General features: G+C 70.2%; 46 protein-coding genes and 1 pseudogene (1 of these 47 only partly in view). 23 read left to right on the top strand and 24 right to left on the bottom strand.

What is annotated here, in order from left to right; genetic code table 11:
- Window positions 1-345 precede the first annotated feature (345 nt).
- Both YU1_RS34040 and YU1_RS0117355 read left to right on the top strand, forming a co-directional pair.
- Window positions 346-810: a DUF3574 domain-containing protein gene (locus YU1_RS34040; protein ID WP_051356980.1), complete on the top strand. Its 465-nt coding sequence runs from the start codon at window positions 346-348 to the stop codon at window positions 808-810.
- Window positions 811-916: 106 nt separating this feature from the next.
- Entirely contained in the window at window positions 917-1630 is a 714-nt protein-coding gene (locus tag YU1_RS0117355; RefSeq protein ID WP_029005151.1) for a sulfate transporter family protein, read from the top strand.
- Between the two features lie 22 nt (window positions 1631-1652).
- On the opposite strand, the gene nth is transcribed toward YU1_RS0117355, so the two are convergent.
- Complete coding sequence (gene nth, locus YU1_RS0117350) at window positions 1653-2369, bottom strand: endonuclease III (RefSeq protein WP_029005150.1); 717 nt, start codon at window positions 2367-2369, stop codon at window positions 1653-1655.
- Between the two features lie 294 nt (window positions 2370-2663).
- Here nth and YU1_RS0117345 point away from each other — a divergent pair, with 294 nt between their 5' ends.
- Together YU1_RS0117345 and YU1_RS0117340 are read left to right on the top strand one after the other, a co-directional pair.
- The gene (locus YU1_RS0117345) at window positions 2664-3188 is read left to right on the top strand and encodes a DUF2244 domain-containing protein (RefSeq protein WP_029005149.1); all 525 of its coding nucleotides are present in this window, start codon (window positions 2664-2666) and stop codon (window positions 3186-3188) included.
- A 142-nt stretch (window positions 3189-3330) separates the two neighbouring features.
- Window positions 3331-4191, top strand: coding sequence for a methylated-DNA--[protein]-cysteine S-methyltransferase (locus YU1_RS0117340; RefSeq protein ID WP_035715749.1), 861 nt, complete (start codon window positions 3331-3333; stop codon window positions 4189-4191).
- A 4-nt stretch (window positions 4192-4195) separates the two neighbouring features.
- Here YU1_RS0117340 and YU1_RS0117335 read toward each other — a convergent pair whose 3' ends face one another.
- The 4 genes from YU1_RS0117335 to YU1_RS0117320 form a co-directional block, all read right to left on the bottom strand.
- Window positions 4196-5218, bottom strand: coding sequence for an esterase-like activity of phytase family protein (locus YU1_RS0117335; RefSeq protein ID WP_051356979.1), 1023 nt, complete (start codon window positions 5216-5218; stop codon window positions 4196-4198).
- Complete coding sequence (cobT, locus tag YU1_RS0117330; protein WP_029005146.1) at window positions 5218-7110, bottom strand: cobaltochelatase subunit CobT; 1893 nt, start codon at window positions 7108-7110, stop codon at window positions 5218-5220. The genes YU1_RS0117335 and cobT overlap by 1 nt, the downstream gene beginning before the upstream one ends.
- Window positions 7111-7214: 104 nt before the next feature.
- Window positions 7215-8198 carry a cobaltochelatase subunit CobS gene (gene cobS, locus YU1_RS0117325; RefSeq protein WP_029005145.1) on the bottom strand — a complete coding sequence of 328 codons (984 nt, stop codon included), beginning with the start codon at window positions 8196-8198 and terminating at the stop codon, window positions 7215-7217.
- Window positions 8199-8318: 120 nt separating this feature from the next.
- A complete protein-coding gene (locus YU1_RS0117320; RefSeq protein ID WP_029005144.1) occupies window positions 8319-8918 on the bottom strand; it encodes a J domain-containing protein in 600 nt (199 codons plus the stop codon).
- A 297-nt stretch (window positions 8919-9215) separates the two neighbouring features.
- On the opposite strand from YU1_RS0117320, the gene YU1_RS0117315 reads away from it, so the two are divergent.
- The 6 genes from YU1_RS0117315 to YU1_RS0117290 all read left to right on the top strand — a co-directional run bounded on the left by YU1_RS0117315 (window position 9216) and on the right by YU1_RS0117290 (window position 13508).
- Window positions 9216-10034, top strand: coding sequence for a chromate resistance protein ChrB domain-containing protein (locus tag YU1_RS0117315; protein ID WP_029005143.1), 819 nt, complete (start codon window positions 9216-9218; stop codon window positions 10032-10034).
- Between the two features lie 10 nt (window positions 10035-10044).
- Complete coding sequence (chrA, locus tag YU1_RS0117310) at window positions 10045-11448, top strand: chromate efflux transporter (RefSeq protein ID WP_035715707.1); 1404 nt, start codon at window positions 10045-10047, stop codon at window positions 11446-11448.
- A gap of 62 nt (window positions 11449-11510) precedes the next feature.
- A complete protein-coding gene (locus tag YU1_RS0117305) occupies window positions 11511-11792 on the top strand; it encodes a BolA family protein (protein WP_029005141.1) in 282 nt (93 codons plus the stop codon).
- Between the two features lie 2 nt (window positions 11793-11794).
- The gene (gene queC / locus YU1_RS0117300; RefSeq protein ID WP_029005140.1) at window positions 11795-12523 is read left to right on the top strand and encodes a 7-cyano-7-deazaguanine synthase QueC; all 729 of its coding nucleotides are present in this window, start codon (window positions 11795-11797) and stop codon (window positions 12521-12523) included.
- On the top strand, window positions 12520-12906 hold the full coding sequence (locus YU1_RS0117295) for a lysozyme inhibitor LprI family protein (protein ID WP_029005139.1): 387 nt from the start codon (window positions 12520-12522) through the stop codon (window positions 12904-12906). Before queC ends, YU1_RS0117295 begins: the two co-directional genes overlap by 4 nt.
- A gap of 71 nt (window positions 12907-12977) precedes the next feature.
- Window positions 12978-13508 (top strand): gamma carbonic anhydrase family protein, encoded by a 531-nt coding sequence (locus YU1_RS0117290; protein ID WP_029005138.1) that lies wholly within the window; start codon window positions 12978-12980, stop codon window positions 13506-13508.
- Between the two features lie 24 nt (window positions 13509-13532).
- On the opposite strand, the gene YU1_RS0117285 is transcribed toward YU1_RS0117290, so the two are convergent.
- Entirely contained in the window at window positions 13533-14189 is a 657-nt protein-coding gene (locus tag YU1_RS0117285) for a transglutaminase-like cysteine peptidase (protein WP_051356978.1), read from the bottom strand.
- 291 nt (window positions 14190-14480) lie between these two features.
- Here YU1_RS0117285 and YU1_RS0117280 point away from each other — a divergent pair, with 291 nt between their 5' ends.
- On the top strand, window positions 14481-15248 hold the full coding sequence (locus tag YU1_RS0117280; protein ID WP_051356977.1) for a rhomboid family intramembrane serine protease: 768 nt from the start codon (window positions 14481-14483) through the stop codon (window positions 15246-15248).
- A 141-nt stretch (window positions 15249-15389) separates the two neighbouring features.
- Complete coding sequence (locus tag YU1_RS0117275) at window positions 15390-15821, top strand: CBS domain-containing protein (protein ID WP_029005135.1); 432 nt, start codon at window positions 15390-15392, stop codon at window positions 15819-15821.
- A gap of 115 nt (window positions 15822-15936) precedes the next feature.
- Here YU1_RS0117275 and YU1_RS30015 read toward each other — a convergent pair whose 3' ends face one another.
- The 3 genes from YU1_RS30015 to folE all read right to left on the bottom strand — a co-directional run bounded on the left by YU1_RS30015 (window position 15937) and on the right by folE (window position 18403).
- Complete coding sequence (locus YU1_RS30015) at window positions 15937-16995, bottom strand: patatin-like phospholipase family protein (RefSeq protein ID WP_084539944.1); 1059 nt, start codon at window positions 16993-16995, stop codon at window positions 15937-15939.
- A gap of 246 nt (window positions 16996-17241) precedes the next feature.
- Window positions 17242-17715, bottom strand: a complete 474-nt coding sequence (gene hisI, locus YU1_RS0117265) for a phosphoribosyl-AMP cyclohydrolase (RefSeq protein WP_029005134.1) — start codon at window positions 17713-17715, stop codon at window positions 17242-17244.
- Window positions 17716-17743: 28 nt separating this feature from the next.
- A complete protein-coding gene (gene folE / locus YU1_RS0117260) occupies window positions 17744-18403 on the bottom strand; it encodes a GTP cyclohydrolase I FolE (RefSeq protein WP_029005133.1) in 660 nt (219 codons plus the stop codon).
- 292 nt (window positions 18404-18695) lie between these two features.
- Here folE and YU1_RS0117255 point away from each other — a divergent pair, with 292 nt between their 5' ends.
- Window positions 18696-19145 (top strand): iron-sulfur cluster assembly scaffold protein, encoded by a 450-nt coding sequence (locus tag YU1_RS0117255; protein WP_029005132.1) that lies wholly within the window; start codon window positions 18696-18698, stop codon window positions 19143-19145.
- Window positions 19146-19203: 58 nt separating this feature from the next.
- On the opposite strand, the gene YU1_RS30010 is transcribed toward YU1_RS0117255, so the two are convergent.
- Entirely contained in the window at window positions 19204-20058 is an 855-nt protein-coding gene (locus tag YU1_RS30010; RefSeq protein WP_156922229.1) for an acid phosphatase, read from the bottom strand.
- Between the two features lie 36 nt (window positions 20059-20094).
- On the opposite strand from YU1_RS30010, the gene yidD reads away from it, so the two are divergent.
- The 3 genes from yidD to YU1_RS0117235 all read left to right on the top strand — a co-directional run bounded on the left by yidD (window position 20095) and on the right by YU1_RS0117235 (window position 25700).
- The gene (yidD, locus tag YU1_RS30005; protein WP_084539943.1) at window positions 20095-20481 is read left to right on the top strand and encodes a membrane protein insertion efficiency factor YidD; all 387 of its coding nucleotides are present in this window, start codon (window positions 20095-20097) and stop codon (window positions 20479-20481) included.
- A gap of 117 nt (window positions 20482-20598) precedes the next feature.
- On the top strand, window positions 20599-22575 hold the full coding sequence (thrS, locus tag YU1_RS0117240) for a threonine--tRNA ligase (protein WP_029005131.1): 1977 nt from the start codon (window positions 20599-20601) through the stop codon (window positions 22573-22575).
- A gap of 212 nt (window positions 22576-22787) precedes the next feature.
- Window positions 22788-25700: an autotransporter outer membrane beta-barrel domain-containing protein gene (locus YU1_RS0117235; protein ID WP_156922227.1), complete on the top strand. Its 2913-nt coding sequence runs from the start codon at window positions 22788-22790 to the stop codon at window positions 25698-25700.
- A gap of 42 nt (window positions 25701-25742) precedes the next feature.
- On the opposite strand, the gene YU1_RS30000 is transcribed toward YU1_RS0117235, so the two are convergent.
- Complete coding sequence (locus YU1_RS30000; RefSeq protein ID WP_084539942.1) at window positions 25743-26873, bottom strand: hypothetical protein; 1131 nt, start codon at window positions 26871-26873, stop codon at window positions 25743-25745.
- Between the two features lie 211 nt (window positions 26874-27084).
- Between YU1_RS30000 and YU1_RS0117225 the strand changes: the two genes are divergently transcribed.
- On the top strand, window positions 27085-27648 hold the full coding sequence (locus YU1_RS0117225) for a nitroreductase family protein (protein WP_029005129.1): 564 nt from the start codon (window positions 27085-27087) through the stop codon (window positions 27646-27648).
- Between the two features lie 22 nt (window positions 27649-27670).
- Here the strand turns inward: YU1_RS0117225 and YU1_RS0117220 are convergent, their stop codons facing one another.
- From YU1_RS0117220 to YU1_RS0117210, 3 genes are read right to left on the bottom strand one after another with little or no spacing between them, the layout of a single operon-like run.
- The gene (locus YU1_RS0117220; protein WP_029005128.1) at window positions 27671-28777 is read right to left on the bottom strand and encodes an alginate O-acetyltransferase AlgX-related protein; all 1107 of its coding nucleotides are present in this window, start codon (window positions 28775-28777) and stop codon (window positions 27671-27673) included.
- Between the two features lie 4 nt (window positions 28778-28781).
- The gene (locus YU1_RS0117215) at window positions 28782-30200 is read right to left on the bottom strand and encodes an MBOAT family O-acyltransferase (RefSeq protein WP_029005127.1); all 1419 of its coding nucleotides are present in this window, start codon (window positions 30198-30200) and stop codon (window positions 28782-28784) included.
- Window positions 30201-30245: 45 nt separating this feature from the next.
- A complete protein-coding gene (locus YU1_RS0117210) occupies window positions 30246-31028 on the bottom strand; it encodes an NAD kinase (protein ID WP_029005126.1) in 783 nt (260 codons plus the stop codon).
- A 312-nt stretch (window positions 31029-31340) separates the two neighbouring features.
- Between YU1_RS0117210 and cutA the strand changes: the two genes are divergently transcribed.
- A complete protein-coding gene (gene cutA / locus YU1_RS0117205; RefSeq protein WP_029005125.1) occupies window positions 31341-31676 on the top strand; it encodes a divalent-cation tolerance protein CutA in 336 nt (111 codons plus the stop codon).
- Between the two features lie 54 nt (window positions 31677-31730).
- Here the strand turns inward: cutA and YU1_RS29995 are convergent, their stop codons facing one another.
- From YU1_RS29995 to YU1_RS0117180, 5 genes are all read right to left on the bottom strand, one after another.
- On the bottom strand, window positions 31731-32621 hold the full coding sequence (locus YU1_RS29995; protein WP_051356975.1) for an MBL fold metallo-hydrolase: 891 nt from the start codon (window positions 32619-32621) through the stop codon (window positions 31731-31733).
- A gap of 302 nt (window positions 32622-32923) precedes the next feature.
- Window positions 32924-33967, bottom strand: coding sequence for an amino acid ABC transporter substrate-binding protein (locus tag YU1_RS0117195; RefSeq protein WP_035715705.1), 1044 nt, complete (start codon window positions 33965-33967; stop codon window positions 32924-32926).
- Between the two features lie 35 nt (window positions 33968-34002).
- Entirely contained in the window at window positions 34003-34677 is a 675-nt protein-coding gene (locus YU1_RS29990) for a L,D-transpeptidase (protein ID WP_084539940.1), read from the bottom strand.
- Between the two features lie 229 nt (window positions 34678-34906).
- Window positions 34907-35428: a GNAT family N-acetyltransferase gene (locus YU1_RS0117185; protein WP_029005122.1), complete on the bottom strand. Its 522-nt coding sequence runs from the start codon at window positions 35426-35428 to the stop codon at window positions 34907-34909.
- A gap of 173 nt (window positions 35429-35601) precedes the next feature.
- The gene (locus YU1_RS0117180; RefSeq protein WP_029005121.1) at window positions 35602-36387 is read right to left on the bottom strand and encodes a Bax inhibitor-1/YccA family protein; all 786 of its coding nucleotides are present in this window, start codon (window positions 36385-36387) and stop codon (window positions 35602-35604) included.
- A 293-nt stretch (window positions 36388-36680) separates the two neighbouring features.
- On the opposite strand from YU1_RS0117180, the gene YU1_RS32115 reads away from it, so the two are divergent.
- Window positions 36681-37475 carry a hypothetical protein gene (locus YU1_RS32115; RefSeq protein WP_156922225.1) on the top strand — a complete coding sequence of 265 codons (795 nt, stop codon included), beginning with the start codon at window positions 36681-36683 and terminating at the stop codon, window positions 37473-37475.
- A gap of 20 nt (window positions 37476-37495) precedes the next feature.
- On the opposite strand, the gene YU1_RS33545 is transcribed toward YU1_RS32115, so the two are convergent.
- From YU1_RS33545 to YU1_RS0117165, 3 genes and pseudogenes are all read right to left on the bottom strand, one after another.
- Entirely contained in the window at window positions 37496-37831 is a 336-nt protein-coding gene (locus tag YU1_RS33545; RefSeq protein WP_156922223.1) for a DUF2845 domain-containing protein, read from the bottom strand.
- A gap of 120 nt (window positions 37832-37951) precedes the next feature.
- Window positions 37952-38755 (bottom strand): annotated as a pseudogene (locus YU1_RS29980) (PAS domain-containing protein); the annotation flags it as partial.
- 94 nt (window positions 38756-38849) lie between these two features.
- Window positions 38850-39527, bottom strand: coding sequence for an arylesterase (locus YU1_RS0117165; protein WP_035715724.1), 678 nt, complete (start codon window positions 39525-39527; stop codon window positions 38850-38852).
- A gap of 154 nt (window positions 39528-39681) precedes the next feature.
- On the opposite strand from YU1_RS0117165, the gene YU1_RS0117160 reads away from it, so the two are divergent.
- Together YU1_RS0117160 and YU1_RS0117155 are read left to right on the top strand one after the other, a co-directional pair.
- Entirely contained in the window at window positions 39682-40416 is a 735-nt protein-coding gene (locus tag YU1_RS0117160; protein ID WP_029005119.1) for an ABC transporter ATP-binding protein, read from the top strand.
- Window positions 40413-42971: an ABC transporter permease gene (locus YU1_RS0117155; RefSeq protein WP_029005118.1), complete on the top strand. Its 2559-nt coding sequence runs from the start codon at window positions 40413-40415 to the stop codon at window positions 42969-42971. Before YU1_RS0117160 ends, YU1_RS0117155 begins: the two co-directional genes overlap by 4 nt.
- 10 nt (window positions 42972-42981) lie before the next feature.
- Here YU1_RS0117155 and YU1_RS0117150 read toward each other — a convergent pair whose 3' ends face one another.
- Both YU1_RS0117150 and YU1_RS0117145 read right to left on the bottom strand, forming a co-directional pair.
- Complete coding sequence (locus YU1_RS0117150; protein WP_029005117.1) at window positions 42982-43449, bottom strand: cupin domain-containing protein; 468 nt, start codon at window positions 43447-43449, stop codon at window positions 42982-42984.
- A 383-nt stretch (window positions 43450-43832) separates the two neighbouring features.
- Window positions 43833-44360 (bottom strand): MarR family winged helix-turn-helix transcriptional regulator, encoded by a 528-nt coding sequence (locus YU1_RS0117145; RefSeq protein ID WP_029005116.1) that lies wholly within the window; start codon window positions 44358-44360, stop codon window positions 43833-43835.
- Between the two features lie 186 nt (window positions 44361-44546).
- Between YU1_RS0117145 and YU1_RS0117140 the strand changes: the two genes are divergently transcribed.
- Together YU1_RS0117140 and YU1_RS29975 are read left to right on the top strand one after the other, a co-directional pair.
- Window positions 44547-45842: an amidohydrolase/deacetylase family metallohydrolase gene (locus tag YU1_RS0117140; protein WP_156922221.1), complete on the top strand. Its 1296-nt coding sequence runs from the start codon at window positions 44547-44549 to the stop codon at window positions 45840-45842.
- On the top strand, window positions 45839-46043 hold the beginning of the coding sequence (locus YU1_RS29975; RefSeq protein WP_035715702.1) for an alpha/beta hydrolase. The gene runs 653 nt beyond the window's last position; the window shows 205 of its 858 coding nt (coding positions 1-205); the start codon lies at window positions 45839-45841; its stop codon lies off the right edge, out of view. The genes YU1_RS0117140 and YU1_RS29975 overlap by 4 nt, the downstream gene beginning before the upstream one ends.

Below are 46043 nucleotides of genomic sequence, written 5' to 3'. Positions count from 1 at the left end.
GATCCTGCTGGGTATGGGGCTCGGCAAGCGACACGCGCGCGATGGCTCCGTCGAGTGAGAATGAACGTTCGCTCTCGTATGGCGGCGGGGCGAGCCGGTGTCAAGAACGAACGTTCATTCGCGCCTTGCGTCAGATCCGGGCCCACCCCGCGCGGGGCGGCGGCGGCACCGGGCCCGAGCGGGGACCCATGGTCCTGTTGTGCGGTGGCGGGGGCCTCGTTCAAGCGGGTGCCGCGCCGGCGCCCACAAGATGGACAACAGGAGGTTTCCATCCCGGCGGGCGGCGCTCTAGAAGGGAGAACCAGCCGCGAGATCTCCGGATCTCCGGATCACCAGGGGGAAGTCATGTCCGCGCGTCGCCTCATCCTGCCGCTGCTCGCCTTCTTCGCGGTGTCGCTGGCCCTCGCGCCGGCGCGCGCCCAGTCGCAGGCGCCCGCCGCCTCGCCCACGCCCGGCTGGCAGGCGACGCCCTGGGCGGACAGCGTGATGATCCAGACCCAGCTGTTCTTCAGCCTCGCCACCCCGGACGGCAAGGGCGTGAGCGAACAGCAGTTCGCCCAGTTCATGGAGGAGGTGGTCCGGCCGCGCTTTCCCGACGGGATGACGGTGCTGGACGCCTATGGCCAGGGCAAGGGCGGGACGGGCGGCCCGCTCGCCATGCTGCACGCCTCCACCAAGCTGGTCATCCTGGTGCATCCCAACACCCCCGATGCCCAGGCCAAGCTCACCGAGATCAAGGCGCAGTTCCGTGCCCGGTTCGGCGGCTCGGACATCTTCCACCTGGATTTCCCCGTCCGCATCGGCTCCTGAGCCGGCTGGGCGCGGGCGAGGGGCCTTGAGAGCGGGACCCGCGCACCCCACCTGACGCTACAGCCCCGGGGCCCGCGCCCGCCGTCCCGGCCTTGGATGGAGCCCCATGATCGCCGCCGCCTTCACCGCCTTCGGACAGGTCTTCTCGCCGCTGCTGCGCGGCGTGCTGCTCAAATCCATCGCGCTCGCCATCGCCCTGCTGGTGGTGATGGCCATCGGCCTCAATGCGGCGCTCCAGCATCTGGCGACGCTGCCCTATCCCTGGCTCGACACCACGGTGGCGATCCTGGTGGGCGTCGGCTCCCTCGTCGGGGCGCTGTACCTGATGCCGGCCACGGCCGCGCTGGTGGCGGGCTTCTTCCTCGACGACGTGGCCGAGACGGTGGAGCGGGCGAGCTATCCGGCCGATCCGGTGGGCGCGCCGCAGCCGCTCGGGCGCTCCATCCTGGCCTCGCTGCGCTTCTTCGGCATCGTGCTGGCGGTGAACATCGTCGCCCTGCTGCTGCTCCTGGTGCCGGGCGTCAACGTCATCATCTTCTTCGTCGCCAACGCCTATCTGCTGAGCCGGGAGTATTTCGAACTGGCCGCCATGCGCTATCGCTCGCCGGAGGAGGCGCGGGCGCTGCGGCAGGCCAATGCCGTCCCGGTCTTCCTTGCCGGGCTGCTGATCGTGCCGGTGCTGATGGTGCCGATCCTCAATCTCGCCACCCCGGTGTTCGGCACCGCGCTGATGGTGCACCTGCACCGTCGCCTCGCGCCGCTGCCGGGCGCGGGCATGGGCAGCGGCCCGCTGATCGAGGGGCGCAAGGTCTCGGCTTGACCCGGATCCCGCGCCGGCGGCGTCAGATCGGCTTGTCCGGCCAGCGGCACAAATCGGAGATGGGGCAGATCGGGCAGTCCGGCCGCTGCGCCTTGCAGATGTAGCGTCCGTGCAGGATCAGCCAGTGGTGGGCGTGCAGCTTGAAGCGGTCGGGAATGCGCGCCTCCAGCGCCAGCTCCACATCGAGCGGGGTGGCGCCGGGAGCGAGGCCGGTGCGGTTGGCGACCCGGAACAGATGGGTGTCCACCGCGATGGTCGGCACGCCGAAGGCGATGTTCAGCACCACATTGGCGGTCTTGCGCCCGACCCCCGGCAGCGCCTCCAGCGCCGCCCGGTCCTGCGGCACGGTCCCGCCGTGACGCTCCAGCAGCAGGCGGGACAGTTCCGCCACATTCTTCGCCTTGCCCCGGTAGAGGCCGAGGGTGCGGATATGTTGGGCGATGCCCTCTTCCCCCAGTGCCACCATGGCCTTGGGCGTGGGGGCGGCGGCGAACAGGCCGCGCGTCGCCTTGTTCACGCCCACGTCGGTGGCCTGGGCCGAGAGCACCACCGCCACCAGCAAAGTGAAGGGGTCGGTATAGTCCAGCTCGCCCTTGGGCTCGGGGTTCAGCGCCTCGAAGCGGCTGAAGGCCTCGGTGATCTCGGCATCCGACCAAAGCGTCACCGTGCGCCCGTGCACCGCAGCCGCCGCATTGGCCACCGCCCGTCGCCGGGCGGGCGCGGCGGGGGAGGCGGCCAGGCCGGCGGCGACGGCCTTGGCCCGCGCGCCTTTGGGCGCGGCAAGGCCGGAGCGCTCGGCGGCGGGGGCCTTGCGCGGCTGGGCCGGCGGCTTCGCTTTGGGCGATGTCTCAGTCTTGGGCGGGGCCTTAGTCTTAGGCGGGGCCTTGGCCTTGGGCGGGGCCTTGGCCTTGCCGAGCCCCTCACCGGGCGTGACAGCAGGAGACGCCCCCTTGGCCGCCCGTTTGGGGGTGGATGCGGGCGTGGTCACCGGAGCGGTCGTCTTTCGCGGCATTTTTACCGTATACTGCGCACCATGACCGACGCCAACGACCCGCCCGTCGTTCCGGACGAGGAGCCCACCGTTTTCGCCGCGACGCTGGCCCCCCACCGCTCGCTGTCGCAGCGGGGCTTCCTCATTGTCATGCTGCTGATCGGCGGCATCAGCTTCGGCTCGGGGGCGGTGTTCCTGGCCATGGGCGCCTGGCCGGTGTTCGGCTTCTTCGGCCTCGACGTGCTGCTGATCTACTGGGCCTTCAAGGCCAATTTCCGTGCCGCCGACGCGCGCGAATTCATCCGCATCACGCCGAGCCTGGTGGAGGTGCGCCACGTGCCGGCGCGCGGCCGGCCCTGGGTGGCGCGGATGAACCCGTTCTGGACCCGGGTGAAGCGCGAGGACGACGAGGACCACGGCACGCTCGCCCTTTCCCTCGTCTCGCAAGGCCGCGAGACGCCGGTGGGCGGCTTCCTCGGCCCGATCCAGAAGGGCGAGCTGGCGGACGACCTCAGCGCCGCCCTGAGCGAGGTGAAGCGCGGCGTCACCCGCACCACCTTCGGGTGAAATCGGGTGGCCGTGGCGCCCCGACGGTGATGTGATGGCTGCTTCTGATCCAAAAGGAATCCCGCCCGTGCTCCAGATTCCGTCCCAGACCACCCTGCCGCTTGAGCTGCCGCGCCTCGGCGGCCTGCCGGCGGGTCCGGCCATGCAGCTGGAGATCGGCGCCGCCGACTATGACGTGGTGCGCCGCGCCGTGGCCTATGTGACCAACCACATGCGCGACCAGCCCGAGGTGGAGGCCATCGCCCGCGCGGCGGGCGTCACCCCGCGCGCGCTGACCGACCTGTTCCGCCGCTGGTGCGGCCTCACGCCGAAAGCCTTCCTCCAGGCGGTGACGCTGGATCGCGCCCGGCAGGTGCTGGCGGAATGCCCCAACGTGCTCGACGCGGCGCTGGAGCTCGGCCTGTCCGGCCCCGGCCGCCTGCATGACCTGTTCGTGGTGCACGAGGCCATGTCGCCGGGCGAGTGGAAGACCGGCGGGGCGGGCCTCGTCATCCGCTTCGGCCTGCATCCCTCGCCGTTCGGCACCGCGCTTGCCATGTGCACCTCGCGCGGTCTCTGCGGCCTCGCCTTCGCCGATGCGGGCGAAGAGGAGGAGGCGCTCGCCGACATGCGCCGGCGCTGGCCGCACGCCAGCTATGTGGAGGACCCGCTGGCGACCGCGCCGCTGGTGGCGCGCATATTCGACCCCGAGGCGTGGCGCGAGGAGCAGCCGCTGCGCATCGTCTTCATCGGCACGGATTTCGAGATCAGGGTGTGGGAGACGCTGCTGCGCATCCCCATGGGCCGCGCTACCACCTATTCCAGCATCGCCGGGCACGTGGGCCGGCCCGCCGCCGCCCGCGCGGTGGGCGCGGCGGTGGGCAAGAACCCGATCTCGTTCGTGGTGCCCTGCCACCGGGTCATCGGCAAGAATGGCGATCTCACCGGCTATCACTGGGGCCTCACCCGCAAGCGGGCCATACTGGGCTGGGAAGCCGGCAAGGTGGCGCCGGAGGACCTCTGAGCGGTCAGCCGGTTACGGCGAAGCGCAGCAGGATGGTGCGCTGGAGCGGGCTGAAATTGTCGTCCGAGATCACGGTCAGCAGGGTCTCGCCGGCGGCGTTCCGGGTCACGGCGAGGCCTTCCATATTGTCCACCTCATAGGCCATGTCGCCGGTGAACAGCACCTCGCCGGCGAGCCGCGCGCCGGGCTTCACGTCGGCGAGGGCGAAGCGGCGGATCTGCATGGACACGCCGGTCGAGACCGCATAGTGCCGCTCCAGCAGGAACAGCGTGCCGCCGGGTCCGAGGGCGGCGTCGGTGGCGTCGAAAAGGCCGCTCTTGGCGATGGTGAAGATCCCCGGCGCCGGGCCGCCGACGAGGAAGCCGGGCAAATCGTCCCGGTCGGTGGCGCCCTCCTCGCCGATGCCGATGAGGGTGCCGGCCAGTGCGCCGTCGGGCACATAGACGAGGCTTTCCAGCCCGGTGTTGCGGCGCAGCCGCTGCACCTCGGGCGGGATCTCCACCCGCTTGCCCGGCCGGCCGAGCGGATTGGGCGCGGGATAGAGCCAGATCTCGTTGACCGTCTCCAGCCCCACATAGATGCCGCCGGGCGAGACGGCGATGGATTCGGAATCCTCCCGCCCCTGGGTGGCCAGCAGGCCGCCCTTGTCGTCCCGCAGCGCGGCGGCGGTGACGTCGGTCAGGCCGACCGGCCGGTCGCCGTCGCTCTTCAGGCGGCCGCGCAGGAAGACGCTGGCATCGGTGACGGCGAGAAATTCGGCGCCGGCGGCATCGAGCGTGAAGGCGGAGATGCCGCCGAAGCCGGAGAAGGTCGAGGTCAGGGTCAGCCCGCCGCGGAATTCCAGCCGGCCGAACCGGGTCTCGTCCGATCCGATGCGGAACCGCTCGATGGGGGTGGCCTTCACCTCCACCGGCACCGGCGAGAGCGGCAGGTCGCGCGGCTTCGAGAACGCCCGGTGCCCCAGCGCCACGCCGCCCACCCCGACCAGCAGGCTGGCGAGGAGGGTGCGGCGTGTGAGCAGGGCCATCAGTGCAGCCTGCGTCCGCGCGGTGCCGGGGCCGGCTTGTCGTCGAACAGCTCGGCCAGCTTCTCGGTCATGGCGCCGCCCAGTTCCTCGGCGTCCACGATGGTCACGGCGCGCTTGTAGTAGCGCGTCACGTCATGGCCGATGCCGATGGCGATCAGCTCCACCGGCGAGCGGTCCTCGATCTGCGAGATGATGTGGCGCAGGTGGCGCTCCAGATAATTGCCGGGGTTCACCGAGAGGGTGGAATCGTCCACCGGCGCGCCGTCGGAGATCATCATCAGGATCTTGCGCGCCTCGGGCCGGCCGAGCAGGCGCTGGTAGGCCCAGTCGAGGGCCTCGCCGTCGATATTCTCCTTCAGCAGCCCCTCGCGCATCATCAGGCCGAGGTTGCGCCGGGCGCGGCGCCAGGGGGCGTCGGCGGACTTATAGACGATGTGGCGCAGGTCGTTGAGGCGGCCCGGATTGGCCGGCTTGCCGGCGGCGAGCCAGGCCTCGCGCGACTGCCCGCCCTTCCAGGCGCGGGTGGTGAAGCCGAGCACCTCCACCTTCACCGCGCAGCGCTCAAGGGTGCGGGCGAGGATGTCGGCGCAGGTGGCGGCGACCGTGATCGGCCGGCCGCGCATGGAGCCGGAATTGTCGATCAGCAGCGTGACCACGGTGTCGCGGAACTCGGTGTCGCGCTCGCGCTTGAAGGACAGCGCCTGCATCGGATCGGTGACCACGCGGGAGAGGCGGGCGGGGTCGAGCACGCCTTCCTCCAGGTCGAATTCCCAGGCGCGGTTCTGCTGCGCCAGCAGGCGGCGCTGGAGGCGGTTGGCGAGACGCGCCACCACGCCCTGGAGGTGGCCGAGCTGCTTGTCGAGATAGGAGCGCAGCCGCGTCAGTTCCTCGGCGTCGCACAATTCCTCGGCCAGCGTCTCCTCGTCGAACTTGGTGGTGAAGGCGTGGTATTCCGGCCCCTTGTGGTCGAACGCTGGCGGGGTGCGCGGCTGCCAGGGCTCGGCGGCCTCGTCGCTGTCGCCGAGGTCGGCGTCGTCGGGCATGTCGGCGGGCGGGCCGGCCTCGCTCTCCACCGCGCTGTCGGGCAGTTCGTCCTGGGCCATCTCGGCTTCCACCTCGGTGGCGCCCTCCTGGCTGTCGTCCTCGCTGCGCTCGCCTTCCTCGCCGTTCTGCTCGTCGCGGCTGTTGGATTCGTCGTCGCTGTCGCTCTGCTCGTCGCTCTCGAGCCCGCTTTCCTCGCCCATCTCCAGCGAGGACAGCAGCTCGCGCGTGATCTCGCCGAACTTCTTCTGGTCCTCCAGCACCTCGGAGAGGCGGGCGAGGTCCTTGTCGGCGCGGGCCTCGATATAGTCGCGCCACAGGTCGACGATCTTGCGCGCGGCGGCCGGCGGGGCCTGGCCGGTGAGGCGCTCGCGCACCATCAGCGCCACCGCTTCCTCGATGGGGGCGTCGGCGCGCTCGGTGATGTCGGCATAGGGACCGCGATGGTAGCGGTCGTTCAGCATGGCGGTGAGGTTGCGCTGGGTGCCCAGCATGCGATTGCCGCCGAGCGCTTCCACGCGGGCCTGCTCCATCGCCTCGAACACCGCGCGCGCGGTGTCGCCCGTGGGCAGCATGCGGCGGTGGATGGCGGGGCTGTGGCAGGCGAGGCGCAGGGCGAGGGAATCCGCGTGGCCGCGCACGATGGCGGCATCCTGGGCGGTGAAGCGGCGCGGCGGCTCCGGCAGGCGCACCCGGTCCGGCGCCAGCGAGGGACGCTCGGAGGCATAGGTCACCTCGAACTCGCTCACGCCGGCGATCGCCTTGAAGCAGCTTGCGACGGCGCGCTTGAACGGCTCGGCCGGGGCTTCCTTGGGGGCGGTCTTGACGGTCTTGTTGGTCGGGGGAGCCATGGCTTCAGCCTGTCAGGGACGCGGGGTGCGCCCGCGGGAGGCGGGCGCGGGGGCGCCGGGCCGGCGCAGGGAGGACAGGCCCCTCCCGCAGGAGGGGCCCGCCGTCACGACAGCGCGACGTTGACCGCGCTTTCCGGCAGTTCCTGGCCGAAGCAGCGCTGGTAGAACTCGGCCACCAGCGGGCGCTCCAGCTCGTCGCACTTGTTGAGGAAGGTGACGCGCAGGGCGAAGCCGATGTCCTTGAAGATCTCGGAATTCTCCGCCCAGGTGAGCACGGTGCGCGGGCTCATCACCGTGGACAGGTCGCCGTTGATGAAGGCGCTGCGCGTCAGGTCGGCGAGGCGCACCATGCGCGCCACCGTGTCCCGCCCCTGCGGGTTCTGGTAGTGCTTCGACTTGGCCAGCACGATGTCCACTTCCTTGTCATGGGCAAGGTAGTTCAGCGTGGTGACGATGGACCAGCGGTCCATCTGGCCCTGGTTGATCTGCTGGGTGCCGTGATAGAGGCCCGTAGTGTCGCCGAGGCCGACCGTGTTGGCGGTGGCGAACAGGCGGAACGAGGGGTGGGGGCGGATCACCCGGTTCTGGTCCAGCAGGGTGAGGCGGCCGGAAACCTCCAGCACGCGCTGGATCACGAACATCACGTCCGGACGGCCGGCGTCATATTCGTCGAACACCAAAGCGACGTTGTTCTGCAGCGCCCAGGGCAGGATGCCGTCGCGGAACTCGGTCACCTGGAGCCCGTCGCGGACCACGATGGCATCCTTGCCGATCAGGTCGATGCGCGAGATGTGGCTGTCCAGGTTCACCCGCACGCACGGCCAGTTGAGTCGCGCCGCCACCTGCTCGATGTGCGTGGACTTGCCGGTGCCGTGGTATCCGGTCACCATGACTCGGCGGTTATGCGCGAAGCCGGCGAGGATGGCGAGGGTGGTGGGGCGGTCGAAGATGTAATCGGGATCGAGATCCGGAACATGGCTGTCCGCCTCGGAAAAGGCCGGGACTTCCATGTCGATGTCGATGCCAAACACCTGCCTCACCGAAACCTTCATGTCGGGAGTAGGTGCCACGGTCTCGGTGCTCATCATGCCTCCGTTCGCGCGGGACGCCGCGCTCAAGTCATTCGCTTATACCGCTCGCGGCACCTTAAAGGTTTTCCGCATCCGCAAGAACCATAGCGCAACGCACTGCTGCGCCGCACGCGGTGTTCAACAAAAACCTGCCTTCTTCAAGCAGTTGTAGGCCTGGATGACGTTGCGCAGCCGCTCCTCGGCCGAGCGGTCGCCGCCGTTGGCGTCGGGATGGTGGCGTTTCACCAGTTCCTTGAAGCGGGATTTGATCTCGGCGGCAGAGGCGGAAAGTTCGAGCCCCATCAGCTCCAGCGCCTGCCGCTCGGCGGTGCGGATGGCCCGGCCTTCCGGCTCGCGCGGCTCGAAGCCGGAGCCGTGGCTGCCCATCTCGGCGCCGAAGCCGAACGGGTCGCGCATGCCGTCGGTCTTCTTGCTGCCCTCGCCGTCGCGCACGCCCATGCGCCAGGTGGGCCGGTGCCCGGTCAGCGCATCCTTCTGATAGGCGTAGACCGCGGAATCGCTCATGCCCGCGAAATAGTTGTAGGACTGGTTGTATTCCTTCACGTGGTCGAGGCAGTACAGCCAATATTCCCCCTCCGCCATCCGGCCCTTGGGCGCGCGATGGGTCCCCGGCTGGTCGCAGCCGGGCCACTGGCAAGTGGGGCAGGTGGGCTTCCGCAACCGATCCTCAGCGGGCTTCACCCGGATGCGGTCGAAGAAGGGGGAGTCAATCTTCATAGCAGGCAGAGTATGCGGGCCGCGCCGCCGTGCGGCAAGGCAAGGGGGGCGGAAAGCTGCGGGGGCGAGCGTCCATCCTGAAGCCTGGGCGCCGTGGTCACATATACGTCGCGCAGCCCCCGGCGCAAGGCGCGCCGCTCCGCATGGCCCTCCTGCGGGAACGGGCTTGCGGGCCACCGGGCCTTGCCGCTAAGGTCATCGGCAAGGGGTTGTTCGCGATACCCCGTGAGGCGACAGGCTGAAGATCGCGTCCACCGTCCCGGATACGGGATGACCCTTGTCAGGGGATGGACGTCCATGCCGTCGCACACCGAAATCACCGTGTCACAGCTCTCCCGCCTTGTGGGCCTGCCCGGCGCGCCCGTCCTCATCGACGTGCGCACGGCCGAGGACTATGCCGCCGACCCGCGCCTGTGCCCCGCCGCCGAGCGGCGCGCGGCCGAGACCGTGGCGGATTGGGCCGCCGCTTATGCAGGCCGCGACGTCGTCGTGGTGTGCCAGCGGGGCCTGAAGCTGAGCCAGGGCGCCGCCGCCTGGCTGCGCACCGAGGGCGTTCGCGCCGAGACCCTGGAAGGCGGCTTCGAGGCGTGGCGATCCACTGCCGCGCCGCTGGTCAATGCCGGCGCGGTGCCGCCGCGCGATGCGGCCGGCCATACGCTCTGGGTGACGCGGGCCCGCCCCAAGGTGGACCGCATCGCCTGCCCCTGGCTGATCCGCCGGTTCGTTGATCCGGGCGCGCGGTTCCTGTTCGTCGCCGCCGCCGAGGTGCCGGCCGTGGCCGAGCGCTTCGGCGCCACGCCGTTCGACATCGACGGCGTGGCGTTCAGCCATGTGGGCGAGAGCTGCACCTTCGATACCATGCTGGCGGTGTTCGGGCTCGGCGGCGCGGTGCTGGACCGGCTCGCCGTCATCGTCCGCGCGGCGGACACCGGGCGGCTCGATCTCGCGCCGCAGGCGGCGGGCTTCCTCGCCGCCTCGCTGGGCCTGTCGCGCATGTTCCGCGACGACCTCGAACAGCTGGAGGCCGGGTTGCTGCTTTACGATGCCTTCTATCGCTGGTGCCGCGACGCGGTGGAGGAGACCCACACCTGGCCCGCCGCCGGCCGGCCGGCGTGAGGGCGCGCGCATGACCGATGCTCCTGTGCGTGCCGCCGCGCCGCCATCCCCCGTCCCCGCGCCGGCCCCGGCCGTGCCCAGCTTCGCCGAGGCCGCCCGGGTGTGGGCGCGCATCGGGCTGCTCAGCTTCGGCGGCCCGGCCGGGCAGATCGCCCTGATGCACAAGGAACTGGTGGAGGAGCGGCGCTGGATCGGCGAGGCGCGGTTCCTGCACGCGCTCAACTATTGCATGCTGCTGCCGGGCCCCGAAGCGCAGCAGCTCGCCACCTATGTGGGCTGGCTGCTCCACCGCACCCCGGGCGGCCTCGTGGCGGGCACGCTGTTCGTGCTGCCGGGCGCGGTGGTGATGACAGCGCTCAGCCTGCTCTATGCGGTGTTCCACGCGGTGCCGCTGGTCCATGCGGTGTTCTTCGGCATCAAGGCGGCGGTGCTGGCGGTGGTGGTGCAGGCGCTGCTGCGCATCAGCCGCCGGGCGCTGACGCGCCGCGCCCACGGGGTGCTGGCGGGCCTTGCCTTCCTGGCCATCTATGTGGCGCAGGTGCCGTTCCCGCTGGTGGTGCTGGCCGCGGGCCTTGCCGGCTGGTTGGCCAGCGGCCGCGACCTGTTCGGCGCCGGTGCGCATGCATCGGCCGGCGCGGCGGGCGCGGGAGTGGTGGACGACCTGTTCGCCCGCGGCGAGATGGCCCATGCGGCACCCTCGGCCGGGCGGGCGCTCAGGGTGCTCGCGGTCTGGCTGCCGGCCTGGCTCGGGCCGGTGGCGGTGCTGGTCCTCGTCACCGGGCCGGACAGCGTGTGGAGCCAGATCGGCGGCTTCTTCAGCGTCATGGCGGTGGTGACCTTCGGCGGCGCCTATGCGGCGCTGGCCTATGTGGCGCAAGCGGCGGTGGACACCTTCGGCTGGCTGGCGGCGCCCGAGATGGTGGACGGGCTCGGCCTTGCGGAGACGACGCCCGGCCCGCTCATCCTGGTGCTGCAATTCGTCGGCTTCCTCGCCGCCTTCCGCGCCCCCGGTGCGCTGCCGCCGTGGCTGGCCGGCGGGCTGGGCGGCCTGCTGACGCTATGGGTGACGTTCGCGCCGTGCTTCCTGTGGATCTTCCTCGGCGCGCCCTACATGGAGGCCCTGCGCGGCAACCGCCGCCTGTCCTCGGCCCTGTCCGCGATCACCGCCGCCGTGGTGGGGGTGATCCTCAACCTGGCGCTGTGGTTCTCCATCCATGTGGTGTTCCGGGAGGTGCGCGAACTGCATGTGCTCGGCCTGTCGCCGGACGTGCCGGTGCTGTCCTCGCTGGACTGGCGGGCGGCGGTGCTGGCGCTGGCGGCGCTGGTGGCCATGCTGCGCTTCAAGGCCGGCATGCTGCCGACGCTCGCCGCCTGCGCGGCAGCGGGCGCCGTCCTGTCCTACGCGCCGCTCTGACCGGGACGCGGAGCGGTCGCGCCGCATTGACGGGAGGTGGCCGGCGGCAGTACCGATGGACCATGTCGCAGGCCAACCTCACGCAGATCCGCAGCACGCTGGAAGCCGGCCTTTCGCCGCTCGCCCTTGAGGTGGAGGACGAGAGCCAGCTTCACGCCGGGCACGCCCACAACACCTCGCGCCCCGATGGCGGCATCACCCATCTGCGCGTGCGGGTGGTGGCGGAGGCGTTCCGCGGCAAGAGCCGCATCGACCGCCACCGGCTGGTGAACGCGCTGCTGGCGGCCGAGATCGCCGGCGGCCTCCACGCGCTGGCCATCGACGCCAAAGCGCCCGGCGAATAAGCGTGGCCGCGGCGGCGGGCCCGAGCGGCTCTGGGGCGCTCGTCCTGTTCTCGGGCGGGCAGGATTCCACCACCACGCTCGCCTGGGCGCTGGACCGCTTCGCGCGGGTGGAGACGCTCGGCTTCGACTACGGCCAGCGCCACCGGGTGGAGCTGGACTGCCGTGCGCATTTGCGCGCGGCGCTCGCCGCCATGAAACCGGCGTGGGCGGAGCGGCTCGGCGAGGACCATACCCTGTCGCTGGACGCGCTCGGCGCGGTGTCGGACACGGCGCTGACCCGCGACGTGGCCATCGCCATGGACGACACCGGCCTGCCCAACACCTTCGTGCCCGGCCGCAACATCATCTTCCTCACCTTCGCCGCCGCGCTCGCCTACCGGCGCGGGCTGCGTCACATCGTCGGCGGCATGTGCGAGACCGATTTCTCCGGCTATCCCGACTGCCGCGACGACACCATCAAGGCGCTCCAGGTGGCGCTGAACCTCGGTATGGACCAGCGCTTCGTGCTGGAGACGCCGCTGATGTGGATCGACAAGGCCGCCACCTGGCGGCTGGCGGAAAGCCTCGGCGGTCCGGCGCTGGTGGACCTGATCGTCGCGGAAACCCATACCTGCTATCTTGGCGAACGGGGCGCGCGCCACGCCTGGGGCCACGGCTGCGGCACCTGCCCCGCCTGCCGCCTCCGGGCGGACGGTTTTGCCCGCTATCAGGCCGAGAAGGTTGCGCCATGACGATTGCCCGGACGCCCGCCTCCCGCCTCTCCCGCCGTGCCCCGGCCCTGCTGCTGCTGCTGGCGGGCCTCATGGCCGGGACCGCGCTGCCGGCGCGGGCGGCGAGCTTCGACTGCGGCGCGCCCAAGCTGCCGGACGAGAAGGCGATCTGCGTCAACCGCGACCTGTCCGAGCTGGACGTGAAGATGGCGACCCTGCTCGACGTGCTGACCCACCTCGTGCCCATGGGCCAGCGCGGCGAGATCCAGGACGCCCAGCGCGCCTTCCTCGCCTATCGCGCCACCTGCAAGAACCGCGTCACCTGCATCCGCAAGGCCTATGAGGGCCGCATCGACCAGCTCAACAAGGGCCTCCAGGCGATCTACGCGCGCGGACCGTTCTGACCGCCGGCCTCTGGCGGCGGCGGGCGGGGCGGTGTAGTCACGGCCCGTTGGTCACGCCCGGAGCCTGAAGCATGCCGCTGTATTCCATCGATGGCCTCGCCCCCGAACTGCCCGCCTCCGGCCGCTACTGGATCGCGCCGAACGCCACCATCATCGGCCGCGTGAAGATCGAGGAGGATGCCAGCATCTGGTTCGGCTCGGTGATCCGCGGCGACAACGAGCCCATCGTCATCGGCCCCGGCACCAACATCCAGGAAAACTGCGTCCTGCATACCGATCCCGGATTCCCCATCGTGCTGGGGGCGGGCGTCACGGTGGGCCACATGGCCATGCTGCACGGCTGCGTGGTGGGCGAGAACAGCCTGGTGGGCATGGGCGCGACCCTGCTCAACGGCGCCAGGATCGGCGCCAATTCGCTGGTCGGCAGCAATGCGCTGGTCACCGAGGGCAAGGAATTCCCGGAAAATTCGCTCATCGTCGGCGCGCCGGCCAAGGTGATCCGCACGCTGGACGAGGCCATGGTCGAGCGGCTGAAGAAGACCGCCGAGCACTACCAGCACAATTGGAAGCGCTTCGCCGCCGGCCTCAAGCGCATCGACTGAGCGGCCCGGCGTCCGGGCGGCCGGTCAGCGGCCGCCGCCCACCACCGGGGGAGAGCGGGTTTCGCCCAGCGAGACCCACTGGCTCGGGTCGTTCTGCGACTGCCGCTTCACGTAGCGATAGCCGGTCTCCTTCCAGCGCACGATCTCGGGCGCCTGGTTGTCGAGGATGAGGTCGCCGCGATCGGTCACCACGGTGAGCACCGCGTGGCCGTCGCCGGCGCGGTCCCGGACCACGGTGATCAGCAAAGCGGACGCCGGCCAGCCGAGGTTCATCAGCACCCGGCGCTTTTCCAGCACATAGTCCTCGCAGTCGCCCTTGCCGTCGTCGGGATAGGCCCACAGCTCGGTCACGCCGTAATGTTCGAGGTCGGTCATCGGCTCGACGGCGTCGTTCACCGCGCGGTTGACCTTCTGCAATTCGGCGAACTTGGTCTCGCTCAGCGCGATCTCGTAGACCTGCGGCCCGGAGGGCTGGCACTCGTTGGCGTGCTCGCCGCAGAACTGAACGTAGCCGATGGGCGCGTTGGTGTTGCCGATGGCGTCGAGATGGTCGGCGGGGCCGGGCGGCAGGCTGGCGTAATGCACGCTGCCCGTGGCATGCGGACCACCCGCCGCAGCGCCTTCGATCCCGCTCAGCAGCAGGCCGAAGATCATCAGCAGTCGGGCGGGAGAGAGCGGCATGGGCGGTCGCAAGCCTTGTGGTCAACGAACCTTGTGGTCAACGAACCTTGCGGTTAACGAACCTTGCGGTTAACGAAATGATAATGCCTCAGGCGCGCCACCTTTGCGCCATCAACCATTTCTTAACCTTAATGCGGGTCGGCTTCCGGCCGGAAGCGCTTTTTGTGCGCTGCGGCACCCTCCGGTCTTCGGGGCGCCGGCGGGAGCGGGGCAGGGGCGGCGCAGCCCGCGCCGGTCACGAGCACTTGTGGGCCTGCGTTTTTAGTTGCCGCGCGCCCGCCGCGCGCCTATGTGCGGGCTGTGCTCGACGTCACTGATCCCCTCCGGGCTCCGCCCCGCCAGCCGGTCTTCAACATTCCCGGCATCGTCGCCACCCTCGCCGTGGCGATGTTGGCGATCCAGTTCGTGCGGGAGTACATCCTCGACGACAGCGCGAATATCGAGGTGCTCGGCCTCTTCGCCTTCGTGCCGGGGCGCTACGATCCCACGGCGCCGTTCCATCTGCCCGGCGGCATCGGCGCGGAGATCTGGACCTTCGTCACTTATGCCTTCCTGCACGCCAACTGGGTGCATGTGGGCGTGAACATGATCTGGATGCTGGCGTTCGCGACGCCGGTGGCGCGCCGCTTCGGCACCGCGCGCTTCCTGGCCTTCTTCTGCGTGACGGCGGCGGTGGGCGCGGCGGCCCATCTCGTCACCCATGCGGACGCCATGGTGCCGATGATCGGAGCCTCGGCCTCGGTCTCCGGCCTGATGGCCGCGGCGGTGCGCTTCGCCTTCGCGCCCGGCGCCTCGCTCAGCGCCCGGCGCGGCATCCATGCGGACCAGATGCCGGCCCAGAGCCTGGGCGAGGCGTTCCGCGACGTGCGGGTTCTCGCCTTCGTCGGTGTCTGGGTGGGCGTGAACCTGCTGTTCGGCCTCGGCGTCTCCATGCCGGGGGCGGAGGATGCGGACGTGGCGTGGCAGGCGCACATGGGCGGCTTCTTCGCCGGCCTGCTGCTGTTCTCGCTGTTCGATCCCGTACCCAGGCGCCTCCGGCACGAGAAAGCCGCCGGCTGAAGCTGCCTCAGGGGCAACGTCGGGGTTGCAGAGCGGCCCCGCGCGGTGGATCATCTCCGCCGGACCGTCCATGCGCCGGCGATCAAGACCAAGAATTCATCCGCCGGCACGAGGCAGCCACGGTCTAGCGGAGGATGAAATATGACAGTCAGCGCCATCCTGCAGAACAAGGGCACGTCCATCGTCACCATCTCGCCCGACGTGAGCCTCAGCGAGGCGGTGCGCAGCCTTGCGGAGCACCGCATCGGCGCCATCGTGGCGGTGGATGCGCAGGCCCGCGTGGCAGGCATCATTTCCGAGCGCGACGTGGTGCGCATCCTCGGCGAGAAGGGGCCGGACGTGCTGTCCGAGCCGGTATCCTCGGTGATGACCCGCACGGTGGTGACCTGCACCACCAGCGAAACCGTTCCCGGCGTGATGGAACGCATGACCCGCGGCCGTTTCCGCCATGTGCCGGTGGTCGAGGACGGCCGCCTGCTGGGCATCATCTCCATCGGCGACGTGGTGAAGTTCCGCGTCGAGGAGATGGAGCGCGAGAGCGCGGCTTTGCGCGACTATATCATGACGGCGTGAGCCGGACCGGCGGCGGGGCGTCCCGCCGCCGCGCATCGGGCGCGCCGGGACAAGCCGGGCCTTCAGGCCGCACCGCCCTCAGGCGAGCGCCTTCACCTTCAGGCCAGCGCCTTCCTCAGGCCAGCGCCACCATGGCCGCCTTCAGATCCTCCACCACCCGCTCGGCGGCTTCCGCCCCGGCCGCGATCGCCTCGTCGGCGCGCTGGAAGTCGAACAGGCCGATCTTGCCCAGCTTCGGGGAGATGGACACGTCCGGCGGGTCGCCCGCGAGGCGCGAGCGGGCGATGCGGTCCTGGGTGATGTTGAAGGCGTCGATCATCACCGAGGAGATGCCGCGCGGGCCATCCGGCGGGCCGGAGAAGAACTGGCGGCGCAGCAGCCGGTCGGGCCGCAGCATGGCGGCGATCCCCGCCCGCTTCTCCGCCAGGGCCACCTCTGCGGTTTCCAGCATGCCGCCATGGTCGTGGATCACGGTGCCCTTGCCGAACACGTCGGCATTGAGGTTCACCGCGATGACGATGCGCGCGCCCATGGCGCGGGCGGCTGAGACCGGGATGGGATTGACCAGGGCGCCGTCCATCAGCCAGCGCCCGCCCACCTTCACCGGGGTGAAGATGCCGGGCAGGGAGTAGCTGGCGTGGATGGCTTCGACGAGGTCGCCGCGGGTCAGCCAGATCTCGTGGCCGCTGCCCAGCTCCGTGGCGATGGCGGCGAACACCGTGCCCATGTCCTCGATGCGCACCGGCTCCATCTGGCGGCGCATGAGGTCCACCAGCCGCCGGCCGCCGATGAGGCCGGACGAGCCGAAGGTGAAATCGAGCAGGCCGAGCACGTCGCGCTTCTTCAGGCCGCGCGCCCAATGCTCCAGTTCGTCGAGCTTGCCGGCCGCCCACAGGCCGCCGACCACGGCGCCGATGGAGGTGCCGGCCACCACCTGCGGGCGGATGCCGTGCTTTTCCAGCACCCGCATCACGCCGATATGGGCAAGGCCGCGCGCGGCTCCGCCGCCGAGCGCGATGCCGATGCGCGGGCCGCCGCCGGGAGCGGGCCGGGTGGCCCGGCTGTCCACTTCGACATCGGTGATCGCGATGGCTTCCGCCGGCGCGCTTTCCGCCGGTGTGCTTTCCGTCGCCGCCTCGCTTCCCCGGAAGCGGCGATTGAGGCCCTGGAACATGCACGCCTCCCAACGGCCGGTGGTCCGGCGCGGCGCACGGCCCGCCGGAGAAGACAGCCCATCGTCTCTGGCCGGTCTTGCCCGGCCGAACGTCGAGACGGTCCCGGTCCAGTCATCAAAGGCGGTACCGGTTCAGATTCGATGAATCCGCACCGGACCGCCTGTCGCGGGCACTTTACAACCTTTGATGTCGGAAGCGTGACCTTGATGGTTCCGTAGCGGAGCGTTTCCCGCCGCGGCGCGCGATCAGTGGTCGTGCGCGCCGTAGACCGCCTTGGGGTCGAAGCGCGGCGCATCGCCCGTGAAGGCGAGCGGCGTGGCGGCGGAGGGCGCCGCGCCGATCGGGATGGTGCGGTAGAAGCAGGAGCGCCGGCCGGTGTGGCAGGCGGCGCCTGTGCCGCCCATGGTCACCTTCAGCAGCACCGCGTCCTGGTCGCAGTCGATGCGGATCTCCGACACCTTCTGGGTGTGGCCGGAGGTCTCGCCTTTCTTCCACAGAGCCTGCCGCGAGCGGCTGTAATAGTGCGCCTCGCCGGTCTCCATAGTCAGCGCCAGGGCCTGGGCGTTCATGTGGGCGAGCATCAGCACCTCGCCGGTGGCGGCGTCCACGGCGATGCAGGTGACAAGGCCGCTGGCGTCGAAACGCGGGGCGAGCACGGTGCCTTCCTCAAGCTCGTGGGGGCTGGCCGCCACGGGGAAGGCCGGCGTCTCGATGGTCATGGCGCGCTCGCGGGGTGGGAGAAAGGGATCAGCGCAGGCCGCGCAGCATGGTGATGAAGCGCACCTGCTCGGCCGGGTCGTCGCGGAACACGCCGATGAACTGGCTGGTCAGCGTCATCACGCCGGGCTTCAGGATGCCGCGCATGGACATGCACATGTGCTCGGCCTCGATCATCACCGCCACGCCGCGCGGCTTCAGCGCCTCGTCGATGGCGGTGGTGATCTGCGAGGTCAGGTGCTCCTGGGTCTGCAAGCGGCGGGCATAGAGATCCACCACCCGGGCGATCTTGGACAGGCCGACCACCCGCTCCACCGGGAAATAGGCCACGTGCACCTTGCCCACGAACGGCACCATGTGGTGCTCGCAATGGGAATGGAAGGGAATGTCCTTCAGCAGCACGAAGTCGTCGAAATTGCCGATCTCGCCGAAGGTGCGGTCGAGCACCTCCTCGGCGGTGAGGTGGTAGCCGCCGTAGATCTCGTCATAGGCGCGGACGACGCGGGCCGGGGTCTCGGTCAGGCCCTCGCGCGCGGGATCCTCGCCGATATAGGCCAGCAGGGTGCGGACGGCGGCTTCCGCCTCGGCGCGGGAGGGGCGCGCGGCATCGTCGACGGCCGGGGCCTGCGTGCCGTGCCGGCGCGCCTCGGTCTCGGCCTGATCCTTGAACAGCTTGACCACCGCGTCCATCAACCCAACTCCGTCCGACCGCCCTGTCGATGGGCGGGAGTGTCACCGGGGTCAGCCTTGCGGATGCCACCCCTCGCGGGGGCCATCCTTCACAGGGGGAGCCGGCCGCGACCAAGCTCTGACTCTCTTGAGCCCCTGGCGTTTCCGCCGCTAAATTCCGACCTATATAGGAAGCTGGCGGCGGCGCGGCAATTGCGTGTTGCGCGTGCCCGCCCTGCTTTTTGGCGCGGTCGCCGGGCGATCAGGCCCGGTTCCGCCTCCGGCGGAGGGACCGCCCCATGGGATGTCAGGCATGATCAACGACGTCTACAACACCCGCATCCTGGCCTACGCGGCCGAGATCCCCCGCCTGGGGCGGCTCGATGGGCCGGACGCCACGGCGACCGCGCATTCGCGGCTCTGCGGCTCCACCGTGACGGTGGACCTGAAGATGGACGGGGATGTGGTGAGCGATTTCGCCCATGAGGTGCGGGCCTGCGCGCTCGGCCAGGCCTCCTCCTCCATCATGGCGAGCCACGTGGTGGGGGCGAGGGCGCAGGAGCTGCGCGACCTGCGCGAGCGCATGCGCGCCATGCTGAAGGAGAACGGCCCGCCGCCGGAGGGCCGCTGGGCGGATCTGGCGGTGCTGGAGCCGGTGCGCGACTACAAGGCCCGCCACCCCTCCACCCTATTGACCTTCGACGCGGTGGTGGACGCCATCGGCCAGATCGAGGCGGCGCGGGAGAAGGCCCCGGCGGAATAGGCCCGGTCGGTTCCGGCGGGGGACGGCGCGCCGTTCCCCGGGCGCATCCGGCGCGCGGCTATTTCACCGGCGTGGCGAGCGTCGGCAGCGGCATCACCGGCACGGCGGGAATCGACGGGCTGGCCACCGGCGCCGGGACCGGCTTCATGGCCGGCGTGAGCGGCGGCAGGCTGAGGGCGGCGCGCACCTCCGCCGCCGCCTTGGCGAGGTCGGCCTGGAATTCCGCGCTGCGCAGCAGTTCCACCGCCAGGATGCTGCCGGCGATGTGGCCGGCCTCCACGTCGCTGGGATAATGCACGCCGCCGAGCAGACGCTCGACGCCGAACTGCGCCCCGCGGTCGAAGATCAGCCCGGCCTTCTCGGGCACCATGGCCGCGAGGAGGATGGCCATCAGCGTGCCGTAGGTGGCGTGCCCGCTGGGATAGGAGGGGGTGTTCTCCGGCGCCACCGCGAGGCGGACGGCCGGATTGACGAGATAGGGCCGCTCGCGGTTCCAATAGTCCTTCACCACCGCAACCTGGGTGTAGGCCTGATTCCACGCCCGATCGAGCACCGCATTGGCCACCGGCGCCGCCGTGCCGGACAGGTTGGTGCCCACCGCCGCCGAGAAGCGGTCGAGGCTGCGGATGACATCGGCCTCGGCGGCCTTGATCTCCTCGGGGGTGCGGGAGGCCTGCAACTCGCGCAGGATGCGGAAATCCTCCACCGTGGTGGGCGAGCCCGGGGCCGGGGCGGGCGGGAGCACCTTGATGAGGTCCACCTGGCCGGGCTGTATATAGACCGGGTCGGCCGCCAGGCCCGGTGCCGTCCCCGCCACGGCCAGCAGGAGGGCGAGGGCCGCGCCCCACATACCGGCGCGGGCGGCGGCGGCGCGGATCCGGGGACAGGCAAGGACGGACGACAGGATTTGCATGGAACACCGCACGAGGGCCAAGGACTTAGAGGTAGCATGACGCGGGACCGTCTTCCACGAGAGACGCTTCCATTCCCGCGCGAGCGGCCGGTGCGGCGCGCGCTGGCCCGCCTGCCGCGCCTGCTGCTGCGCGGGCCGATCCTCGCCTATCGCTACACGCTGTCCGCCTTCCTCGGGCGGCAGTGCCGCTACCTGCCCACGTGCTCGGCCTATGCGGACGAGGCCATCGCCCGCCACGGCGCCTGGGCCGGGGGCTGGATGGCCACCGCGCGCCTGTGCCGCTGCCACCCATGGGGCGGCGCCGGCTTCGACCCAGTGCCGCAATGCCTGCCGGCGGAGGCCCGCTGGGACCGGCCATGGCGCTACGGGGCGTGGCGGTCGCCGCCGGACGGGGGGCTGCCGGACCGAGAGCCGGAGGCGTGAGGCGCGGTCAGCCTCGCACCGGCTCCGCCCTTTACGTCCCGGCTGTCCCGGCCTAGATGAGGCCCCTTCAACAAGAGCCTACCTGCGGGGTGCGCAGGAGTGGGCAGGAGAAGAAGCATGCTGACCCTGACGTTCCCCGACGGCGCGCAACGCGAGTTTCCCGACGGGTCCCGCGGCGCGGATGTCGCCGCCGCCATCTCCAAATCGCTGGCCAAGAAGGCGGTGGCGGTGACCCTCGACGGGGCGCTGACCGACCTGTCCGAGCCGATCACCCAGGATGCCCGCATCGAGATCGTCACCCGCGACGACGCGCGCGCGCTCGAACTCATCCGCCACGACGCCGCCCATGTGCTGGCCGAGGCGGTGCAGGAGCTGTTCCCCGGCACCCAGGTGACCATCGGCCCGGTGATCGAGAACGGCTTCTATTACGATTTCGCCCGCAACGAGCCCTTCACCACCGACGATCTGCCGAAGATCGAGGCGAAGATGAAGGAGATCATCGGCCGCGACAAACCCTTCACCAAGGAAGTGTGGTCGCGCGACGAGGCCAAGCGCGTGTTCCGCGACAAGGGCGAGGCGTTCAAGGTCGAGCTGGTGGACGCCATCCCCGAGGACCAGACCGTCAAGATCTACAAGCAGGGCGACTGGTTCGACCTGTGCCGCGGCCCGCACATGCCCTCCACCGGCAAGATCGGCACCGCCATCAAGCTGATGAAGGTGGCCGGCGCCTATTGGCGCGGCGACAGCAACAATCCCATGCTCACCCGCATCTACGGCACGGCTTGGCACGACCAGGGCGAGCTGGACGCCTATCTCCACCGCCTGGAGGAGGCGGAGAAGCGCGACCATCGCCGCCTCGGCCGGGAGATGGACCTGTTCCACTTCCAGGAGGAAGGGCCGGGCGTGGTGTTCTGGCACCCGAAGGGCTGGAGCCTGTTCCAGGGCCTCGTGTCCTACATGCGCCGGCGCCTGAAGGCCGACTACAGCGAGGTCAACGCCCCGCAGGTGCTCGACAAGAGCCTGTGGGAGACCTCCGGCCACTGGGGCTGGTACAAGGAGAACATGTTCAAGGTTCAGTCGGCGGGCGAGGAGACCGGCGACGAGCGGGTGTTCGCGCTCAAGCCGATGAACTGCCCCGGCCATGTGCAGATCTTCAAGCACGGCCTGAAGTCCTATCGCGACCTGCCCATGCGCCTCGCCGAGTTCGGCGCGGTGCATCGCTACGAGCCGTCCGGCGCGCTGCACGGGCTGATGCGCGTGCGCGGCTTCACCCAGGACGACGCGCACGTCTTCTGCACCGAGGAGCAGATGGCGGCGGAGTGCCTGAAGATCAACGAGCTGATCCTCTCCACCTATGCCGACTTCGGCTTCGAGGAGATCACGGTCAAGCTCTCCACCCGGCCCGACAAGCGCGTCGGCTCCGACGAGGTGTGGGACCACGCCGAGGACGTCATGTCCCGCGTGCTCCAGCAGATCGAGGCGGAATCCGGCGGCAGGATCAAGACCGGCATCCTGCCGGGCGAGGGCGCCTTCTACGGGCCGAAGTTCGAATACACGCTGTCGGATGCCATCGGCCGCGAATGGCAGTGCGGCACCACGCAGGTGGACTTCAACCTGCCGGAGCGTTTCGGCGCCTTCTATGTGGATGCCGACGGCCAGAAGAAGACGCCGGTGATGATTCACCGCGCCATCTGCGGCTCCATGGAGCGCTTCACCGGCATCCTGATCGAACATTTCGCCGGGCATTTCCCGCTGTGGCTCGCCCCGGTGCAGCTCGTGGTGGCCACCATCACCCAGGAGGCGGACGGCTATGCCGCCGAGGTGGTGGCGGCGGCGCGGGCGCTCAATCTCACCGTGGACCTCGACACCCGCAACGAGAAGATCTCCTACAAGGTGCGCGAGCATTCGCTGGCCAAGGTGCCGGTGCAGTTCGCCCTGGGCAAGAAGGAGGCCGCCGAGCGCACCGTCTCCATCCGCCGCCTGGGCAGCCAGGAGCAGAAGGTGATGGGCCTGGACGAAGCCCTCGCCATGCTGGCGGACGAGGCCGTGCCGCCGGACCTGAAGCGGCGCGCGGCGCTGACCAAGGCCGCCTGAGCGCGGGACGCCGGAAAACCCGGACACCGGGAAATCCGGACGCCGGGAAATGCGGATGACAGGAAAAACGCGGGCCTTTGGGTCCGCGTTTTTTGTGGCCGGCGCAGGGCTATTCCCTGGCGATTTTGCGCCATTCTTTGAAACGCCCTGGCTTGTTGCAGGCCGCCCCAGTACCGTCGCGTTCAGGAATACGTCCGGTCTGGAGTGGGGCTATGACCAAAATCGTGACGATCACCGCCGGGATGGCGGTGACGATGCTGTCATTCGGCGCCAAGGCGCAGACGCTCAGCTACCAGTTACTGCAATATCAGGGCGCGAGCACTTTCTTCACCGGCATCCACGCCGGGCTGCTCACCGGAAACTACGTCATTCCGGGCACCACCTATACCGGCGGCCTGCTCTATAACCAGACCACCGGGACGTGGTCCGCCTTCCCGACCGCCACCGCCAACGGGTCGAACTATCCCGGCGCCATCGTCTCCTCGCCCTACGGGCCGGGCTTCGGCTCGCAATACGGCATCCTGCGCGCGGTCGGCAGCTACCAGACCACGGCCACCTCGCCCTATGACACCGGCTATCTCTATGACGCGGCGGCGGCGCCGGGCCAGACCCTGACCACGCTGCAATATCCCAGCGGCGCCTCGCCGACGCTGTTCACCATCGCCCACAGCACCTTCGGCAACCAGGTGGTCGGCAATTACGACACCCGCCTCGCCACCGGCAACGCCTTCATCTACGACATCAAGACCGGCACCTACACCACCAACAACAAGCCCGGTGCCGTCAGCACCACCGCCTACGGCATCTGGGGCGACAAGATCTCCGGCGGCTTCTTCGAGGCCAGCCTGCCCTCGGTGGAGCACGGCTACATCTACGACAAGACCACCGGCGTCTTCACCCAGTATGACCACCCCGGCTCGGTCGGCACGCATTTCGAGGGCATCGTCGGCGCCGGGCGGGCGGGGGAATACAATCTCGTCACCAACTGGATCACCGCCGACGGCAAGACCCATCCGGCGATCATGCATGTCGCCGCCGACGGCACCGTGACCTGGTACGAGATCACCATTCCCGGCACCGTGGTCTCGGCCAATTCGGCCTATGGCGACACCGTGGTCGGCATCGTCGTGAACGGCGCCGTCTACGGCTATATCGCCACCATGCCCGGCATCTACAATCCGATCCGCAACGACACGCCGCTGGTGGTGTCGGCGTCGGGCGTGGCCGGCATCACCGCCAATCCGGGCGGCGACGACGTGGTGAACACCTCGTCCATCCTGGTGTCCGGGGCCAACAGCATCGGCATCAAGACCGACACCTACGGCGTGGTGAACACCTCCGGCACGATCACCGCCAACGGCCTCGCCAGCACCGGCGTGCAGATGAACGGCCGCTTCAGCACCCTTCTGAACTCCGGCACCATCACCGCCGCGCCGGGCGCGTTCGCGGTCTCCAACGGTGTCGGAGCCACCGGCACCACGGTGGTCAACAACGGCATCATCAACGGCCAGGTGAGCCTCACCGGCGATGTGGACGCCCGGTTCGAGAACAACGGCTGGCTGGGCATCACCGCCGCCGGCGCCGGCATCACCCACCAGATCAACGGCGTGTTCGCCCAGACGCCCACCGGCGTGCTGGCGGTGCGGGTCAATGGCGCCACCGCCGACGCCTTGCAGGTGAGCGGCGTGGCGCGGCTCAACGGCACGCTGGCCGCCGGCTTCACCGGGCCGTCCGGCCTGCTGAAGCAATATACCGTGCTCACCGCCAGTGGCGGGGCCACCGGCACCTTCGCCAGCCTCTCGACCACCGGCCTGCCGGCGCTGTTCTCCACCTCGCTCAGCTATGCGCCCACCGCCGTCACGCTGAACGTGTCGTCCGGCCTGTCGCAGCTCCCCAGCCTGTCGCGCAACCAGATCGCGGTGGCCGCGGGCATCGACACCGCCCTCAACACCTCCAGCACCACCACCGTCGGCACGCTGCCCACCGGCCTGAGCGGGCTCTACAATCTCTCGGCCGCCGCGCTGCCCGCCACGCTCAGCCTGCTGTCGGGCGAGGCCTATGCCAGCGAGCAGTCGGTGCTGATGGGCGACGCACTCTATGGCCGCCAGTCGGTGCTCGGCCGGCTGCGGCAGGGCGCCTATGGCAGCCAGTCCGGCACGCTGGCCGCGCTGTCCTTCGGCGGCCCGGCCCTGGCCTTCGCCGGCGCCGACGCGCCGGCCCCCGTCGATGCGGCGGGCGCGCTGGCCTATGCGGTGAAGGCCCCCGGCCTGCCGGCGCCCGCCGTGGGGCCCACGGTGTGGGCGCAGGGCTTCGGCGTGTGGAACGACATCAGCGGCACCAGCACCTCCGCCGCCGTCAGCGAGACCCTGGGCGGCATGATGGCCGGCATGGACGGCATGCTGGGCGACTGGCGGCTCGGCTTCGCGCTCGGCTATGCGCAGTCCAATGCCAATGTCGGCTCGCTGGCCAGCTCGATCCAGTCGGACAACGTGACGGCGGCGCTCTATGCCGGCACCAGCTTCGGCGCGCTCAACCTGCGCCTCGGGGCGAGCTACACCTTCAACCAGGTGGACGGCACCCGCACCATCGCCGTGCCGGGCCTGCTCCAGACGGTGAACGGGCAGTATGACGGCGGCACCAGCCAGCTGTTCGCCGAAGTGGGCTACGGCCTGGCGCTCAACAGCATCGCGCTGGAGCCGTTCGCCGGCCTCGCCTATGTGCATCTCGACACCAACGCCTTCACCGAGACCAGCGCCGGCACCCTGGCGAGCGCGGGCCTGACCTCCGCCGCCACCAATTCGGACGTGGGCTACACCTCGCTGGGCCTCCGGGCGGCGACGGTGGTGCCGCTGGCCAACGGCATGGCGCTGGCGCCGCATGCCTCGGCGGCCTGGCTCTATGCCTTCGGCGACCTGTCGCCGGCGGCGCAGATGGCCTTCACCAGCCTGCCGTCGGCCTCCTTCTCGGTGGCCGGCGTGCCGCTGGCGCAGAACAGCGCGCTGCTGGAGGTGGGCACGGACCTGCGCCTCACCGCCCAGAGCCGCGTCGGCCTGTCCTATGTGGGGCAGTTCGGCGACGGCGTCTCCGCCAACGCCTTCGAGGCGACCTTCGCCTTCACCTTCTGACGGCCGGCTCCGGCGCGGCGGCGTGGGAATATCGTCCCGGCCTCAGCGGGTGACGGAGGACGCGGGGCGGCCGGCGCTGGCGAGGACTTCCACGTCCTTGTCCTTGCCGGCCTCCACCTTGAAGTCGCGGCTCACCACCTTGCCGTCGTTGCGGGCGATGGCGACATAGTCGCCCTCGGTGAGGATGAAGGACGGGAAGGCGCCGATGGATTCCTTGATGGTGTCGCCGCCCGGCGTGATGATCGACCACTGGGTATCGGCCTGGGCCTCGCCGCCCGGCTCCTTCACCAGCTTGAGGGTGATCTGCGCGGCGCGGTGATGCACCGTGGCGTCGGTGAGCTTGCCGGCCTGCACGGTGACGTCCGCCCGCACCACCGCATTGGCGTCGCCATAGCTGGAGACCACGTGGTAGGTGCCCTCGGGCAGCAGCACCACCTCATTGGCCAGTGCGCCGCGATAATAAGGCTGGGTGGAGGTGCGGCCCTGGAGGAAGGAGCCTTCGAAGATGTCGAAGGAGACCTTCTGGTTGGTGATCGCCTTGTTGTCCACGTCGGCCTGGAGCCGCAGCCCGCCGGCCGGCAGCACGAACACCTCGCGCCGCGAGGTGGCGCCCAGCACCACGCGCTGCGCCAGCGTGGCGTAGCCATAGCTCAGGTGGACGATGTAGCCGCCCGGATTGAGGAAGAACACCGGCGCCGCCTCGGCGCTCTCGGCCACCAGCGGGAAGGCGCCGGAGGCTTCCGGCGTGTCGGCGAACACCCGCCAGGTCAGCCCGCGCGGCACCGGCGCGCCCTCGGCGCCGAAGCGGGCGAACACGCCGAGCGTGATCTTGCCGGCGGGCGCCTGGGGCAGCACCGCGTGCGGCTCGCGCGGGCCGGATGGCGCGGCGGCGCGGCCGGGCGGCATCTGGGCCGGGGCCGGCCCCGAGAAGCTGCCGGGCGGCGGGGAGGTGGCGCCGGCGAACGGCAGGGCGCCGCCGGCCGGGGGGGCCAGCGGCACGGGCGAGACCAGCCCGCCCGGCGCGCCGACGGGCGCCGGCGGGCGCAGCGTCTCCTGCGCGAAGGCGCCGGCCGTCCCCGACACCAGCGGTGCCAAAGCGGCGGACATCACGGCCAACGTCACGGCGATGAGGCGCCCCAGCCGGCGGGCGGAGGCGGGATCGAAACTGCGCATCGGCCTGAGGTGCCCTGAAATCCTGTCGGTTTCAAGTCATGCCGCACCATGCCGCATCGGCTTTGGCGGCTTGCGGCGGTGTGCTAGAGCACCGGCGATACCGCCCGGTGCCGGGCGGCTGCGTCCTTGTCGCGGTCCCGCCCGGGGCCGTTCCTTCCGCAACAGGCGCGCGCCGCCCCGGCCGGGCGGTTGCGTTCAAGGGGTTTTGATGATGCCCGACGCACTCGATCTGCTGCGCACCCGCCGCTCGTCCCGGATCATGGATCTGGTGGCGCCCGGCCCCTCGCCGGCGGAGCTGGACACCCTGCTGACCATCGCCGCGCGGGTGCCCGACCACGGCAAGCTGGCGCCGTGGCGGTTCATCGTGTTCGAGGGCGAGGGCCGGGCGCGGGCCGGCGCGGCGCTGGCGCAGGTGTTCGCCGCGCTCCATCCCGACGCCACCGAGAAGCGCCTGGAGGAGGAGCAGGGCCGCTTCGCCCGCGTGCCGCTGGTCATCGCCGTGGTGTCGCGCGCGGCGCCGCACGTGAAGATCCCGGAATGGGAGCAGCTGCTGTCCTCGGCGGCGGCGGCGGAGAACCTGCTGATCGCCGCCGCGGCGCTCGGCTACGGCGCCACCTGGGTGACCGAATGGCCGACCTATGAGGAGCAGGCGCGCGCCGCGCTCGGCCTTGCGGCGCACGAGCGCATCACCGGCTTCGTCTATGTGGGCACCGCCACCCAGGCGCTGGAGGACCGCCCCCGCCCGGCGCTCGCCGACATCGTGACGCGGTTCTGAGTCCCCGGCGCGGCCATGGATCTCAGTCCATGGCCAGCCCGGCCGGGGTTCCCGTGCAGGGCAGCGAGCGTTCCACCGGCACATAGATGACGATGTCCGGCTTGAAGCGCTCCACCGCGCTCCAGCTGAAGCGGCAGTTGCGGTGGTGGGTCCAGGCGAAGGCGCTGGTGCGCGAGGCCAGCAGGCCCGGCCAGAAATGCTGGGTGAAGCTGTCGCCGATGACCAGGATGCGCGGCCCCGCGTGCCCGGTGTCGTAGGCATAGGATTCGAACGGGTCGTTGGGCGGGCTCGGCGGCATCACGCCCAGGATGGGTTTCAGCCCCGGCTGCGGCAGCATGGCGCCGCGGGGCGGGAAATCCACGTCGCCGCTGGCCTTGCTCTCACCGAGGAAGCGGGAAAGATCGCCGGTCGGCACCTTCTGGAGCGGGCCGAGCGCCTGCGCCGGGTCCACCCTCAGGTCCGGGAGCCCGGCCGCGTCCATGGCGGCGTTGAAGGCGAGCAGCGCGCCGCGTGAATTCCAGTGGGTGTCGGTCTTGCGATAGACCGGCCCGCCGGCCAGCGCCGCGGTCATGACCGGCCGCAGGTCGACGAAGGTGACGCCCTGCTCGGGCAGGGTCTCGGCGGCGAAATCGTATTCGGTGGGAGTGCGCCGCTCGCTCAGCGCCCAGTCCGGCAGATGGTCGGACAGCACGGTCTGGGCGTTGGGCGGCGAGAGCACCACCAGCTTGACGCCGTCCTTGCCGAGCACGTCGCGCATGCGGGCGGCGACGCGCGTCAGCGCCTCCATCTGTCCCCTGCGGAATACCCGGCCGAGGGTTTGGTCGAGCGCGCCTTCGCCCGTGTAGAACAATTGCCCGTCGCTGCCGATCAGCACCGGCCGCTTGCCGGTGGACTGCACCATCCGGTCGAAGCTGGCATTGGCGGCCATGATGAGGCCGCGCAGGCCGTAATTGTCGTTGATATAGGGGTCGAGCCGCTCGGTGGCGCGGGCCCACCACAGCGGGGGCACCGCGCGCACGGTGCGCAGCGGCGCCGGCAGGTCGGGCGTGAACAGGCCGATGGTGGGCAGCAGCAGCACCGCGAAGAAGACGGCGCACCACCAGCGGCGATAGGCGAACAGCAGCGGCATCGGCTCAGAACCTGAAATAGAGGAACGGGCTGTAGGCCGCCGCCCCCACGGTGATGACGCACAACAGGAACAGGCCCAGCACCGCCAGGCTGTCGCCGACCGCATAGGCCTTGCGCCGCCAGGCGTCCGGCACAAGGCCGCGCGGCGGCAGCGGCAGGCCGAACATGGCCAGCGGCCAGCCCAGCACCATCATGGCGATGGTCAGCGGCTGCAACGCCTGGAGCAGCGGCGCGGGCAGGCCGCCGAAGCCGTTGAGCCCGGCAAGGCCGGCGAACAGGTCATGCGCCCCGCCAAGGTCGTTGGCGCGGAACCACACCCAGCCGGTGAGCACCACCAGCAGGGCATAGGCATGGGACACCACGCGCGGCGCCCGCGCCAGCGCCCGGCCGAAGGCGGTGCGCTCCAGCACCAGGAAGGCGCCGTGATGGGCGCCCCAGATCACGAAGGTCCAGCTCGCCCCGTGCCACAGGCCGCACAGCAGGAAGACGGTCCAGAGGTTCAGCGCCGTGTGCAGGTGGCCATGCCGGTTGCCGCCCAGGGGGATGTAGACATAGTCGCGGAACCAGCTCGACAGGCTCATGTGCCAGCGCCGCCAGAAGTCGGTGATGGAGCGCGAGGCATAGGGCGTGCGGAAGTTGCGCGGGAACTTCAACCCCATGGCGAGGGCGAGGCCGATGGCCATGTTGGAATAGCCGCCGAAGTCGAAATAGATCTGCAGCGCATAGGCCAGCACGCCGATCCAGGCGGTGGCGAAGGAGGGCGCGCTGGTCTGGTCGAACACCACCGAGACGAGGGGCGCCACCTCGTCGGCGATCAGCACCTTCCACGACAGGCCGATGACGAAGATGCGCAGGCCCGCCGAGACGCGGCCGGGCGTGGTGCGCCGCTCGCGGATGCGGTGGGCGATGGTGGAATAGCGCACGATCGGCCCCGCCACCAGTTGCGGGAACATGGTGATGTAGACCGCGATCTCCTCCAGCCGCGTGTTGGCCCGCACCCGGCGCCGGTACACGTCCACGAGGTAGGAGATGGCGTGGAAGGTGAAGAAGGAGATGCCGAGCGGCAGCGGCAGGTGGATCACCGGCACCGCGAGGCCGGCGGGCGCCAGCAGGAGGTTGAGGTTCTCCGCCAGGAAGCCGGAATATTTGAACACCACCAGCCCGGCGATGTTCATCGCCACGGCGAGCCCCAGCATGCGCAGCCGCCAGCGCGGCGAGCGGGCGTCGATGACCTGCGCCATCCCATAGTTGCCGGCCATGGAGACGGCGAGGACGGCGAGGTTGCCGAGCCCGCCCCAGGCATAGAACACCAGCGAGAAGACGAGCAGCACGACATTCTTCGCGCGCAGGCTCGGCGTCGCGAAGTAGCAGATCAGGAAGGCCGGCAGGAAGTAGTAGAGGAACGTGACGGACGAGAAGATCATTCGTGTGTCATGGCCTGGGCCCGCCGGACGGCGGGCCGGGCGCGCCTAATAGATGAATTGTTCACGCAGGATACGCTCGTCGAGCCCGTGGTCGGGATCGAACAGCATGTCCATGGACGATGATTTGTCGAGATGCGCGGACACTTCCACGATGTCGCGCACCTCCTGATGGTCGGCCACCGCGCTCACCGGCCGCTTGTCGGCCTCCAGCACGGTGATCTGGATGGTGGCGCGGTCGGGCAGCAGCGCGCCGCGCCAGCGGCGGGGGCGGAAGGGCGAGATCGGGGTCAGCGCCAGCAGGGCGGTGCTCAGCGGCAGGATGGGGCCGTGGGCGGAGAGATTGTAGGCGGTGGAGCCGGCGGGGGTGGCCACCAGGATGCCGTCGCAGATCAATTCCTCCAGCCGCACCTTGCCGTCGATGGAGATGCGCAGCTTCGCCGCCTGGTAGGTCTGGCGCAGCAGGGAGACCTCGTTGATGGCCGGGGCGGTGTGGTGCACGCCGTGCACGTCCAGCGCGGTCATCACCAGCGGATGGATGATGACGTGGGTGGCGGCGGCGAGGCGCCCGTGCAGGTCGTCCTCGCGGAAGGTGTTCATGAGGAAGCCCACCGAGCCGCGGTGCATGCCGTAGATCGGCACGCCCCGGTCGCGGAAGCGGTGCAGCGTCTGGAGCATGAGGCCGTCGCCGCCGAGGGCGACGATGACGTCGGCGGCGTCCTCCTCCACCGCACCGTAGCGCTTGATGAGGCGGGCGCGGGCGGCTTCCGCCTCGCTGGTCTGGCTTGCCGCGAAGGCGATGCGCTCGAAGCGGCGTGGGCTGTCGGTCATCCGGACGATTGCTCTCCAGCAGCCCTCGCGCCTGAAGCGGAGGCAGCCGAGGGCGCGATCATGCGCGGGGGAGGCAAGGCGCCCCCATCCAGGCGGACTCGCACCTTCGGCTTTGCAACACAGACGGTTCGGCATGCGGGTAGGACAGCACCGCGCTTTCCCCCGACGCCTCCGGTTCCGTCTTTCGTCTATCGGGCGGGAGCGAGGTTGTCGAGGCGGCGGGGCTCGCGCCGGCGGGTTCCCGCCCGCCTGTGGCGCGACAGGCACGCCGCCCTGGTGCATTGTGCGGGCGTCCCTGTGCCGGAGCCCGCCATGTCCACGCGCCTCGTCTCCACGCGCCTCGTCTATGCCACCTATCCCAGCCTCGCCCTGGCGGAAGCGGCCGGCCGGCGCGCGGTGGAGGCGCGCCTTGCCGCCTGCGCCAACATCCTGCCGTCGATGGTTTCGATCTACCGCTGGGAGGGCGCGGTGGAACGGGCGGAGGAGGTGGTGCTGCTGCTCAAGACCACGCAGGCGCTGGCGCCGCGCGTGGTGGAGGCGGTGCGCGCCGGCCATCCCTACGAGATGCCGGCGGTGCTGGTCCTGCCGGTGGAGGGCGGCAACCCCGCCTTCCTGGAGTGGATCGCCGCCGAGACGGCGGAGGCCTGAGCCCGGCTGCGGCGGAATGTCCGCCGGCCGGATGGAGACGCGGCCGCGCCCCGCTCAGCCCCGCGCCTGCACCCAGGGCACCGGGACGAAGCGATAGCCGTCGCCGTCCTTTTCCAGATGCGCGGCGCCGGGGAAGGGGAAGTGGAAGCCGGCCACCAGCAGGCGCTCGGCCGCCACGATCTCCAGCATGCGCCGGCGGCTGGCCTCGGCCAGATCGGGGTCCATGTCGAACATGGCGTGCCAGCCGGGATTGCGCACGAACAGGTAGGGCGTGTTGGTCAGGTCCGACTGGATGAACAGCCGGTCCGCGCCCGAGGTGAGCATGAAGGAGGTATGGCCCGGCGTGTGGCCGGGGGTGCCGATGGCGGTGAGGCCGGGCAGCACCTCCTGGTCCCAGTCATAGCGGTTGACGTGGCTCTCCACCGCCGCGAACACCCGGCGGGCATTGGCGAAGGCGGGCTTCTGGGCGTCCGGCGCGCGGCTGGCGGCGCCTTCGTCCAGCCAGAAGTCCCATTCGCGCTCCGGCACCAGCACCTGGGCATTGGGGAAGGCGGGCGTGCCGTCGGCGGCCAGCAGGCCGTTGATATGGTCGAGATGGAAGTGGGAGATCACCACCGTGTTGATGGTGGCCGCCGCCACGCCGACGGATTCCAGCGTGTGGTGCAGGCGGCCCATGGTGGAGGGCTCCGCCTGCGGGCCGAAGCCGGTGTCGATGAGCACGCGGCGGCCGGCGATCTCCAGCAGCAGCGGGTTGAAATAGATCGTCAGCTGGTCGTCCGGCAGGAAGGCGGCGCGCAGCGCGGCCTTCACCGCCGCCTGCGGCTGGTTGCGCACGAAGCCGTCCGGCAGCGGGATGGTGCGGGTGCCGTCGGGCAGCGCCGTCACGGTGACGGAGCCGACGCTGTAGCGGTAGGCGACGGGCGGAAGCGGGGGCAGGGCGGCCATGCAGATGGTCCCGAAGGGAGGAGAGCGTCGGCGATCCGCGCGGGCCTCGGGCGAGGCCCGCGCCGCGCGCCGGGTGCTGCCCTATAGCCCGCCCATCCCCCGGACGGGAATACTGTTCCTGCGGAAGGCCGGACCCGCGCCGCCGGCCGGGCGGGCGGGTGGCGGTCACAGTCGCGTGAGCCCGGCCCGCTGGGTGCGGGTGATTGTCCGCGCGGCCGGCCGCCGGGCAAAGAAAAAGGCTGCCCGCGGGGCGGGCAGCCTTGCTGCGTCGGGTTCTGTTGCGTCGGGCCTTGAGCGGGCGCTCAGCGCACCGGAGGGGCGTACTGGATGCCGCCGGTGCTCCAGAGCTGGTTCACGCCGCGCGGGATGGCGAGCTTGGAGCCGGTGCCGACATTGCGCTCGAACACTTCGCCGTAATTGCCCACGGCGCGGATGATGCGCACCGCGAAGTCCTTGGTCAGGCCGAGCTGGGTGCCGTAGTCGCCCTCGGTGCCCACCAGGCGCTTCACGTCCGGCTTCTCGGACTTCAGCGCGTCGTCGATGCTGAGCGAGGACACGCCCAGTTCCTCGCCGTTGAGCATGGCGTAGTGGGTCCACTTCACCACGTTGAACCATTCGTCGTCGCCCTGGCGCACCACCGGGCCGAGCGGCTCCTTGGTGATGACGTCGGGCAGGACGATGTGGGCGGCCGGCTTGGCGAAGCCGGTGCGCAGGGCATAGAGCTGCGACACGTCGGTGGTCAGCGTGTCGCAGGTGCCGGCCTCATAGGCCTTCACCAGCTCCTGCACCGAGGGCAGGGTGACCAGCTCGATCTTCATGTTGTTGGCTTTGAAATAGTCCGTCGCATAGCTGGCGGCGGTGGTGCCGGCCTGGACGCAGACCTTCGAGCCGTCCAGCTCCAGCGCGGATTCGACCTTGCGGGCGGCGGGCACGAGGAAGCCCTGGCCGTCATAATAGGTGATGGGGCCGAACAGCAGCTTGAGCTTGGCTTCGCGCTCCAGCGTCCAGGTGGTGTTGCGCGAGAGCACGTCCACCTTGCCGGATTGCAGCGCGGTGAAGCGCTCCTCGGCATTGAGCGGCACGTAGGTGACCTTCGCCGGGTCGTTCAGCACGGCGGCGGCCACCGCCTTGCAGAAGTCCACGTCGAAGCCGGTCCACTTGCCGTCCGCCTGGGCGGAGAAGCCGATGATGCCGGTGCTGACGCCGCAGGTCAGCGACCCGCGGTCCTTGACCGCCTTCAGGGTCTGGGCGGCGGCGCCGTGGGCGGTGAACGCCACGGCGGCGCCGGCCAGCAGGGCCAGCAGGCCCGACGTCCGGAAAGTCTTCGCAGAAACGCCTCGCGTCATAGGACGTGCCCCGGAAAGGAGGAAGGGAAAGCCGCTCACAGCGTAACCGCCTGGCGGATGATGACCTTGGTGCCCACCGGCACGCGGCTGTAGAGGTCGATGATGTCGCTGTTCACCAGCCGGAAGCAGCCGGAGGACACCGCATAGCCGATGGTGTCGGGCTGGTTGGTGCCGTGGATGCGGTAGACGGTCTGGCCGAGATAGAGCGCGCGGGCGCCCATGGGGTTGCCCGGGCCGCCGGCCATGAAGCGCGGCAGGTAGGGCTGGCGCTGGATCATTTCCGCCGGCGGCGTCCAGTCCGGCCATTCCGCCTTGCGGCTGATCTTCTCCAGGCCCTGCCACTGGAAGCCGTCGCGGCCGACGCCGATGCCGTAGCGCATCGCCCGGTTGTTGCCTTCCACCAGGTAGAGATAGCGGTCGGAGGTGGAGATGATGATGGTGCCGGCGGCTTCCGTGGTGCGGAAATAGACCGGCTGGCGGCGATAGGCCGGGTCGAGCTGGGCCTCGTCATCCTCGGGCGGCACGAGGCCGGGCTGGTCGCCGATGTCCAGCGTCGCGCCGGGGGTGCCGCGCGGCGCGGTCACGCCGGGAATGGAGGCATTGGGAACGGGCTTGGCGCCGAATGACTGGCCGAACGCGGTGCCGGCGAGGGCGAGCAGCCCCAGCTGGAGAACCGTGGCCAGACCGATGGTCCTGAATGTCGTCGACATGAACTCGACCTCCCTCTTCCCGCCCCCCTGGCGCGGCGAAGACGGCGGACGCATCCGAGCGGCATCGCGCGACCGGGCGTTCCGGTGGCGATGGGCCGTTCGGCGTCTGTCCTCCCCCGCAACCATGGGATCGCGCTCCTGCCTGATGCACGCCCCGTTTCCCGATAGCTGAGCCGCAGGGGAAGGAAAAGGAAAAAGAATGGCCGGGTCCGCCGCCGTTCCGGGCGCCTCAGGCGCCGGGCGTGCGGTCGCCCTCGCCGAGGTCGCGCTGCATCAGCACGGTGTCGAGCCAGCGGCCGAACTTCAGGCCGGTGGAGGCCAGGATGCCGATGTCGCGGAAGCCGCAGGCGCGGTGCAGGCCGATGGAGCCGGCATTGGCGCTGTCGCCGATCACCGCCACCATCTGGCGGAAGCCGCGCGCCTCGCATTCGGCCACCAGCGCCTCCAGCAGCGCCCGGCCCACGCCGCGCTTCTGCGCGGACGGGGCGACGTAGATCGAGTTCTCCACGGTGAAGCGGTAGGCGATGCGCGGCCGGAAGGCGCCCGCATAGGCATAGCCGAGCAGCGCGCCGTCGTCGTCCACCGCCGCCAGGTAGGGATAGCCCCCGGCCAGCAGCGCGTCGAAGCGGCGGGTCATCTCGCCGGTGCCCGGCGGGTCCAGCTCGAACGAGGCCGTGCCGGTGCGCACCGCCTCGTCATAGATGGCGGCGATGGCGGGGATGTCGGCGAGGGTGGCGGGACGGACGAGCATGGTGGCCGCGCGGGAGAGAAGGGATCCGGCTCCTCATACAAGCGCGCCGTGCGGTTTTGAAGCCTGCCCCGCGTCGCACCCGCGGCGGCGGGCGCAGCGGCGGGCGCGGCAAAAAAAGGCCCCGGCAAACCCGCCGGGGCCCTCCATGCGTCTGGTTCGGCGCGTCGGCCGGATCAGTTGCTGTTGCGGTTGCCGAACAGCTGCAGCAGCATCATGAACAGGTTGATGAAGTCGAGATACAGCGTCAGCGCGCCCATGATGGCCTTCTTGCCGGCCACCACGTCGTCGTCGCCGGCGAAGTACATCTCCTTGATGCGCTGGGTGTCGTAGGCGGTGAGGCCCGCGAACACCAGCACGCCCACCACGGACACGATGAACTGCAGCATCGAGCTCGCCAGGAAGATGTTCACCAGCGAGGCGATGATGATGCCGAACAGGCCCATGATGAGGAACGACCCCATCCCCGTCAGGTCACGCTTGGTGGTGTAGCCCCACAGGCTGAGCCCGCCGAAGGACGCGGCCGTGATGAAGAACACCCGGCCGATGCTCTCGTGCGAGTACACCAGGAAGATGGTGGACAGGGAGATGCCCACCAGCGCCGCATAGACCCAGAACACCGCCTGGGCGGCGGCCACGCTCATGGACTGGATGCGGAAGCTCAGGAAGAACACCGCGGCCAGCGGCGCGAGCATCACCACCCACTTCAGCGGGCTGACGAACAGCGCGTAGCCGAACTTGGTCAGCATGATGCCGCCGGCGATCTGGCCTGCGGCCGCGCCCGCGTCGGTGGTCACGGAGAGCATGTAGACGCCAAGGGCGGCCGCGCCGGTGATGGCAAGCCCAAGAGCCATGAAGTTGTACACGCTGAGCATGTACGCCCGCAGGCCCTGGTCGATCGCGGCCTCCGAGCGCGTCACCGAGCCGTAACGCGCGGCGACGTTGCGATCATAATCGGACATCGTCGGTTCCTTTCCTCAATCCATCGGCCGCGGGGGCAGGCCCCGCACCTGGACCGATGCACCCCGCAATATGGTCGGTTCAAAATGCAGCCACAAGACATCCCTTGATGAAATTTCCGCAAGGTCACCTATGGTTATGATGCGCAGATCGGCCAGGACCGCGTTAAAGTTGTGCTCCGGTCGGGGGAGCGGGCATGGTCTGGGGGCAATGCCGGGAGGGCGTGCGCGGCGCCGGGGGAGGCCGCGGGAAAGGCCCGCGGGCCAAGGCCCCGCGCCCCGCCAGACGGCGCGCCGTGCCGGCCGGCGTCGCGGCGCTGGCGGTCCTTCTCGGCGGGTCCGGCGCGGCGCTGGCGGGCGCCTGGACGCTGCCGCCCGGCGGCTCGGAATTCTGGTCCACCACCTCCATCGCCGGCGCCGGATCGGCCTTCGGCCCCGGCTACGCGCTCGGTGACGGCGCGAACTACCGCAAGGTGGAGCAGAATCTGCTGTGGGAATACGGCGCGCTGGACGGCGTGACCCTGCTGTTCGGCACCCAGTTTCTCGCCGTCACGATCACCGGGCCGGAGCGGGCGCAATATGCCGGACCGGGCTATAGCGACGCCGGCGCGCGGTTCCGGCTGGCGGCGGGCGCCGGCTGGGTGGTCTCCGCCCAGGCGGTGGCGCGGGCGCCGGGGGCGGGCGGGTCGAGCAGCCGCGCCGCGCTCGGCTACCAGGACTGGGAGGCGGACCTGCGGCTGATGGCCGGCCTGTCTTTCGTGCTGCTGGGCCTGCCGGCCTTCCTCGACCTGCAACTGGCGCAGCGCCAGCGCCTCGGCGACCCGCCGGATGAACTGCGGTTCGACGCCACGCTAGGCGCCGAGGTGGCGCCGGGGTGGCTGCTGCTGGCGCAGTCCTTCAACGTGCTCTCGGAGGGCGCGGGCGAGGGGCCGGACTTCGATCTGTCCTATGACTATTACAAGGCCCAGATCGCCACCTTGGTCGAGGTGGACGGGCATCTTTCGGTGGGCGTCGCCGCCTTCACCACCTATCTGGCGCGCAATTTCCCGCAGGAGAACGGCCTGGTGTTCGCCGCGCGCTATCGGTTCTGACAGGCGCCGACGCCTCGGCGTCACTGATTTTTGTTTTCCTTCCAGCCTACGACGTAATCGTTCTCCAGCATCACGCGATATACAAATCGATTCTTGCCGGTCTTGCGATACTTGAACGTTTCTGACGTCTTTGTTTTGTATATATGCTGATCTTTTGCTTCGGGCGGACCCCACGATTCGATGATTTGTTCTTTATGCATTCCTTGCCATATTTGTCTGTTCATGATCATGTCGACAATGTATTTATCTCCATATTTTTGCATCAGAGCTTTGCGTCGCTGTTGTTTCAGGACGTACTGAATTGCGAATATGACGATGACGATGCCGACAAATGCCAGCAGTAGGCTTGCATCCAAGACCGTCCCCCCAGTCTCTTGGCTTATTTTTGTTCTGCACGGTTCCGAGGTCGGGTCAACCTCCCCGCCTGCCTAGAGCTGGCTCGCGGTTTTCAATGGCGGCGGCCGGTCCGGGGCGGGCTCGCGCAGGCCCGCCGGCACGGCGAAGCGGTCGGAGATGTCGCGGATCACCATGGCGAAGCCGACGAGATTGCCGGTGATGTCGCGGATGGCGTCGATGACGATATTGCCCCACAGCAGCGTGCCGTTCTTGCGCACCCGCCAGGACTGGGTCTCGAACCGGCCCTCGCGGGTGGCGGTTTCCAGGGCCAGGGCCGGCTTGCCCGCCGCCCGGTCCGCCGCCGTATAGAAAGTGGAGAAGGGCTCGCCGATGATGTCGTCGGCGCTGTAGCCGCTGATGCGCTCGGCGCCGGAGTTCCACGTGTAGACGAGGCCTTCGGGATCGAGCATGTAGACGGCATATTCCGTCACGCCCTGCACCAGCAGGCGGAAGCGCTCCTCGCTGCGCCACAGCGCCTCCTGGGCGGCCCGCTGCTCGGTGATGTCGCGGGTGATCTTGGCATAGCCCACCAGCGTCCCGAGCGGCGCCCGGATGGGATAGATCACCACGCTGGCCCAGAAGCGCGAGCCGTTCTTGCGCACGCGCCAGCCCTCGGTCGTGAACTTGCCTTCGCTCGCCGCGATCTTCAGCGCCTGGTGCGGCAGGCCGGCAGCGCGATCCTCCGGCGTGTAGAAGCGGGAAAAATGCTCGCCGACGATCTCCGCCGTCTCATAGCCCTTCAGCCGCCGCGCCCCGACGTTCCAGCTCACCACCACGCCTTCCGTGTTCAGCATGAAGATGGCGCAGTCGATGATCGACTCAAGCAGGATGCGATAATGGCCCTCGTCGGTCAGGGATGCCTTGTAGCGTTCGTCAACGTCCATGGTCGTCGAGCCCCCGCTCGCCTGGAACTATCCCCCGGGCGGGATCGTCGGTGTATTTCGTGCGATATGCAACCTCTCGCCGTCGGGCGCGCCTTCAGCGCCCGCTGCCGGCCCCGGCGTCGGTGCCGCCCTGCGCCTGCGCGCCCTGGGCCTGGGCGATCAGCTTCTCCACCTGCGGCAGGATGGCGGCGACGATCCGCTCCACGCCCTCGGCGGTGGGGTGGAGGCCGTCCGGCAGGGTCAGGGCGCGGTTGCCGGTGACGCCGTCGAGGAAGAAGGGGTAGAGCAGCACGCCGTGCTTGGCCGCCAGCTCGGGATAGATGGCGTCGAACGCGGTCTTGTAGTCGGCGCCGTAATTGGGCGCCGCCAGCATGCCGGCCAGCAAGACCGGGATGTTGCGGGCCTTCAGCCGGGTGAGGATGTCGTCCAGCGTCCGCCGGGTCAAAGCCGGGTCGACCCCGCGCAGCATGTCGTTGGCGCCCAGTTCCACGATCACCGCGTCGGTGCCCTGGGGCACCGACCAGTCCAGCCGGGCGAGGCCCGCGCTCGCCGTATCGCCCGAGACGCCGGCATTGGCGACGCTGACGTCATAGCCCTTGGCCTTCAGCGCCGCCTCCAGCCGGGCGGGAAAGGCGTCCGGGCGGCCGAGGCCGTAGCCCGCGCTGAGGCTGTCGCCGAAGGCCACGATCTGGAGCGTGCGCGCGGCGGCGGCGCCAGATGACAGGAACGTGACCAGCAGGCAGAGGGCCAAAAGCCTTCCCGCCGCCGCGATCCATACCGCATATGACGGCAGGGGCGCTTCCGGCGCGGCATCCGCCGCCGCCGGCACCGTGGCCAGTCCGGCCACGCCCTCCGCCCCCGGCCGTCCGGCCGGGCGGGGGAGGGTTCCTGCGATGGATCTCTCAACGATGGCGAACGCCTCCGGCATGGACAGTCTTTCCTCTTCCTCTTCCGCGTCACCCGCCCCGGCCATCGACCTGCGCGATGTCGACCTGTCCCTCGGCGCCGGCGCGGCCCGCGTCCACGTCCTCAAGGGCGTGTCGCTGGCGATCGCCCCCGGCGAGACGGTGGGGCTGGTCGGGCCGTCCGGCTCCGGCAAATCGACGCTTCTCATGGTCATGGCCGGGTTGGAACGGGTGGATCGGGGCGTGGTTCGGGTGGCTGGCGTGGACGTGACCGCGCTCGACGAGGATCGCCTCGCGCGCTTCCGTGGCGCTCATGTGGGGATCGTGTTCCAGTCCTTCCACCTCATCCCCACCATGACCGCGCTGGAAAACGTCGCCGTGCCGCTGGAACTGGCCGGCCGGCCCGACGCCTTCGCCCGCGCCGCCGAGGAACTCACCGCCGTCGGCCTCGGCCACCGGCTCACCCATTACCCCGCCCAGATGTCCGGCGGCGAGCAGCAGCGCGTGGCGGTCGCCCGCGCCCTGGCGCCGGAGCCGCCCATCCTGGTGGCGGACGAGCCCACCGGCAATCTCGACGAGGCCACCGGGCGGCAGATCATGGACCTCTTGTTCGCCGCCCACGCGGCGCGCGGCACCACCTTGGTGCTGGTGACCCACGACGCCACCCTGGCGCAGCGCTGCGGCCGCACCGTGCGGCTGCGCTCCGGCGTCATCGAGGGGCATTCCGCCGCCGTGGCGGCAAAGGTGGAGGCATGAGCGCCGCGGCCTTCCGCCCGAAGGTGGCGCTCGCCTTCGCCTTGCGCGAGCTGCGCGGGGCGCGGCGCGGCTTCGGCATCTTCCTGGCCTGCCTGGCGCTGGGCGTCATGTCCATCGCCGGCGTCGGCTCGTTCGCCCGCGCGCTCACCGACGGGCTTGCCCGCGAGGGCCGCGCCATCCTGGGCGGGGATGCCGCCTTCACTTTGGTGCAGCGGGAGGCGAGCCCGGCCGAGCAGGCGCAGTTCACGCCCGGCGGCACGGTCGGGCGCGTCGCCCTGACCCGCGCCATGGCGCGCGGCCCCTCGGGCGATGCCACGCTGGTGGAACTGAAAGCGGTGGACGGCACCTATCCCTTGGCGGGAACGGTGGACCTGGCGCCGGCGGAGCCGCTGGCGGCGGCGCTGGCCCTGCGGGACGGCGTCTATGGCGCGGTGGCGGACGAGACCCTGTTCTCGCGCCTGGAATTGAAGGTGGGCGACCGCATCCGCGTCGGCGAGGCCAGCTTCGAACTGCGCGCCGTGCTCGCCGCCGAGCCGGACCGGCTGTCCTCCGGCGTCGGCTTCGGCCCGCGCCTCTTGATTTCCGATGCCGCTCTGCCGGCCACCGGCCTGATCCAGCCGGGCAGCCTGATCCGCTGGAGCTACCGCGTCGCTTTGGCCGACCAGAGCCCCGCCGCGCTCACCGCCTTCGTGGACAAGGTGCGCGCCGGGGCGCCGGACGCCGGCTTCGAGGTGCGCACCCGCGATGCCGCCTCGCCGCAGCTGGAGCGCAACGTGCGGCGCATCGCGCAATATCTCACGTTGGTCGGCCTCACCGCGCTGCTGGTGGGCGGGGTGGGGGTGGCCAATGCGGTCTCCGCGCATCTCAGCGAAAAGCGCGAGGTGATCGCTACCCTGAAGGCGGTGGGCGCCACGCGCGGCATCATCTTCGCCACCTATTTCCTGGAGGTGGCGATGATCGCGGCGCTGGGCATCGCGCTCGGCCTGGTGCTGGGCGCGCTGGTGCCGTTCGTCGCGGCGGCGGCGGCGGCGGTGGCGGTGGCGGCCTATATCCCGTTCCCGCTGGCGCCGCATCTCGACCCGCTGGCGCTGCTGTTCGCCGCGCTCTACGGCGCCCTGGTCACGCTGGCCTTCACTTTGTGGCCGCTGGCGCGGGCGCAGGAGGCGCCGGTCTCGGCCTTGTTCCGCGACGAGGTCTCGCTGCGCCGCCGCTGGCCGTCCTGGCGCTATGTGGCCGGCTGCGGCGCGGCGGTGGCGGCGCTGGTGGCGCTGGCGCTCGCCACGGCGGAGGACACGCGCTCGGCGGTGATCTTCCTCGGCGCGGCGGCGGGGGTGTTCGTGCTGCTGCGCGGCGTGGCGTTCGCCATCATGGCGCTGGCCCGCCGGCTGCCGCGCCCGCGCTCCACCATGGCGCGGCTCGCGCTCGCCAACATCCACCGGCCGGGGGCGCTGACCCCCACCGTGGTGCTCTCGCTCGGGCTCGGCCTGTCGCTGCTCACCGCCATCGCGCTGATCGACCGCAGCCTCACCGCCGAGATCACCGGCTCGCTGGCGGAGAAGGCGCCGAGCTTCTTCTTCGTCGACGTGCCCAGCAGCGAGCAGGCGGCGTTCGCCGCCTTCATCGCGCAGCACGCGCCGGAGGCGGCCTACAAGTCGGTGCCCATGCTGCGCGGGCGCATCACCGCGCTCAACGGCGTGCCGGCCGAGCAGGTGAAGCCGGAGCCGGACGCCGCCTGGGTACTCCAGAGCGACCGGGGCATCTCGTTCGGCGACGACGTGCCGGAGGGCTCCACCGTGGTCGCCGGCCGCTGGTGGGCGCCGGGCGAGGGCGCGGCGCAGGTGTCGTTCGACCGCAAGCTGGCGGAGGGGCTGGGGCTGAAGCTGGGCGACAGCGTCACGGTAAACGTGCTCGGCCGCTCCATCACCGCGGCGCTGACCAATTTCCGCGAGGTGAAATGGGAGCGGCTCGGCATCAATTTCGTCATGCAATTCTCCCCCGCCACCTTCGCCGGGGCGCCCTATTCGGTGCTCGCGACGCTGACCTTCCCCGAAGGGGCGGGGACGGCGCGGGAGCTCGCCTTCATGCGCGCGGTGGCGCAGGCCTATCCGGGCGTGACCACGGTGCGGGTGAAGGAGGCGCTGGACCAGGCCAACAAGATGGTGGGCGATCTGTCCTTCGGCATCCGCATCGCCAGCCTCGTCACGCTCGTCACCTCGGTCCTGGTGCTGGCGGGGGCGCTGGCGGCGGGGCACCAGCACCGGGTCTATGACGCGGTGATCCTGAAGACGCTGGGGGCGACCCGGCTGCGGCTCGTGGGCGCCTATGCAGTGGAATATGCCGGGCTGGGGCTGGTGACGGCGGTGTTCGCCATCGGCGCCGGGGCGCTGGCGGCCTTCTTCGTGGTGACGCGGGTGATGACCATCGCCTTCACCTTCGCCCCGGGCGCGGCCCTGGGGGCGGTGGCGCTGGCGCTGGCCTTCACCGTGGGCTTCGGCCTCTTGGGCACCTGGCGGGCGCTGAGCCAGCCGCCGGTGCGCGTGCTGCGCCACCTGTGAGGGGGCCGGGCTATTCCTTCAGGGGCGGCCCGACGAACTCCACGCCCCAGCGGGCGCCATAGGCCGCCAGCGCCGGCGAACTCCAGCCGCCGCCGGCCCGGACCACCGCGCCGAGGCCGCTGAAGAACGGGATGGCATCGAGGCCGGGCACATACATCATGCTCTGCGCGGCGGGCGCGTCGGCGACATTGAGAAAGGAACTGATGGCCCGGCGCGGCACATGCACCACATCGCCTGGCCCGGCGTAGAAGCGCACCTCGTCGATCTCGAACAGGAAGCGGCCGGAGAGGATGCGCAGGACCTTGGCCTCCCGGAACCGATGCAGCGGCGGCCCGAAGCCGGGCGCGCTGATGGAATCCACCACCGTGATCGCTCCATCGGATATGGGCGGCGGCAGGCGGACGCGCAGGTCCATGCCCATCTCCGGGACGCTGATGGCGGCCTCGGTGCCGCCGGAGTGCCAGAGGGACGACGTCACGGCCGGACCTCCCGGAGCGGCGCGCCGGAAAGGGAGAATCGGGGTTCTGGCGACGCCATGCGCTTAACTCTTCGTCTAACGATATCTGTGCCGTCGGCACCGGCGCGTTCCGTCATCGGGCGCGGCGAGCGCGACGGCGCTCGGCGCGGGTGCCAGGACCGTCATCTTGCCGTAGGGAGCTTGCGCCAGACAGGTGTCCCGCAAGCCCATGGCCGCGCGGGGAAATCCGGACCGGCCTGCGGCGCAGGCGCGGGAATCGGAGGCGCGCGCGCCGGCAGGACGGCCCCAACGGCAGTGCCTGAGACCTGTCCTTGATTTAGATCAATTCTAAGGCAATTGCCCACGAACCCTGCCCAGGATCCGGGCAGGCCTCACACCAGGCCCTACAGCAGATCCTGGCCGTCGCAGCGCGTCTGCGAGGCGTCGACGATGCGCTTCAGCAGGGCCACCAGCGTCCGGCTGTCGGCCGCGTCCAGCGGCGCGAGGGTGGCGGCGTGGGCGCGGCGGGCGTCCTGTTCCATCAGCGCATGCAGGGCGCGGCCCTGCGGGGTGAGGCGGCAGGCGTGCGAGCGGCGGTCCTCCGGCGACTTGCCGCGCTGCACGAGGCCGCGCGCCTCCAGCCGCTTCAACGCCCCGGTGGTGGTGGTGCGGTCCAGCACCACCTTGTTGGACAAGGTGGTCTGGTCGGCGCTCTCGCACTCCGACAAAGCCGAGAGCAGGCTGTATTGCAGCGGCGTCACCTTATGGGCGGCGCAGATCTCCGCGAACAGCGCCACGTGAATCTGATGCAGCCGGCGGATCAGGAAGCCGGGCCGCTCGGCCAGCGGCCAGGGCTGCAAGGCCTCGCCTGACGCAGCGCCCGCAAGGGCTGGCGGGGCGGCGGCGGGGGCGGGAGGGTTGTGCCGGCGCATGGGCGCTCCAAAGGCGCGAGATGATCGCTCGCCCGAGTGTTGGCACACGCCGTGCATGAAGGCAAATACGAAGCATGCTGCGTATTTCGCGCGCGGAGGCTGCCGGTTCCTCCGCCAGGGGCCCGCGGCCCGGGCCAATACGAAGCATGCTTCGCATTTGACGATTGCACCGGGAGAGCGAAGACCATGACCGACGGAGCGAGCCACATCGAGGGTGCCGGATACGACCTGCTGCTGCGCGGCGGGCGCGTGATCTGCCCCGCCTCCGGCATCGACGGCATCCGCGACGTGGCGGTCCGCGACGGGCGCATCGCGGCGGTGGAGGAGACCATCCTGCCCTCCAGCGCCGCGCAGATCATCGACGTCTCCGGCAAGATCGTGCTGCCGGGCATGATCGACACCCACGGCCACGTCTATCAATACGTCACCGGCCGCTTCGGGCTGAACCCGGACATGGTGGGCGTGCGCTCGGGCGTGACCACGGTGGTCGACCAGGGCGGCCCGTCCTGCATGACGCTGCCCGGCTTCCGCCACTACATCGCCGAGCGCGCGCAGACCCGCATCTACGCCTTCCTCTCCGCCTATCTGGTGGGCGGGCTGGAAGGGCATTTCTACCCCAATCTCTACAGCCCCGACTGCGTGGACATCGAGGCCACGGTGCGCTCGGCCAACGCCAACAAGGATCTGGTGCGCGGCATCAAGGGCCATGCGGAGATCGGCGGCTTCGCCCGCTGGGGCATCAAGGTGATGGAGATGGCCGCCGAGATCGGCCGCCAGTCGGATCTGCCGCTCTATGTGCATTTCGGCACGCTGTGGGGCCTGCCGGAGAGCGGCGCCAATGGCGAGGACGCCGACACCATATTGGAGCGGGTGATCCCGCTGCTGCGCGAGGGCGACATCCTCGCCCATCCCTTCACCCGCCACCCCGGCGGCTTCGTGAACCAGCAGGGCGAGGTGCACCACGTCATCCAGGCGGCGCTGGATCGCGGCCTGAAGGTGGATGTGGGCCACGGCAGCCACTTCTCCTACCGCCTCGCCAAGAAGGCGCTGGCGGCCGGCGTCATCCCCCACACCCTGGGCGCCGACATGCACGGCTACAATACCGAGGTGCCCGCGCCCGCCGGCACGCCGCCGGAGCACTATGACGACGAGAACCACCCCTTCAAGGGGCAGGCGCGCTTCAGCCTGACCCAGGCCATGAGCTCCATGATGGCGCTGGGCCTGCCGCTGGAACAGGTGGTGCCCATGGTCACCACCAACCCGGCCAGGATGCTCGGCCTCGCCGACCGGCTGGGCGCGCTGAAGCCGGGCTATGCCGCCGATGTGTCGGTGCTCAATGACGATCGCGGCCGCTTCCTGCTGCGCGACAACGAGGACACCCGCGTGGTGGCCGAGCGCCTGCTGCGCCCGGCCTTCTGCCTGCGCGCCGGCCGCCGCTTCGACGCGGATTCGCCGATCCTGCCGGCGGCGGTGGCCGCGTGAGCGCGGGCCTCAATCCGACGCCGCACGCCGCCTGGGGCACTTTGTCCCAGGCGGCGCGCGACGCCGCCTACAACAACAATCTGGCGGTGGCCGACAGCGCCGCTCTGGTGGCGGGGCGCGACGTCGCCTCCGCCGCCTACCGGGCGGCGCATGCCGGGCATCTGGACGTGGCCTACGGGCCGGGCGCGCGGCAGAAGCTGG

Source organism: Azorhizobium doebereinerae UFLA1-100 (genome assembly GCF_000473085.1).
Lineage (GTDB): Bacteria > Pseudomonadota > Alphaproteobacteria > Rhizobiales > Xanthobacteraceae > Azorhizobium > Azorhizobium doebereinerae.
The sequence above is the reverse complement of the archived record's forward strand: the minus strand, read 5'-3'. Positions and strand labels throughout refer to the sequence as shown.

Coding starts and splice junctions, on each gene's coding strand:
- YU1_RS34040 (WP_051356980.1), top strand. CDS start 346: ATGTCCGCGCGTCGCCTCATCCTGCCGCTGCTCGCCTTCTTCGCGGTG.
- YU1_RS0117355 (WP_029005151.1), top strand. CDS start 917: ATGATCGCCGCCGCCTTCACCGCCTTCGGACAGGTCTTCTCGCCGCTG.
- YU1_RS0117345 (WP_029005149.1), top strand. CDS start 2,664: ATGACCGACGCCAACGACCCGCCCGTCGTTCCGGACGAGGAGCCCACC.
- YU1_RS0117340 (WP_035715749.1), top strand. CDS start 3,331: ATGCAGCTGGAGATCGGCGCCGCCGACTATGACGTGGTGCGCCGCGCC.
- YU1_RS0117335 (WP_051356979.1), bottom strand. CDS start 5,218: ATGGCCCTGCTCACACGCCGCACCCTCCTCGCCAGCCTGCTGGTCGGG.
- cobT (WP_029005146.1), bottom strand. CDS start 7,110: ATGGCTCCCCCGACCAACAAGACCGTCAAGACCGCCCCCAAGGAAGCC.
- cobS (WP_029005145.1), bottom strand. CDS start 8,198: ATGATGAGCACCGAGACCGTGGCACCTACTCCCGACATGAAGGTTTCG.
- YU1_RS0117320 (WP_029005144.1), bottom strand. CDS start 8,918: ATGAAGATTGACTCCCCCTTCTTCGACCGCATCCGGGTGAAGCCCGCT.
- YU1_RS0117315 (WP_029005143.1), top strand. CDS start 9,216: ATGCCGTCGCACACCGAAATCACCGTGTCACAGCTCTCCCGCCTTGTG.
- chrA (WP_035715707.1), top strand. CDS start 10,045: ATGACCGATGCTCCTGTGCGTGCCGCCGCGCCGCCATCCCCCGTCCCC.
- YU1_RS0117305 (WP_029005141.1), top strand. CDS start 11,511: ATGTCGCAGGCCAACCTCACGCAGATCCGCAGCACGCTGGAAGCCGGC.
- YU1_RS0117295 (WP_029005139.1), top strand. CDS start 12,520: ATGACGATTGCCCGGACGCCCGCCTCCCGCCTCTCCCGCCGTGCCCCG.
- YU1_RS0117290 (WP_029005138.1), top strand. CDS start 12,978: ATGCCGCTGTATTCCATCGATGGCCTCGCCCCCGAACTGCCCGCCTCC.
- YU1_RS0117285 (WP_051356978.1), bottom strand. CDS start 14,189: ATGCCGCTCTCTCCCGCCCGACTGCTGATGATCTTCGGCCTGCTGCTG.
- YU1_RS0117275 (WP_029005135.1), top strand. CDS start 15,390: ATGACAGTCAGCGCCATCCTGCAGAACAAGGGCACGTCCATCGTCACC.
- YU1_RS30015 (WP_084539944.1), bottom strand. CDS start 16,995: ATGTTCCAGGGCCTCAATCGCCGCTTCCGGGGAAGCGAGGCGGCGACG.
- hisI (WP_029005134.1), bottom strand. CDS start 17,715: ATGACCATCGAGACGCCGGCCTTCCCCGTGGCGGCCAGCCCCCACGAG.
- folE (WP_029005133.1), bottom strand. CDS start 18,403: ATGGACGCGGTGGTCAAGCTGTTCAAGGATCAGGCCGAGACCGAGGCG.
- YU1_RS0117255 (WP_029005132.1), top strand. CDS start 18,696: ATGATCAACGACGTCTACAACACCCGCATCCTGGCCTACGCGGCCGAG.
- YU1_RS30010 (WP_156922229.1), bottom strand. CDS start 20,058: ATGCAAATCCTGTCGTCCGTCCTTGCCTGTCCCCGGATCCGCGCCGCC.
- yidD (WP_084539943.1), top strand. CDS start 20,095: ATGACGCGGGACCGTCTTCCACGAGAGACGCTTCCATTCCCGCGCGAG.
- thrS (WP_029005131.1), top strand. CDS start 20,599: ATGCTGACCCTGACGTTCCCCGACGGCGCGCAACGCGAGTTTCCCGAC.
- YU1_RS0117235 (WP_156922227.1), top strand. CDS start 22,788: ATGACCAAAATCGTGACGATCACCGCCGGGATGGCGGTGACGATGCTG.
- YU1_RS30000 (WP_084539942.1), bottom strand. CDS start 26,873: ATGCGCAGTTTCGATCCCGCCTCCGCCCGCCGGCTGGGGCGCCTCATC.
- YU1_RS0117225 (WP_029005129.1), top strand. CDS start 27,085: ATGCCCGACGCACTCGATCTGCTGCGCACCCGCCGCTCGTCCCGGATC.
- YU1_RS0117220 (WP_029005128.1), bottom strand. CDS start 28,777: ATGCCGCTGCTGTTCGCCTATCGCCGCTGGTGGTGCGCCGTCTTCTTC.
- YU1_RS0117215 (WP_029005127.1), bottom strand. CDS start 30,200: ATGATCTTCTCGTCCGTCACGTTCCTCTACTACTTCCTGCCGGCCTTC.
- YU1_RS0117210 (WP_029005126.1), bottom strand. CDS start 31,028: ATGACCGACAGCCCACGCCGCTTCGAGCGCATCGCCTTCGCGGCAAGC.
- cutA (WP_029005125.1), top strand. CDS start 31,341: ATGTCCACGCGCCTCGTCTCCACGCGCCTCGTCTATGCCACCTATCCC.
- YU1_RS29995 (WP_051356975.1), bottom strand. CDS start 32,621: ATGGCCGCCCTGCCCCCGCTTCCGCCCGTCGCCTACCGCTACAGCGTC.
- YU1_RS0117195 (WP_035715705.1), bottom strand. CDS start 33,967: ATGACGCGAGGCGTTTCTGCGAAGACTTTCCGGACGTCGGGCCTGCTG.
- YU1_RS29990 (WP_084539940.1), bottom strand. CDS start 34,677: ATGTCGACGACATTCAGGACCATCGGTCTGGCCACGGTTCTCCAGCTG.
- YU1_RS0117185 (WP_029005122.1), bottom strand. CDS start 35,428: ATGCTCGTCCGTCCCGCCACCCTCGCCGACATCCCCGCCATCGCCGCC.
- YU1_RS0117180 (WP_029005121.1), bottom strand. CDS start 36,387: ATGTCCGATTATGATCGCAACGTCGCCGCGCGTTACGGCTCGGTGACG.
- YU1_RS0117160 (WP_029005119.1), top strand. CDS start 39,682: ATGGACAGTCTTTCCTCTTCCTCTTCCGCGTCACCCGCCCCGGCCATC.
- YU1_RS0117155 (WP_029005118.1), top strand. CDS start 40,413: ATGAGCGCCGCGGCCTTCCGCCCGAAGGTGGCGCTCGCCTTCGCCTTG.
- YU1_RS0117145 (WP_029005116.1), bottom strand. CDS start 44,360: ATGCGCCGGCACAACCCTCCCGCCCCCGCCGCCGCCCCGCCAGCCCTT.
- YU1_RS0117140 (WP_156922221.1), top strand. CDS start 44,547: ATGACCGACGGAGCGAGCCACATCGAGGGTGCCGGATACGACCTGCTG.